44 protein-coding genes (2 of these 44 cut by a window edge) are annotated in these 57,671 nt (G+C 72.9%); 29 read left to right on the top strand and 15 right to left on the bottom strand.

The window, feature by feature from the left end:
• Positions 1-871 carry the 5' portion of a helix-turn-helix transcriptional regulator gene (locus tag ACZ7C5_RS09560; protein ID WP_401080386.1) on the bottom strand. The gene continues 86 nt to the left of window position 1, outside the view, so only the first 871 of its 957 coding nucleotides appear in the window; it begins with the start codon at positions 869-871; the stop codon falls past the left edge of the window.
• A 164-nt stretch (positions 872-1,035) separates the two neighbouring features.
• Between ACZ7C5_RS09560 and ACZ7C5_RS09555 the strand changes: the two genes are divergently transcribed.
• Together ACZ7C5_RS09555 and ACZ7C5_RS09550 are read left to right on the top strand one after the other, a co-directional pair.
• Positions 1,036-1,797 carry an SDR family oxidoreductase gene (locus ACZ7C5_RS09555; RefSeq protein WP_401080388.1) on the top strand — a complete coding sequence of 254 codons (762 nt, stop codon included), beginning with the start codon at positions 1,036-1,038 and terminating at the stop codon, positions 1,795-1,797.
• 67 nt (positions 1,798-1,864) lie between these two features.
• The gene (locus tag ACZ7C5_RS09550) at positions 1,865-4,576 is read left to right on the top strand and encodes a lysylphosphatidylglycerol synthase domain-containing protein (protein ID WP_470322358.1); all 2,712 of its coding nucleotides are present in this window, start codon (positions 1,865-1,867) and stop codon (positions 4,574-4,576) included.
• 13 nt (positions 4,577-4,589) lie between these two features.
• On the opposite strand, the gene ACZ7C5_RS09545 is transcribed toward ACZ7C5_RS09550, so the two are convergent.
• Positions 4,590-4,790, bottom strand: a complete 201-nt coding sequence (locus ACZ7C5_RS09545) for a hypothetical protein (RefSeq protein WP_401080392.1) — start codon at positions 4,788-4,790, stop codon at positions 4,590-4,592.
• A gap of 212 nt (positions 4,791-5,002) precedes the next feature.
• Here ACZ7C5_RS09545 and ACZ7C5_RS09540 point away from each other — a divergent pair, with 212 nt between their 5' ends.
• The 3 genes from ACZ7C5_RS09540 (at position 5,003) to ACZ7C5_RS09530 (ending at position 6,924) form a co-directional block, all read left to right on the top strand.
• Positions 5,003-5,470: a carboxymuconolactone decarboxylase family protein gene (locus tag ACZ7C5_RS09540; protein ID WP_401080394.1), complete on the top strand. Its 468-nt coding sequence runs from the start codon at positions 5,003-5,005 to the stop codon at positions 5,468-5,470.
• A 231-nt stretch (positions 5,471-5,701) separates the two neighbouring features.
• Positions 5,702-6,346, top strand: a complete 645-nt coding sequence (locus ACZ7C5_RS09535; protein WP_401080396.1) for a class I SAM-dependent methyltransferase — start codon at positions 5,702-5,704, stop codon at positions 6,344-6,346.
• Positions 6,343-6,924, top strand: a complete 582-nt coding sequence (locus tag ACZ7C5_RS09530; protein WP_401080398.1) for a TrmH family RNA methyltransferase — start codon at positions 6,343-6,345, stop codon at positions 6,922-6,924. Before ACZ7C5_RS09535 ends, ACZ7C5_RS09530 begins: the two co-directional genes overlap by 4 nt.
• An 80-nt stretch (positions 6,925-7,004) precedes the next feature.
• Here ACZ7C5_RS09530 and ACZ7C5_RS09525 read toward each other — a convergent pair whose 3' ends face one another.
• From ACZ7C5_RS09525 to ACZ7C5_RS09500, 6 genes are all read right to left on the bottom strand, one after another.
• Positions 7,005-8,648 carry a hypothetical protein gene (locus ACZ7C5_RS09525; RefSeq protein ID WP_401080400.1) on the bottom strand — a complete coding sequence of 548 codons (1,644 nt, stop codon included), beginning with the start codon at positions 8,646-8,648 and terminating at the stop codon, positions 7,005-7,007.
• Complete coding sequence (locus tag ACZ7C5_RS09520; protein ID WP_401080402.1) at positions 8,645-9,547, bottom strand: ABC transporter ATP-binding protein; 903 nt, start codon at positions 9,545-9,547, stop codon at positions 8,645-8,647. The genes ACZ7C5_RS09525 and ACZ7C5_RS09520 overlap by 4 nt, the downstream gene beginning before the upstream one ends.
• Positions 9,548-9,579: 32 nt before the next feature.
• Complete coding sequence (locus ACZ7C5_RS09515) at positions 9,580-9,936, bottom strand: hypothetical protein (RefSeq protein ID WP_470322357.1); 357 nt, start codon at positions 9,934-9,936, stop codon at positions 9,580-9,582.
• Between the two features lie 333 nt (positions 9,937-10,269).
• Positions 10,270-10,914 (bottom strand): LuxR C-terminal-related transcriptional regulator, encoded by a 645-nt coding sequence (locus ACZ7C5_RS09510; protein ID WP_188300015.1) that lies wholly within the window; start codon positions 10,912-10,914, stop codon positions 10,270-10,272.
• Positions 10,878-12,164 carry a sensor histidine kinase gene (locus ACZ7C5_RS09505; RefSeq protein ID WP_470322356.1) on the bottom strand — a complete coding sequence of 429 codons (1,287 nt, stop codon included), beginning with the start codon at positions 12,162-12,164 and terminating at the stop codon, positions 10,878-10,880. The genes ACZ7C5_RS09510 and ACZ7C5_RS09505 overlap by 37 nt, the downstream gene beginning before the upstream one ends.
• Positions 12,165-12,285: 121 nt before the next feature.
• The gene (locus ACZ7C5_RS09500; RefSeq protein WP_401080408.1) at positions 12,286-12,744 is read right to left on the bottom strand and encodes a MaoC family dehydratase; all 459 of its coding nucleotides are present in this window, start codon (positions 12,742-12,744) and stop codon (positions 12,286-12,288) included.
• A 113-nt stretch (positions 12,745-12,857) separates the two neighbouring features.
• On the opposite strand from ACZ7C5_RS09500, the gene ACZ7C5_RS09495 reads away from it, so the two are divergent.
• From ACZ7C5_RS09495 to ACZ7C5_RS09455, 9 genes are all read left to right on the top strand, one after another.
• Complete coding sequence (locus ACZ7C5_RS09495) at positions 12,858-13,790, top strand: 3-oxoacyl-[acyl-carrier-protein] synthase III C-terminal domain-containing protein (RefSeq protein ID WP_401080410.1); 933 nt, start codon at positions 12,858-12,860, stop codon at positions 13,788-13,790.
• Between the two features lie 93 nt (positions 13,791-13,883).
• Positions 13,884-15,281 (top strand): preATP grasp domain-containing protein, encoded by a 1,398-nt coding sequence (locus tag ACZ7C5_RS09490; RefSeq protein WP_401080412.1) that lies wholly within the window; start codon positions 13,884-13,886, stop codon positions 15,279-15,281.
• Complete coding sequence (locus ACZ7C5_RS09485) at positions 15,278-16,579, top strand: type III PLP-dependent enzyme (RefSeq protein ID WP_401080414.1); 1,302 nt, start codon at positions 15,278-15,280, stop codon at positions 16,577-16,579. Before ACZ7C5_RS09490 ends, ACZ7C5_RS09485 begins: the two co-directional genes overlap by 4 nt.
• Positions 16,576-16,860, top strand: coding sequence for an acyl carrier protein (locus tag ACZ7C5_RS09480; protein WP_188300021.1), 285 nt, complete (start codon positions 16,576-16,578; stop codon positions 16,858-16,860). Before ACZ7C5_RS09485 ends, ACZ7C5_RS09480 begins: the two co-directional genes overlap by 4 nt.
• A 1-nt stretch (position 16,861) precedes the next feature.
• Positions 16,862-17,746 (top strand): hypothetical protein, encoded by an 885-nt coding sequence (locus ACZ7C5_RS09475; RefSeq protein WP_470322355.1) that lies wholly within the window; start codon positions 16,862-16,864, stop codon positions 17,744-17,746.
• Positions 17,743-18,366, top strand: coding sequence for a hypothetical protein (locus ACZ7C5_RS09470; RefSeq protein ID WP_401080419.1), 624 nt, complete (start codon positions 17,743-17,745; stop codon positions 18,364-18,366). The genes ACZ7C5_RS09475 and ACZ7C5_RS09470 overlap by 4 nt, the downstream gene beginning before the upstream one ends.
• Complete coding sequence (locus tag ACZ7C5_RS09465; protein ID WP_470322354.1) at positions 18,363-19,490, top strand: acyl-CoA dehydrogenase family protein; 1,128 nt, start codon at positions 18,363-18,365, stop codon at positions 19,488-19,490. The genes ACZ7C5_RS09470 and ACZ7C5_RS09465 overlap by 4 nt, the downstream gene beginning before the upstream one ends.
• Entirely contained in the window at positions 19,484-19,756 is a 273-nt protein-coding gene (locus ACZ7C5_RS09460) for a 4'-phosphopantetheinyl transferase family protein (protein ID WP_470322353.1), read from the top strand. The genes ACZ7C5_RS09465 and ACZ7C5_RS09460 overlap by 7 nt, the downstream gene beginning before the upstream one ends.
• Positions 19,757-19,916: 160 nt before the next feature.
• Positions 19,917-22,118, top strand: coding sequence for an MMPL family transporter (locus tag ACZ7C5_RS09455; protein ID WP_470322352.1), 2,202 nt, complete (start codon positions 19,917-19,919; stop codon positions 22,116-22,118).
• Positions 22,119-22,171: 53 nt separating this feature from the next.
• Here the strand turns inward: ACZ7C5_RS09455 and ACZ7C5_RS09450 are convergent, their stop codons facing one another.
• Complete coding sequence (locus ACZ7C5_RS09450) at positions 22,172-22,879, bottom strand: AfsR/SARP family transcriptional regulator (protein WP_401080427.1); 708 nt, start codon at positions 22,877-22,879, stop codon at positions 22,172-22,174.
• A gap of 493 nt (positions 22,880-23,372) precedes the next feature.
• Here ACZ7C5_RS09450 and ACZ7C5_RS09445 point away from each other — a divergent pair, with 493 nt between their 5' ends.
• The 13 genes from ACZ7C5_RS09445 (at position 23,373) to ACZ7C5_RS09385 (ending at position 46,507) form a co-directional block, all read left to right on the top strand.
• Positions 23,373-24,011, top strand: coding sequence for an LmbU family transcriptional regulator (locus ACZ7C5_RS09445; protein ID WP_401080429.1), 639 nt, complete (start codon positions 23,373-23,375; stop codon positions 24,009-24,011).
• A gap of 302 nt (positions 24,012-24,313) precedes the next feature.
• Complete coding sequence (gene sbnA / locus ACZ7C5_RS09440) at positions 24,314-25,306, top strand: 2,3-diaminopropionate biosynthesis protein SbnA (protein ID WP_401080431.1); 993 nt, start codon at positions 24,314-24,316, stop codon at positions 25,304-25,306.
• A complete protein-coding gene (locus ACZ7C5_RS09435; protein ID WP_470322351.1) occupies positions 25,303-31,842 on the top strand; it encodes an amino acid adenylation domain-containing protein in 6,540 nt (2,179 codons plus the stop codon). Before sbnA ends, ACZ7C5_RS09435 begins: the two co-directional genes overlap by 4 nt.
• Positions 31,839-39,095 (top strand): amino acid adenylation domain-containing protein, encoded by a 7,257-nt coding sequence (locus ACZ7C5_RS09430; RefSeq protein WP_470322350.1) that lies wholly within the window; start codon positions 31,839-31,841, stop codon positions 39,093-39,095. Before ACZ7C5_RS09435 ends, ACZ7C5_RS09430 begins: the two co-directional genes overlap by 4 nt.
• Complete coding sequence (locus ACZ7C5_RS09425; RefSeq protein WP_401080437.1) at positions 39,092-39,295, top strand: MbtH family protein; 204 nt, start codon at positions 39,092-39,094, stop codon at positions 39,293-39,295. Before ACZ7C5_RS09430 ends, ACZ7C5_RS09425 begins: the two co-directional genes overlap by 4 nt.
• Before the next feature lie 3 nt (positions 39,296-39,298).
• Positions 39,299-40,282 carry an ATP-binding cassette domain-containing protein gene (locus ACZ7C5_RS09420; protein ID WP_401080439.1) on the top strand — a complete coding sequence of 328 codons (984 nt, stop codon included), beginning with the start codon at positions 39,299-39,301 and terminating at the stop codon, positions 40,280-40,282.
• Entirely contained in the window at positions 40,279-41,082 is an 804-nt protein-coding gene (locus ACZ7C5_RS09415; RefSeq protein ID WP_401080441.1) for an ABC transporter permease, read from the top strand. Before ACZ7C5_RS09420 ends, ACZ7C5_RS09415 begins: the two co-directional genes overlap by 4 nt.
• 237 nt (positions 41,083-41,319) lie before the next feature.
• Positions 41,320-41,571, top strand: coding sequence for an acyl carrier protein (locus ACZ7C5_RS09410; RefSeq protein WP_188299926.1), 252 nt, complete (start codon positions 41,320-41,322; stop codon positions 41,569-41,571).
• On the top strand, positions 41,565-42,830 hold the full coding sequence (locus ACZ7C5_RS09405) for a beta-ketoacyl-[acyl-carrier-protein] synthase family protein (protein ID WP_401080444.1): 1,266 nt from the start codon (positions 41,565-41,567) through the stop codon (positions 42,828-42,830). The genes ACZ7C5_RS09410 and ACZ7C5_RS09405 overlap by 7 nt, the downstream gene beginning before the upstream one ends.
• Entirely contained in the window at positions 42,830-43,948 is a 1,119-nt protein-coding gene (locus tag ACZ7C5_RS09400) for a beta-ketoacyl synthase N-terminal-like domain-containing protein (RefSeq protein WP_401080446.1), read from the top strand. Before ACZ7C5_RS09405 ends, ACZ7C5_RS09400 begins: the two co-directional genes overlap by 1 nt.
• Positions 43,945-44,673: a 3-oxoacyl-ACP reductase FabG gene (gene fabG / locus ACZ7C5_RS09395; protein WP_401080448.1), complete on the top strand. Its 729-nt coding sequence runs from the start codon at positions 43,945-43,947 to the stop codon at positions 44,671-44,673. Before ACZ7C5_RS09400 ends, fabG begins: the two co-directional genes overlap by 4 nt.
• Before the next feature lie 44 nt (positions 44,674-44,717).
• Positions 44,718-45,782, top strand: coding sequence for a 2,3-diaminopropionate biosynthesis protein SbnB (gene sbnB / locus ACZ7C5_RS09390; protein ID WP_470322349.1), 1,065 nt, complete (start codon positions 44,718-44,720; stop codon positions 45,780-45,782).
• Positions 45,779-46,507 carry a DUF4097 family beta strand repeat-containing protein gene (locus ACZ7C5_RS09385; RefSeq protein WP_470322348.1) on the top strand — a complete coding sequence of 243 codons (729 nt, stop codon included), beginning with the start codon at positions 45,779-45,781 and terminating at the stop codon, positions 46,505-46,507. The genes sbnB and ACZ7C5_RS09385 overlap by 4 nt, the downstream gene beginning before the upstream one ends.
• A gap of 411 nt (positions 46,508-46,918) precedes the next feature.
• Here the strand turns inward: ACZ7C5_RS09385 and ACZ7C5_RS09380 are convergent, their stop codons facing one another.
• From ACZ7C5_RS09380 to ACZ7C5_RS09365, 4 genes are all read right to left on the bottom strand, one after another.
• Positions 46,919-49,036, bottom strand: coding sequence for an AIPR family protein (locus tag ACZ7C5_RS09380; protein ID WP_470322347.1), 2,118 nt, complete (start codon positions 49,034-49,036; stop codon positions 46,919-46,921).
• Positions 49,037-49,145: 109 nt separating this feature from the next.
• Positions 49,146-49,928, bottom strand: coding sequence for a M48 family metallopeptidase (locus ACZ7C5_RS09375; protein WP_470322346.1), 783 nt, complete (start codon positions 49,926-49,928; stop codon positions 49,146-49,148).
• Positions 49,929-49,933: 5 nt separating this feature from the next.
• The gene (locus tag ACZ7C5_RS09370) at positions 49,934-53,464 is read right to left on the bottom strand and encodes a type I restriction endonuclease subunit R (RefSeq protein ID WP_470322345.1); all 3,531 of its coding nucleotides are present in this window, start codon (positions 53,462-53,464) and stop codon (positions 49,934-49,936) included.
• Positions 53,465-53,580: 116 nt separating this feature from the next.
• Complete coding sequence (locus ACZ7C5_RS09365; RefSeq protein WP_470322344.1) at positions 53,581-53,913, bottom strand: hypothetical protein; 333 nt, start codon at positions 53,911-53,913, stop codon at positions 53,581-53,583.
• 358 nt (positions 53,914-54,271) lie between these two features.
• On the opposite strand from ACZ7C5_RS09365, the gene ACZ7C5_RS09360 reads away from it, so the two are divergent.
• Together ACZ7C5_RS09360 and ACZ7C5_RS09355 are read left to right on the top strand one after the other, a co-directional pair.
• Positions 54,272-55,147, top strand: a complete 876-nt coding sequence (locus tag ACZ7C5_RS09360) for a helix-turn-helix domain-containing protein (RefSeq protein ID WP_470322343.1) — start codon at positions 54,272-54,274, stop codon at positions 55,145-55,147.
• Positions 55,059-55,289, top strand: coding sequence for a DUF397 domain-containing protein (locus tag ACZ7C5_RS09355; protein WP_470322342.1), 231 nt, complete (start codon positions 55,059-55,061; stop codon positions 55,287-55,289). Before ACZ7C5_RS09360 ends, ACZ7C5_RS09355 begins: the two co-directional genes overlap by 89 nt.
• Here ACZ7C5_RS09355 and ACZ7C5_RS09350 read toward each other — a convergent pair.
• Both ACZ7C5_RS09350 and ACZ7C5_RS09345 read right to left on the bottom strand, forming a co-directional pair.
• Complete coding sequence (locus ACZ7C5_RS09350; RefSeq protein WP_470322341.1) at positions 55,246-56,448, bottom strand: restriction endonuclease subunit S; 1,203 nt, start codon at positions 56,446-56,448, stop codon at positions 55,246-55,248. The two genes, ACZ7C5_RS09355 and ACZ7C5_RS09350, sit on opposite strands and share 44 nt — an antisense overlap.
• Positions 56,438-57,671 carry the end of a type I restriction-modification system subunit M gene (locus tag ACZ7C5_RS09345; protein WP_470322340.1) on the bottom strand. It continues 1,367 nt past the right edge of the window, so 1,234 of the gene's 2,601 nt are visible here — the last part of the coding sequence; its start codon lies beyond the right edge, outside the window — the gene reads right to left on this strand; its stop codon occupies positions 56,438-56,440. Before ACZ7C5_RS09345 ends, ACZ7C5_RS09350 begins: the two co-directional genes overlap by 11 nt.

The raw sequence follows: 57,671 nt of genomic DNA, 5'->3' as shown, positions 1-57,671 counted from the left end.
CCGCCCCCGGCGCCGTCCAACTCGCCAGCAGGGCCAGCTTCTGGGCGGTGGGCGAGCCCGCCGGGGCGGTGTAGACGACCAGCAGCTGGTCCGGCGAGCCGTTGACGCCCAGGGTCTCGTAGCCGAAGTCGAGTTCGCCGACCAGCGGGTGGTTCACCAGCTTGACCCCGTGGGTCTTCTCCCGCACCAGGTGGTCCGCCCAGAGCCGGACGAACTCGTCACTGCGCAGCGACAGTTCTCCCACCAGGGCTCCCAGCGCCGGATCGTCCGGGTGCAGTCCGGCGTCCCGGCGCAGGAAGGAGACGGTCTCGGCGGCGACCGCGTCCCACTGCCGGTAGTACTCCCTGGCCGCCGGGTCGAGGAAGGCGTGCCTGGCCTGGTTGGGCACGCCGTCCGGGCCGACGGCGGAACGCGCGGAGAAACCGTTCACCGCGTCGCCCAGCGCGTTCCAGGCCAGCACGTCCATCCGGCGGCCCAGCACGAAGGCGGGCACCTCGGTCATCAGGTCCAGCAGCAGCCGCGTCCCCGGGCGGACCGGCTGCCGCCCCCGTCCGCGCCCCCGTCCCCGGGCGGCGGAGGCCGGCGCGGACGCCGAAGCCCTGGGCGGACGGACCAGCGAGCGCAGGTGCGCGGCCTCCACCCCGTCCAGCCGCAGCACCCGGGCCACCGCGTCCAGCACGGCGTCCGAGGCGCTGCCGCCCCGGCCCTGCTCCAGCCGGACGTAGTAGTCCACGCTGACGCCCGCGAGCTGCGCCACCTCCTCCCGGCGCAGGCCCTGCACCCGGCGGCGGCCGTGCGCGGGCAGGCCCACCTCCTCCGGCAGGATCCGGGCCCGGCGTGAACGGAGGAAGTCCCCCAGGGTGTTCTCCATGCCCGGCAGGGTAGCCCCGGACGGGCTGCCCGAGGGTGGTACTGCCGCACCCGGGAAAGGCCGTCCCGGGTAGGGCGTTCCCGGGAGACGCGGAGCCCTGGGCAGCCGGTCGCGGCCCGAGCACAGTGGTCGGTGCCACCCCACCGAACCCCCGGGAGCCCCCGATGACCCACCCGTCCCTCGCCGCCCGCACCGCCGTCGTCACCGGAGCCGCCAGCGGCATGGGCGCCGCCACCGCCCGGCTGCTCGCCGCCTCCGGCGCCCGGGTCGCCCTGCTCGCCCGTCGCACCGAGCGGCTGGACGCCCTCGCCGCGGGGATCGCCGCCGCCGGCGGGCAGGCGCTCGCCGTCACCGCCGACATCACCGACCAGACCTCGGTGGACGCCGCCGCGAAGACCGTCCACGACGCCTACGGCCCGGTCGACCTCGTGGTCAACAACGCCGGGGTGATGCTGCCCAACCCCCTCGCGGAGGGCCGGATCGACGAGTGGACCCGCATGGTGGACACCAACCTCACCGGCGCACTGCGGATCGTCCGCGCCTTCAGCGCCGACCTCACCGCGGCCGCCGCCGAAGGTCGTACCGCCGACCTGGTCAACGTCTCCTCGATCGCCTCGCACGTGGTGTTCCCCGACTACGCGGTGTACGGCGCCACCAAGGCCGCGCTGACCCAGCTGTCCGCCGCCCTGCGCAGCGAGCTCGGCCCGCGCGACGTCCGGGTCAGCGCGATCGAGCCCGGACTGACCGACACCGAACTCGGCGGGCACATCGACAACCCGGTGCTGCGCGAACAGCTCGGCGGCATGTTCGACGCCATCCCGGCGCTCGGAGCGGAGGACGTCGCCGACCTCATCGCGTACACCGTCAGCCGCCCCCGGCACGTCAACCTGCGCCACCTGGTCGTCCTGCCGACGCGGCAGGCCTGAGCCCCGTCCCGCTGGCACTGCCGAATCCCCGCTCCGCGGCCACCGGTGGCATGGGAGCATGCCATCCGTGGCGATCGTGACGGGGAGAACGAACGGCGACACCGGCGGGAGCGACCCCACCGGTGCGCCCGGGCAGCGGGAACGCGGCACGGAGACGCGGGAGGACGACGGCGTCGGGCGGGCCGGTGACACCGACAGCGGCGTGCGGGGCGGCGGCAACGACAGCGGCGTGCGGGGCGGCGGCAACAACGGCCGCGGCGGCGGAACGGCCGCCGTCGCCCGGATACCCGAGCAGAGCGGCCCCGGCCGGTTCCGGGCCCGCCCGCTGCCCGCCACCGACCGGGTCCGGCAGCCGGTCGCGCTGATCCGGCTGCTCGGCGGCCTGTTCGCCATCGCCCTCACCCTGCTGCTCGCCGACTACGCCCGCGCGACCACCAGCGGCATCGCCGCCGACGTCGCCGAGGCCGCCGGGCTGGTGCCGCGCCCGCTGGCGAGCCTGGCCGGCGGGCTCACCACCGCCGCCGTACTGCTGTTGCCGGTCGGCCTCGCGATCCGCCGGATGCTGGGCCCGGACCGTCGGCGCGCCCTCCAGCAGGTCTCCGACGGGCTGCTCGCCGCCGTCCTCGCGTACGGCGCCACGCTCGGCCTGGACCTGTGGGCCGACGGCCTCGCCCCGGTCTCGCTGCTCACCTCGCTCACCCAGCCGCTGCCCGGCGACGTGCTCGGACACACCGAGCCCGTCTACGGCTACCTCGCACCCGTCCTCGCCTTCATGACGGCCTCCGGCAGCCGGGAACGCCGCCTGCCCTGGAGCGTCCTCGCCCTGTACGGCCTCGCCGGACTGGCCGGCGGGTACGCCACCCCCACGGCGCTCCTGCTCGGGCTGCTGATCGGCTGGACCGGCGCCCACGGCACCCTGTACGCGGTCGGCACCCCCGACCCGCGGCCCCGGCCCGGCGAGGTCCTGCGCACCCTGCGCGACTGCGGACTGCGCCCGGTCGAGGCCCAGCCGGCCGCCCCCGACCGCTACCGGGTCCGGCAGGCCGACGGCCGCCCCGACCTCGACGTCCAGCTCCTCGACCGGCAGGCCGTCACCGCCGCCGCCGTCCAGCGCGCCTGGCGCCGGCTGCGCCTGCACACCGCCCCCGACCCGCGCGTCCTGCGCTCCCCGCGCACCGGGCTGGAACACGAGGCCCTGGTCACCTACGCGGCCCTCGCGGCCGGCGTCCGCACCCGGCACATCGCCGCCACCGCCGGCCTCGGCCAGGACACCGCCCTGATCGCGTACGAGCGGCTGGCCGGACGCAGCCTGGACGAACTCGCCGACGAGGAGATCACCGACGAGCTGCTCACCGACGCCTGGCGGCAGCTCTCGCTGCTCCAGCGCCGCGAGATCGCCCACCGCGCGCTCGTCCCCTCCTCGCTGCTGATCGACGACTCGGGCGCGGTGCACCTGGTCGGCTTCGCCGACGGGGACATCGCCGCCACCGAACTCGTCCTGCGCTGCGACCTCGCCCAGCTGCTCACCACCCTCGCCCTCCGGGCCGGCGCCGCCCGCTCGGTCCGCACCGCCGTCGCCGTCCTCGGCCCCGACCCCGTCGGCGCCGCCCTCCCCCTGCTCCAGCCCATCGCCCTCGCCCACACCACCTGCCGCGCCCTCAAGCAGCACGCGAAGCGCGTCCCCGCCCCGGCCTCCACCGCAGCCCCTGCGACCAGTACGACCGGTAAGACCGCTGTGCCGGAACCCGACGGCGACGCCCCCACCCCGGGCGGCCTGCTCGACGAGATCCGCACGGAGGTCCTGCGCGCCCGCCCCCAGGTGGTGGGCCGCCCGGTGCGGCTGGAGCGGATGCGACCGCGGACACTGCTGGTCGTCGTGGGCGGGGTGGTGGCCGGGTGGCTGCTGATCCCGCAGCTGTTCGCGGCGGAGGACAACCCGATCTCCACCCTGACGGACGCCGATCCCTGGTGGCTGCTGCTCGCACTGGTCGCGGCGGCGTCGAGCCACGTCGCGGCGGCGATGGGCTTCGTCGGCTTCGTGCCGGAGCGGCTGGACTTCCGCAACGCGGTGCTGGCGCAGGTGGCCGGGTCGTTCGTGAAGCTGGTGTCACCGGGTGGCGTCGGCGGGATCGCGCTGAACACCAGGCTGTTGCAGCGGGCCGGGATCCCCACCGCGCAGGCGCTGTCCAGCGTCGGCGCGGGGAACCTGATCGGGCTGGTGCTGCACCTGCTGCAACTGGGGGCCTTCGTCTACCTGCTGGACTTCACGCCGGGCGGCTCCGAGCTGGACGCGCTGCCCGCGGTGGTCGGCGGGCTGGCGGGGGCGGCGGCGCTGCTGGCGCTGGTGTCGGCGATCCCGGTGGCCCGGCGGTGGCTGGCGACGCGGCTGCGGCCGCTGACGGCGGAGGTGCTGCCACGGCTGCTGGACCTGCTGCGCAACCCGACCCGGCTGGCGGTGGGGGTGGCCGGGCAGCTGCTGGTGTCCATCTGCCTGATCGCCTGCCTGTACTGCTGTGTCCGGGCGATCGGCCGGGAGCCGTCCTTCGCCTCGGTCGCGGTGGTGTTCCTGGTGGGCAACGCCGTGGGCAGCGCGGCGCCGACCCCGGGCGGGGCCGGCGCGGTGGACGGGATGCTCATCACCCTGCTCGGGCAGACCGCGTCGATGGAGCAGGGCGGCGCGGTGGCCGCGGTGGCGCTGTACCGCCTGCTGACGCTGATCCTGCCGGTGCTGCCGGGCTGGGCGGCCATGGCCTGGCTGCAACGCCGCCGGGCCCTGTGACCGGCGGGGGCTCCTACTCCCGGTACTCGTCCTCGTCGTTGCGGACCGGCCGGGTCTGTTCCACGACGTCCGCGACGTTGGTCGCCGGGTCGGCGCCGACGGCCCGGCGTTCGGCCACCTCGTCGTAGGTGTCGCCCTCGGGCGCCTTCTCGTCGGACTCGACGGTCTCGGCGGTCTCCTCGATCAGGTATTCCTCGTGCTGTTCCTGCGGCATGGCATCCGTCCTCACTGTTCGGAGGCCTTCACGGGCCCGGCTGGCGGTATTGGCAGTATCCGCCGCCCGGAGCCCGGACGCGACGTGCCGGGCCCGGTCCGGCGTGTTGCCCGCGCCCCCGTCCCGCCCCGGCCGCGCGGCTCGATTGACCCGCGAAACAGGACCCTGAATGACCCAGGGGCCGGGTGCATTCCGCTCCTAGGGTCGTAGCCATGACGACGAACGAGATCACCGGAACCCCCGCCCGTCTCGACTACGCCCGCACCGCCCCCAAGGCGTTCCGCGCGATGATCGCCCTGGACGCCGCCGCCCGCGAGGGCCTGGACCCGGCTCTGGTCGAGCTGGTCCAGATGCGCACCTCCCAGCTGAACGGCTGCGCCTACTGCCTGGACATGCACGCCAGGGACGCCCGCAAGGCCGGCGAGACCGACGAGCGGATGTACCTGCTGCCGGTCTGGCAGGAGGCCCCGGCCGGCGTGTACAGCGAGCGCGAGCGGGCCGCCCTGGCGCTGGCCGAGGAGGTCACCCGGATCGGCGGCGGCGTCTCGGACGCCGTGTACGCCCGGGCCGCCGCGCACTTCGCGGAGGCCGAGCTGGCACAGCTGATCTCGGTCTGCTTCACCATCAACGCCTGGAACCGCATCAACGTGGCCACCCGCAAGAGCCCCGGCACCGGGTGACCGGGGAACCGGGCGGACCGGACGCTCCGACCGGTCCGGCCGGTCCGGAGCACCCGCCGGAGCACCCGTGGGAGCACCCGTGGGAGCGCCGCCGGGCACGCCTCCCGGAACTCCGTCCGGAACGCCGTCGGGAACGCCGTCCGGGCCACCGGGGGTACGATCGGTGCCGTACAAAGGGCTAACCCACACCCACCCGGTGGCCCCGAGGCCCATACGAACGACGGGGAAATCATGTCCGGCTCGCACTACTTCACCGGTGCACCCGAGGTCGCCAGCGAACGCCGGCCGATCACGGTCTCCCTGCCGGACCTCACCCTGGAACTGACCACCGACACCGGGGTGTTCTCCCGGAGCCGGCTCGACCCTGGCACCCGGATCCTGCTGGAGCACGCCCCGCCGCCGCGGGTGCGCGGCCCGATCCTGGACATCGGCTGCGGCTACGGACCGATCGCGCTGACCTGGGCCAGCCGCCGCCGTCGCCTCCCGGTCTGGGGGGTGGACGTCAACGAGCGCGCCCTGGAGCTGGTCCGGCTGAACGCCGAGGCGCTGGGGCTGGGCAACGTGCAGGCCGCCCTGCCCGACGACGTCCCCGCGGACGTCCGCTTCGCCACGATCTACTCCAACCCGCCGATCCGGATCGGCAAGGCCGCGCTGCGCCGACTGCTCACGCACTGGCTCGGCAGGCTGACCCCGGACGGTTCGGCGTTCCTGGTCGTGCAGAAGCACCTGGGATCGGACTCGCTCCAGGCGTGGCTGAACGAGCAGGGCTACCCGACCACCCGGGTCACGTCGGTCAACGGGTTCCGGATTCTGGAAGCGCGGCCCCGCCCCGAGGCGGGCGAGGGCTCCGAGAGTGGACGAGGTACGACGACGTGAAGCAACTGCGCGGGACCGAACTGAAGCGTCTGCACCGCTCGTGGCGGCGCAGCAACGAGTTCCGGCTCGCGATGATCCTGGAGAACCTCCAGTCGCCGTTCAACGTCGGCTCGGTGGTCCGCACCGGTGCGGCGATGGGCGCCGAGAAGCTGTACCTGGTCGGGGACACCCCGTCGGTGCGCTCGTCCGGCGCCCAGAAGGCCGCGATGGGTACCGACAAGTACCTGAAGGTGGAGCACTTCCCGACCGTCGCCGAGGCGGTGGCGGCGGCCAAGGCGGACGGTTTCAAGGTCGTCGGTCTGGAGCTGGCGGACGAGGCGGTGCCGATGTTCGCCGCCGAACTGACCCCGGCGGTGGCCTTCATGCTCGGGCACGAGGACCGCGGGATCACCCCCGAGGCCCTGGCGCTCTGCGACCAGGTGGTGTTCGTGCCGCAGCTGGGCCGGGTCGGCTCGCTGAACGTCTCGGCGGCCGCGACGGTGGCCTGCTACGAGGCCCGCCGGCAGGGGTACGTGATCAGCGGCACCCCGGACGGCGACCTCGCGGGCGACCTCGGCGACCTCGGCGACGACGAGTAACTCCCTGACATCCGAGGAGAGCCCGGGCCGTCCACCGACGGCCCGGGCTCCTGGCTGCCGGCTCCTGAGTGCCGGCTCGGTCAGCCCTTGACGTTCCGTCGGGCGGCTCCGACCACGAACACCACCGCGAGCATCGCCGCGGACAGCGCCCCGACCAGCAGCGGGCCGGGCCCGGCCGGGCTGCCGTTCACGCGGACGGCACCCATGAAGTCGAGCGCGGCGACGTTGTTCACGAGCAGCCACCAGAGCGGCAGGTAGACCGCCTGGAAGAGCCGGTGGGAGCGGCTCACCACGCCGAGCACCATGGCCAGCGACGGGACGAACAGCGCGCCGCCGACCCAGCCGGCCGTCCCCGCACCGTCACCCGCCACCAGCATGCGGACCAGCGGGGCGACGCCCGTCACCGCGCTGAGCACCAGCCCGGACGCCCACTCGGCCAGCAGCCGGCGGCGGGCCGACGGGTAGGCGCCGAGCAGCACCTCCAGGCCGTTCTCGACCTGTCGGCTGCCGAGCCGGGACCAGACCAGCACCGGCCACAGCCACACCAGGGGCAGCAGCAGACCGGTGACCACGTCCACCGGCAGCGCGAACCCGGCCACGGTCAGCCCGGCGGCGACCAGCCACCACCAGGGGGAGATGCCCCGGAGGAGGATGCGGACCTCGCCCGCGAGCAGCCGGCCGAACGCTCCGGCCCGCCGCGGCTCGGTCCGCGGCAGGCCGCCCGGGGCGATCGCCCATCGCGTCCCGGCGGGCCCGGTCGCAGCCGCCGGCACGTCCACCACCGGGGAGGCCGCCGCCCGGGAGGCCGCCTCCGCGGCCGCGCCACCGGAACCCCGCGCGGGATCGAACCTGCCGAACCAGAGGGCCGGCAGCAGCGCCACCACGAACGCCGCCGACACCATGGCCAGCCGGCCGAGGACGAACCCGGAGGACGCGTCGAAGCCGTCCCAGAGGAAGGTGCCCAGCGGTCTGTCGACCTTGGTCAGCCCGAGGCTGAACTCCCCCTGGCCGTCCGTCCCGTGCCGGGCCTCCAGCGCCGCGCCCAGCGACCGCGCGACCCCGTGCACGCCGAGACCGTCCAACGGCGCGGAAGCCGACTGCCCGCCGATCGAGACGGCCAGGGCCACCACGAACCACACGACGTTCCCCAGGCCGCCCCGCAGCAACGGCACCGTCTCGAACAGGAGCGCCGCCGCCGCGGTGAGCGCCACCGGCGGCAGCGAGAACAGCAGGAACGGCTCCACCAGGGCCACCGGGTCGACCGAGCGGTCCTCACCGCGGGCGAGTTGCATCAGCAGTGCGGTGACGGCCAGCACGCCCACCATCGAGGCGAGCACCAGCAGGTTGCTCAGGTACTTGCCCAGGAGGTAGCGGTAGGTGGGCAGCGGGGTCGCGGCGAGGATCTGCCCGACCCCGCTCCGCTCGTCCCGCGCGATGCCGCTGCGGACCACGTAGAAGCCGCCGAAGGTGAGCCAGAGCGCACCGGCCAGGGCGGTGACCGTGCCGACGTAGGCGCTGTTGTAGACGCCCCGGTTGCCGCCGACGTCCATGATCGTCCACTGGCCGTCCGCGTTCGGCACGGCCAGGTAGCCGAGACCGACCGCGGCGAGCAGCGTCACCGCGTACACCGGCCGGCGCACCCGGTCCCGGAAGTCGCCGACCGCCAGCCCCCCGACCGCCGGCCCCCTGATTGCCAGCCCCCTGACCGCGAGTCCCCCGGTCACCGGCCCACCGCCCGCCGCTCGGCCCGGCCCCGCTCCCCCGAACGGTGGATGACGCCCAGGTAGGCGTCCTCCAGGTCGGGCGCCACCGGGACCGCGTCGGCCCACGGCCGCCCGGCGGCGATCACCCGCAGCCGCACGCCGCTGCCCGTCCGCACCATCCGGCTGACCACGTGGCGGGCCTGTACCTCCAGGAGGTCCGCCGGGGCGACCACGGCCTCCCACACCTGCCCGTCGATCTCCCGGAGCAGCTCGTCGGGCGAGCCCCGGCGCAGCAGCCGGCCCCGGGCGACCACCGCGATGTCGGAGGCGACCGACTCCACGTCGGAGACGATGTGGGTCGACAGCATCACGACCCGCTCGGCCGCGAGTTCGCCGAGCAGGTTGCGGAAGCGCACCCGCTCCTCCGGGTCCAGGCCGGCGGTCGGCTCGTCGACCACGATCACCCTGGGGTCGGCCAGCAGCGCCTGCGCGATGCCGACCCGCCGGAGCATGCCGCCCGAGTACGTGCCGAGCGGGCGCTTGACCGCCTCGGTCAGGTTGACCAGCTGGATCAGCTCGTCGATCCTGGCCCTGGCGGAGCGGGCACCGAGCCCCTTGGCCGCCGCCAGGTACGCCAGGAACTCCCGCGAGGTCAGGTTCGGGTAGACCCCGAAGTCCTGTGGCAGGTAACCGAGTTCCCGGCGCAACCGGTCCGGTTCGGCCACCACGTCGACACCCTCGTACCGGACCTGCCCACCCGTGGGCCTGGTCACCGTCGACACGATCCGCATCAACGACGACTTCCCCGCGCCGTTCGGCCCCAGCAGCCCCACCATCCCCGGCCCGAGCCGCATCGTCACGCCGTCGACGGCCCGCTTGCCGCCCTTGTAGACCTTGGTGACATCCACCAGTTCGAGCATGGACTCCCCCTCCCCGACAGGACTCGTCGCCTTCACCCCCTGAGCTCCGTCTCGCGCCCGTCCCGCAGCACCGCGACGCCCTTGGGCACCTCGACCCGGTACTTCGTGTCGCAGTCGGCCAGCCCGGAGCACCCCGCCCGGAGTTCGAGCACCCCGGCGTCGAGCGTCCAGGACTCCTTGGCGCTGCCGATCTTGCCGCTCGTGTCGAACCAGCGGGTGACCTTGACGTCCGTGCGGTCGGCCGCCACGAGGTCGGCCGGAGCACCGTGCGACCTGACGTCCAGGCGCTGCCCGGCGAAGGTGAAGGTCCTGTCCTCGGGCGTCGCGTCCGCGGCATCGGCACACCCCGCCAGCACCACGAGGCCTACCGCCACGAGACCTGCCGCCACGAGACCGACCACCCCGTATCCGGACTTCGCACGCTGAACCACCGCATCCTCCGGGAGGCTCGAATCGGGCCCGTCTCTCGGACCCACCCGAAGCCTCACCGATCCACGGCCTCCTGCCATCTGCCGTTCGGCAGATATCCCGTTGGACCAAGGACAGAGTTTCCCCTCCCGCCCACCGGCCCGGGACCGGCAGCCCCCGCCCACGCGAAGGGCCCGGACCGGAGGCGATCCGGGCCGGGCCTCGGGAGGGAACGGCCGCCGGCCGCCGTCGCCGCCGCGTGCGGGGCGGCGCCGGAGGCGGTCACCCGGGAATCAGGTCACCGGGCCCCGGACTCAGTGGTCCAGGTAGGCGAGGACGGCCAGCACGCGGCGGTTGTCGGTCTCCGACTGCGGCAGGCCGAGCTTGGCGAAGATGTTGCCGATGTGCTTGGCCACCGCCTTCTCCGAGATGTAGAGCTCCTCCGCCGTACCGGCGTTCGAGCGGCCCTGGGCCAGGCACTCCAGCACCTCCCGCTCACGCGCGGAGAGCGCGGTCAGCCGCTCGTCGCGGACCTTGCGGGTGAGCAGCTGCTGGATGACCTCCGGGTCCATCGCGGTGCCGCCCGCGGCCACCCGCTCGACGGCGTCGACGAACTGGTCGCCGTTGGTGACCCGGCTCTTGAGCAGGTACCCCACGCCCGCCGAGCCGGTGGCCAGCAGCTCGTGGGCGTAGAGCGGCTCGACGTACTGCGACAGCAGCAGCACCGGCAGGTCGGGGATCCGGGTGCGGGCCTCCACCGCCGCGCGCAGTCCCTCGTCGCTGAGGCCGGGCGGCAGCCGGACGTCCACCACCGCGACGTCCGGGCGCTGCTCGGTGAGCGCGCGCAGCAGCATGGGACCGTTGTCGACCGCCTCGACCACCTCGTGCCCGTAGGCGGTGAGCAGTTGCACCAGCCCGTTCCTCAGGAGGAAGTGGTCTTCGGCGAGGACAATGCGCACGGCAGCTCCATGGTGATCAGGGTGGGTCCTTCCGGCGGGCTGCTGACGGCCAGGATGCCGTCGAAGGCCGCCAGCCGGCGTTCGATCCCCCGCAGCCCGGTCCCCCGGTCCGGGTCGGCGCCGCCGCGGCCGTCGTCGGTGATGTCGATCCGGAGCATGCCGCCCTCGTGCCGGACGTCGATCCAGGCGCGCTCGGCACCGGAGTGCTTGGCGGCGTTGGTGAGGATCTCTGAGACGGCGAAGTAGGCGGCCGACTCGACGGGCGGCTCCGGCCGGCCGGTCAGGTCGATGCCGACCTCCGTGGACAGCGGGCAGAGCAGGGCGAGGGAGCGGATCGCGTCGCCCAGGCCGCGGTCGGCCAGCACCGGCGGGTGGATGCCGCGGACCAGGTCCCGCAGTTCGTCCAGGGCCTTGGTCGAGGACTCGCGGGCCTCGGCGAGCAGCGCCGCCACCGCGTCCGGGTTGGTCTTGAGCAGTCGTTCGGCCGCGTTGAGGGTCATGCCCATCGCGACCAGGCGGGCCTGGGCGCCGTCGTGCAGATCCCGCTCGATGCGGCGGATCTCGGCCATCTGGGTGTCCATCGCGTCGGAGCGCGTGGTGGTCAGGTGCTCGATGCGCTCGGCCATCGCCTCGTCCGCCCGCGGCGCCAGCATCCGGACCAGGTAGCGGGCGTGGCGCGGCGCGGTGCGCGGGGCGTCCCACAGCGCGAACAGGGCGACCACGATGGCCAGCAGTCCGGCGAGCACCGCGGTGACGGGACCGTCGACCGGGATGAACATGTACCAGATGCTGCCCCAGTCGCTCGGCAGCTGGGCGCCGAACACGGCCGTCACCAGCCCCCACGCGCTGCTGAGCAGCAGTGCCGCCGGAACGAACGCGATCACGCCGCCGACCAGCGGGTCGATGACGACGAACCGCCAGTCCCGCCACACCTGGTTGTCCCGCGCGACGAGGAGGGCGTGCAGCGCCTGGCCCTGCCGGGTGTCCGGGAGCGGCGGATAGCGCGCGGGCACCGGCACCCCGGACCACTGCGCCGCCAACTCCCGCTGCCGGTCGACCAGTCGGCGGACGGCGCGCTGGGTGCCCGGCAGCAGCGACACGCCCAGGCCGGCGGGCAGGAAGATGTACAGGCTCGTCAGCCACAGGCCGAGCACCAGGGCCCGCAGGGAGAGGCCGAACAGCACGAGGGAGCGCCGCAGGCCGGTGACGGCGCCGCTCGGGAGCGCCGGTGGTGGCGTGTGTCCGGTCATCGATACGCCCTGCTGCCTGGTGTCCATCGGGTGCCCCCCTGGGGTTCCGCATCCCTGGTTGATGCGCTGCCCTCCATTATTCGGAACGGTCACCGCCCGCCGCAGGGGAGGAATATCCACTTTATTGCCAGGGGACGGCCAGTGAACGGGTTTCGGCCACACAGGCGACACCGGACTCGCCCTCCACCTCGACCTCCATGCGGAGCCCGAACAGGCAGCCGGAAGGCAGTTGCCTGGCCGTCAGCAGCGTGGCGCCCGCCCTGACCCGCCGCCCGACGCGCACCGGCCGCTGGAAGCGCACGGAGTCCAGACCCACGTTGAGGATGTGCCGGGTCCCGCCGATGGTCAGGATGCCGTCCGTCATGGCGGACAGCAGACTCAGCGTCAGGTAGCCGTGGGCGACCGTCCCCCCGTAGGGGCCCTCTGCGGCGCGCTCGGGGTCGGTGTGGATCCACTGCTCGTCGCCGACGAGGGAGGCGTACCGGTCGACCAGGTCCTGGGTGATCGGGATCCAGTCGCTCAGACCCAGGTGCCGGCCCGTGGCCGCGGCGAACTCTTCGACGTTCGGGAAGGCTGTCACGGCGCACATCCTCAGGTGCCGCCCCGACCGGTGGCAAGCACCCGCGGCGGGCGGTCAGCGCGGGATCAGCGCGGGATCAGCGAGGTGTCAGCAGGCCGGTGGAACGTGTTCCCATGACGGCGATATCGGCGGTTGCCAGCCACCGCCCCAGGACAGTGCCGCTCGCACGGCTGCAGCAGGACGTCGGTCTGGCCGACAACCAACTGCGGCAGTACGAGCGGTACTACGGCCTCGCGGAGATCTGCCGCGAGCCCGGCGAGGCCGAGACGCACCTGCTGCGACAGGCCGTGGCGGCCCTCGCGGAGCTGCGCGGCCGGGAGTCCGACGTCCGCTACGTGCTGCAGGCCAGGACGATGCCGTCCCCGATGCCCTACCCGCACACCTCGATGGCCCCGCTGCTGGAGGAGCTGGGGCTGCGGCACGCCACCGGCTTCGTGGTCTCCCAGCACGCCTGCGCGTCCGGCCTGCTCGCGCTCGACATGGCCGGGACGCTGCTGGCGGCGGACGGCGACCCGGACGCCCTCGCGCTGGTCCTGGCCGGCGAGAAGGTCGGGTCCAGGCAGTCGCAGTCCATCCCCGGCGTCACGGTGATGGGAGAGGCCACCGCCGCGGTGCTGCTGAGCGCGGGCGGCACCGGCGACCGCCTGCTCGGCTACGCGGCCCGCACCCACAGCCGTTTCCACGACCAGTTCCTGATGGAGGATCCGGAGGCCGCGAAGGAGTTCCAGGCGCTGTACCCCTCGGCGCTGTGCGAGGTGGTGCGCGCCGCCCTGGACGAGGCCGGATGCACGCTGGACGAGGTGGCGCTGGTGCTGCCGCACAACGTCAACCGGCTCTCGTGGGCCGCGGTGTGCCGGATGCTCGGCATTCCGATGGCCCGGGTGTACCTCGACCTGGTCGCCCGGACCGGGCACTGCTTCTGCGCGGACCCCTTCGTCAACCTGCACCAGGCCACCCGGGACGGCCTGCTGGCCACCGGCGACCGCTACGTGATGACCAGCGTGGGCCTGGGAGCGACCTTCGCGGCCATGGTCCTCGAACACTGAGAACGCCGGCCTCCCGTACCGACAGTCCCCCTGCACCGGCAGTCCTCCTGCACCGACAGCCGTCCACCGACGCAAGAAAGGCAAGGTCGAGCCTTGGACGAGACCGACAGCGGCTTCCGCTCCCGACTCGGGCGGGCGGTCACCGGCTCCGCGGACACACCACTGCTGTTCCTCGGCAACTTCGAGGTCGAGAACAGCTGGGCCGAGGGCGAGCCCGCACTGCCCCGGGTCGCCTCCCACGCCGGGAGCGCGGTGGTGAACCGGATGGACGAGTTCGCCCTGCTGCTGGGCGGCGAGCGGGACCACGTCGTGCTGAAGGCGGCGCCCGATCCGGACTACCTCGACCAGTTGCGCGGGCTCGGCATCAGCACGCCCACCGTGCACGTCCCGGCCCGGCAGGACCCGCTGCGCACGGTCACCGAGGACGCCCTCGACGACGACGTCCTGCTCGACGCGCTGCGGCAGCGGCTGGCGCCGCTCGGCGTCCAGGTCGTCGCACACGGCGTGTCCGACGCCGAGGAGCGGTTCGCCGCGCGCACCTCGCTGCGGCTCGCCGCGCCGCCCGCCGCCCTGTGCAAGCGCGTGAACAGCAAGGTCTACAGCCGGCGGCTGGCCGACGAGCTGGGGCTCCGGCAGGCGCCCGGCCGCACCTGCGAGACGACGGCGGAGCTGGCGGCGGCGGTGGACTGGGCCGGCGGACGGCTGGCCGAGGGCCGCAAGGTCGCGGTCAAGGACGCCTACGGGGTGTCCGGCAAGGGCATCGTGGTGCTCGACGACCCGCGGCGGCTGGAGCGGCTGCGGCGCATGGCCGCGGGGCAGGCCGCGCGGGCCGGCAGCGACCGGCTCGCCCTGGTGCTGGAGGAGTGGGTCGCCAAGGAGGCCGACCTCAACTACCAGTTCACCGTGGGCCGCGACGGCTCGGTGCGGTTCGACTTCGTCAAGGAGGCGCTGACCGAGCGCGGCGTGCACAAGGGCCACCGGATGCCGGCCCGGCTCACCGCCGCGCAGGACGGCGAGGTGCGGGAGGCGGCGGCGCTGCTGGGCGGGAAGCTGGCCGCCGACGGCTGGTTCGGTGTCGTCGGCATCGACGCCATGGTCGATCCGGACGGCGGCCTCTACCCCGTGGTCGAGATCAACGCGCGCCACAACATGTCGACCTACCAGGCCGTGCTGACCGAGGGGCTGATGGCACCGGACGGCATCGCCGTCGCCCGCCAGTACCCGCTGCGCTCGGCCCGGCCGGTGTCGTTCGCCGCGCTGCGGGACGCGCTCGACGGCCTGCTGCTGGCGGAGCGCGGCGGCACCGGCCTGTTCGTCAACAACTTCGCCACGGTCAACGCCGCCGCCGCGACGGGTGGCGAGGGGCCGTTCGAGGGGCGTCTGTACGGCGTGGTGGTCGCCGCCGACGACGCCGCGGCCGCGGTCCTCGACGAGGAAGTGTCCCGCCGGCTGGCGGGGCTGCTGCACACCGAGGAAGGGAGTCCGGCATGAGCCGGGAGTTCACTGTGCAGGGCGTGGGGATCACCGCCCTGGCCGAGGAGTTCGGCACCCCGCTGTACCTCTACGACGGCGACGGCATCGCGGACCGGTTCCGGGAGCTGAAGTCGCTGCTCCATCCGGCGCTGGAGGTCTTCTACTCCCTCAAGGCCAACCCGAACATCTCCGTCTGCGCGCTGCTGCACTCCGCCGGCGCCCGCGCCGAGGTGTCCTCGATGGCCGAACTGGTCACCGCGCTCCGGGCCGGCGTCCAGCCGCGGGACATCCTCTTCCTCGGCCCCGGCAAGAGCCGCGAGGAGCTCGCCGCCTGCCTGGACGAGGGCGTCGCCGCCATCGTCTGCGAGTCGCTCGACGAGCTGGAGCTGATCGACGAACTGGCCCTGGAACGCGGTGTCCTGGCCCCCGTGGTGCTGCGGGTCAACCCGGAGTTCACCGTCAAGGGCTCGGGCCTGACCATGGGCGGGAAGCCCCGGCAGTTCGGCATCGACGAGGAGCAGCTGCTCTCCGCGCAGGCGGTGCTGGACCGCTGCGGCGCGGTCCGGGTGCACGGCGTGCAGGTCTACCTCGGCACCCGCATCCTGGACCCCGCCGTCGTCGCGGACAACGCCCGCCGCATCTTCGAACTGGCCGAGCTGCTGTCCGCGAAGCTGGGCTTCCCGCTGGAGCTGGTGGACATCGGCGGGGGCCTGGGGGTGGCCTACTTCGACAACGAGCAGGACCCCGACCCGGCGGTGCTGGGCGAACTGCTCAACCCCCTGGTCGCCGACTTCGCCGACCGGCACCCCGGCGCCCGGCTGATCATGGAGCTGGGCCGCTACCTCGTCGCGGTGCACGGAACGTACGTGGTCCGGGTCCGCTACACCAAGAGCTCCATGGGCGAGCGCTTCGCGGTCGCCGACGGCGGCACCAACCACCACATGGCGGCGGTCGGCATCGGCTCGTTCGTCAAGCGCAACTTCCCCATCACGGCGCTCCAGCGGCTCGACGAACCCGACAGCGGCCCGTGGAACATCACCGGACCGCTGTGCACGCCCAACGACCTGCTGGGCAAGAAGGTGTCGCTGCCCGAGCTGCGCCCCGGCGACCTGCTGGGCGTGGAGCGGTCCGGCGCGTACGGGCCGAGCGCCTCCCCCGTGTACTTCCTCAGCCACGGCTACCCGGCCGAGGTCCTGATGCTCGACGGGCGGCCGCACCTGGTCCGGGAACGCGACGACACCGAGTCGATGCTCGGACGCCAGCACCTCCACCTGCCCGCGGACACCGCGGGACCCACCCCGGAGAGGAACCAATGACCAACGACATCGCCACCGTGACCGCCCCCGAGAAGCGGGCGGCCTGCCTCGCCGCCGTGCGCGAGGCCCTGGCCCAGGTGCTCAACCAGGACACCGCGGAGGTCGGCGAGGAGGCCCGGATCTTCGACGACCTCGGCCTGGACTCCAGCAGCGCCCTGGAGATGCTCATCGTCATCGAGGACGAACTCGACCTCCAGTTCGACGTGGAGAGCCTGGACATGGGTGACTTCGCGACGGTGGGCACCCTGGTGGACTTCGTCGTCAACGAGGCGGGCTCGTAGCATGTTCCGCGCCGCCGCGCCGCTCTCCCGCACCGTGCCCGCCGCCGCCGACGCGGTCGCGGGCACGGTCCCCCGCCTGCTCAGGGCGGGCTGGCACCGACCCGCCGACCAGGGGGGCCCGGGCGCCGCGCCGCGCCCCGCGGTCCGGGAGGTGCACCGGCAGATCGCCGACCTGTACGGCACGCGGGTGCTGTCCGAGGGGTTCACTGACTCCCCGCTGCGGCCGACGCCCCAGCTGGCCGCAGGGGCCCTCGACGCGCTCGGTCCGCTCGCTCCGGACGAGGCACCGCAGGTGGCCGTACTCGCCTACACGACCCCGGACTTCGAGCACACCACGCTCACCGCGTCGCTGCTGCAGCACCGGCTGCCGGGCGAACCGCTCTGCTTCGCGGTCTCGGACCAGGGGGTGCTGAGCCCGTTCACGGCGCTGCGGATCGCCGTCGAGTACGCCCGCCGCTCGGACTGGAGCCGGCTGCTGCTGGTCGTCGTCGACCAGAGCTCGCAGCCGTACCCCGGACCCACGTCCGGTCAGTACGCCGCCGAGCACGACTCGGCCGTGGCACTGCTGCTCGCCTGGGACGGCGGGACCTCGCCCGTCGCCGGGATGGGGCAGGGCCCCGCCGGTCAGGTGCTGCCCGCGCTGCGCGCGGACCTCTCCGGGGCCGCCCTGTTCGCGGCGGGCACCGGACTGGCCGCCGGTCCGGGGATCCCGCCGTCCGCCGCTCCGCGCCGCGACGCGGAGCCGGGGCTGCCGTGCACCGGGGTCTGGGCGGCGCTGCGGGGGGCACGGGGCGGGCGGGCGGTGCTCGCCGACCACGATCACGGACTGGACCGCCTGGCCCACTGCACCCTGGAACTGCCGGCCGGGGAGGGTGGGGTCCGATGACGGCGACGGTCGACCTCGAACGCTGCTGGCGGGAGTGCCGCGCCCGTGCCCGCCGCGACGGCATCGTCGAGGCCGTGCGCGAGCTGGACGCGGCCCTGTCCCCGGACGCCCCGCCCCGGGGCCCCGGCGGCCACGCCCTCGTCCCGGCCGACGCCGTTCCGCTGCCGGGGGGCCCCGACGCTCCCGGCTTCGTCGCCGCGGCGGCCGGATCCGCGGACGGTCCCGGGGCCAGGGCTTCGGCGGCGTGGCAGGCCGGGCTGGTGTGGGTGCGGCTGGGCGTGTCGGAGGGCCTCAGGGACACCGCCGTCGCCCGGCTCGCGGAGCGCCGCACCGAGGGCACCCCGCTCCTGATGAAACAGATGGTCAAGGGGGCCCTGGCCGACGTGCTGATGGAGCAGTTGGAGGCGGAGTGCGTGCTCGCCGAGTCCGACGCCCCGCCGGACGCCGCCTCGCTGGGGCGTCTGCACGACCGGATCACCCTGGCCGACCGGGCTCTGCTGCGTCTTCTCGGCGCGCACGGCTTCACCGTCCCCGGCCCCGGTTGGGACGCCCATCTCTCGGAACTCCTGGCGGACGTCCACCGGGAACCCCGTTCCACCACGTACCCGGAGGAATCATGACCCACCTCCCCGCGCACCTGGAGGAGCTGCGCCGGCGCGCGCGCGGCTGGGCCGTGGACCTGCGGGCGGCGGCGCTGAGGCTGGACCGCGACCCGGAGGCCGTCCACGACCTGCTCCACCTGCCGGGTGTCGGCCACCTGGCCGCCCGGATCAGGTCGGCGGACTCCGGCGACACCCTGGAACGGGCGGTGCTGGTCGAGGAACTCGCCCGCGGTGACGCCGCCCTGATGCTCGCGTCACCCGGCCCGTCGATGGCCGGCGTGCTGGTGGACGTGCTGGGCAGCCCGGACCAGCAGGACTGGTTCCGCGACCGGCTCACCCAGGGGCCGACCTGGACCTGCTTCGCCCTCACCGAACCCGAACGCGGCTCGGCCATCGGCGAGATGAGCACCGCGCTCACCCCGCTGGGCGACGGCTCCCTCCGGCTCGACGGCGCCAAGCGCTATGTCGGCAACGCCTCCCGGGCGTCCGTCGCGGCGGTCTTCGCCCGGGTCGCCGGCGCCGACCGGCTCGGGGTGACCGCCGTCCTGGTGGACACCACCGACCCCGGCTGGACGGCCGAACCGCTGCCGACCCTCGGCCTGCGCGGCGTCCGGATCGGGGCGGTCGCGCTGGACGACGTGCACGTCCCGGCGGACCGCGTGCTGGGCAGTCATCTGCCGCCGACCCGCCGCGGCATGTGGGGCGTCCTCGCGGTCTTCAACCGGCTCCGGCCCAGCGTGGCCGCCATCGCCCTCGGCATCGCGGGCGCCGCGCACGACTACGTGGCCGAGCACCGGAGGGAGTTGCGGGGGGACGAGCTGGCGCTGTTCGAGGAGCTGGGCCGGCGGATCCACGCGACCCGGCTGCTCACCCACCGCGCCGCCATCGTCGTGGACCGGCGCCCGGCGGACGGCCACCTCGCCTCGGCCGCGAAGGCCCGGGCCTGCGAACTCGCGGAGGACGCCACCCTGTCGGCGCTCTCGTTCTTCGGTCCGGCGGCCCGCCTGGAGCATCCGCTGCTGGACAAGTACGCCCGCGACGCCCGGGGCGTGGAGTTCATGGAGGGCACCGGCACCATCCAGCGGCTCAACCTGTTCCAGGGCCTGCACACCGGCCGGGTAGGGCGCGCCGAAGCGTGCTGACGCCGCCTTCCTCCGAGGACGCGGAGGTGTGGACGGTGCCCCTGGGCACGGCGCCGGGACCCGCCCCGTCCGCTCTCGGCGCGCTCCTCGACGACGAGGAGCGCGCCCGTGCGTCCCGCCCGCGGGACGCCGTCCGCCCGTCCCGCTCCGTCACCGCGCACGCGGCCCTGCGCACCATCGCGGCCCGAGCCCGGCAGCTCCCGGTCCGCGGCGACAGGGGAGAAAACTCCACCTCCATCAGGGAACTTTCCCCCGTGGCGACCTGACGGTCCGTCGATAGCGTGGTGGTCCGAAGGCGGGTGCCGGGATGCCGGCCGGCCGGCGCTGTGAACACCCGGACTCGTCTTCGCCGATCCACCGCCCGGATGCAGGTCTCTTCGCGGAAGCCCGCGAGAATACGAGGGGAAAATCGTGGGAAACCGGAATGTGGTGACGAGGACGGCGCGGTGGAGCGCGACCCACCCGTGGTGGGCACTGGTCATCTGGGTCGTCTTCGTGGGGATCGCGCTGGCCGTCGGCGGCGCCACCGGGACGAAGGTCGCCACCAACACGGACCTCTCGATCGGGCAGTCCGCGCAGGCCACCGCGATCGCCAAGAGCGGTGGCCTCACCCAGCCGCCGACCGAGGCACTGCTGGTGACCGCCCTCCACGGCGACCTCGACCGGCAGGCCGCCGAGCGTGCCGCCACGGACGCGGCGGGCCGGCTCAAGGGCCTGCCCGACGTGGCCTCGACGGGCGAGCAGGTGCTGTCGTCGAACGGACAGGCGCTGCTGGTCCCGGTGGTCATGACCGGCGACCAGGACACCGCTCCGGACCGGGTGCAGCCGCTGGTCGACGCGGTGCAGAGCGCGCAGCAGGGACATCCCGGGGTGCGGGTCGAGCTGGTCGGTCCCGACACCATCCGGGCCGCCCTCAACACGATGCTGGGCGAGGAGGTGGGACGCGCGACCCTGCTGAGCCTGCCGATCACCCTGCTGGTGATGATGTTCATCTGCGGGGCCATGGTCGCGGCCGGCGTCCCCGTGGTGCTCGGCCTGTCCTCGGTGCTGGCCGGACTCGGCCTGTGGGGCGCCGCCTCGCAGCTCGTCCCCGACCCGGGAGCGGTGAGCGAGCTCATCGTGCTGATGGGCATGGCCGTGGGGGTGGACTACTCGCTGTTCTACCTCAAGCGCTTCCGCGAGGAGCGTGCCCGGGGCCTGGACAAGGTCGACGCCGTGGAGCTGGCCGCCGCCACCTCCGGGCACTCCGTGGTGGTCTCCGGCACCGTCGTGATCCTCTCCATGGGGGCGCTCTACCTGGGCGGGAACCTGGCCTTCACGGCGATGGCGACCGGCAGCATCCTGGTGGTGGCCATCGCGATGTCCGCCTCGCTCACCGTGCTGCCGGCCCTGTTGATGCTGTTCGGCAGGGCGCTGGAGCGGCCGCGGGTGCCGCTGATCTGGCGGCTCCAGGGCCGCGGGGACCGCAGCAGGGTGTGGTCGGCGCTGCTCCGGCCGGCGCTGCGGCACCCGGGGATCAGCCTGGTGCTGTCCGCCGTGGCGCTGCTGGCGCTGGCGGCCCCCGCCCTCAACCTGAAGCTGAAGGCCACCGGCGTGGACGACCTGCCCCGGAGCATGCCCGCCATGCAGGCCGAGGCCAGGCTGACGCGGTTCTTCCCGATCCAGTCCGACACCCAGCTGGTCGTGGCCCAGGTGCCGGAGGCCGGCGCCGGGCAACTCCGCACCGCGCTCGACGCGCTGGTGCAACGCGCCGGCCAGGACCCGCTGTTCACCGCCACCCCGGCCCCCGAGATCATCACCTCGCACGACGGCCGGTACGCCTCCGTCGGCATCGGGACCCGCCTCAGCAGCGGTTCCGCGGAGGCCAGGGAGTCCCTCAGCCGGCTGCGCGACGACCTCGTGCCCGCCACGGTCGGGCAGGTGCCCGGTGTGAAGTGGGCGGTCGGCGGCAGTGACGTGGCCTACGACGTGGACTACCGGGCCCAGGTGGTGGACAAGATGCCGTGGGTGCTGGGCTTCGCGCTGGCCCTGACCTTCGTGGTCACGGCCCTGGCGTTCCGGTCGATCGTGCTGGCGCTGGTGACGGTCGTGCTCAACGTGTTCTCCGCGGCGGCCTCGTTCGGGGTGCTGGAGCTGGTCTTCCAGCACACCTGGGCCGACGGGCTGCTGCACTTCCAGTCCACGGGCAAGGTGGTGGCGTGGCTGCCGCTCACCCTGTTCGTCATCCTGCTCGGGCTGTCGATGGACTACCACGTGTTCGTCGTCAGCCGGATCCGCGAGGCAGCCGCCTCCGGGCTGTCCGTCCGCGCGGCCGTCGAGCAGGGCATCACCCGCTCCGCCGGCGTGGTCACCGGCGCCGCCCTGGTGATGATCTCGGTGTTCGCCCTGTTCGCCTCGCTGACCTTCATCGAGATGAAGCAGCTGGGCGTGGGCATGGCCTGCGCCGTACTGCTGGACGCGACGCTGATCCGGATCGTGGTCCTGCCCTCGGTGATCGCCCTGCTGGGCCGCTGGGTCTGGTGGCCGTCCCGGCTGGAGACCCGGTCCGAGGCGCCGGCCGGCCCGGCCGTGCGGGAGGGCGAGCCGGTCGGCGTCCCCGCCCGGGCGGCCGCGGGGGAATCGGTGTGAGACGTCGCGTGGGGCGGGTACCGGACCTGGTCCGGTACCCGCCCCACGTGCGGTCAGCGCGAGAGCGACGCGTCCTGACTGATGATCGCCTGGTAGAGCCGCTGAAGTTGGCGGCTGGGCAGCAGCCCCATCTCGTCGTCGAGCTGCTTGCGGGTGCGGTGGAAGGTGTCGATCGCCTCGGACTGCCGGCCCGTCCGGTACAGCGCGAGCATCAACTGCTCGCTGAACCGCTCCCGTTCGGGGTGTTCGGCGTGCAGCTGCTTCAGCTCGGGCACGACCGCCCCGGCCTCGCCGGCCTCCAGCTGGGCGGAGATCAGATCCTCCTGGACGAGCCTGCGCTGCTCGTCGAGGCGGAGTGCGGCGGCACGACAGCGCTGCCCGTCGCCGACGTCCACCAGCGCCGGGCCGTACCACATGGCGAGCGCGCCACGGAGCAGCTCGGCGGCCTTGTGCGGCGACAGCCCGATCAGGCTGCGGCCCTCCCTCGCCTGCTGCAGGAAGCGGTCGGCGTCGAGCCGGTCCGCGGGCATGTCCAGCACGTAGCCGTTGCCGACGGTGCGGACGACGCCCTGGTCGGTGGCGTCCAGTCCGATGCGCCCGAGCGATCTTCTCATCCGGGCCACGATGCCCTGGAGTGAGTTCCGCGTGTTCTTGAGCAGGGTCTCCCCCCACAGTTCGTCGATGAGTTCGTCGAAACTGACCACCTGGCCCGCACGCAGAGCCAGGACGGCCAGCGCCATCCGGACCTTCTTGGCATCCAAAGCGGCGGATTCGATTCCGCTTACAGCACGCAGCGGTCCCAGCATTGTTATGTACATGGAATTCCCCCGTGTCCCAGCGGCGTCCAAGGAGGAGCCGAATCAATGGGTGGCCTGGCGCTCGAACATTACATCCGAAATCAGATGGGACGCCAAGGCACCAGCGCGATTTCCGCGGTGCACCGATGCGTCTTAGGGGGTGCCTTGTCCCGCCGGCGGGACAGGGCGGGGCGGCCGTCGCCGCGGCCGCAAAGAAATGTATAGGAGCGTATGGCCACTTTTGGACATGTCTACCGGCGAGTATTCACGGGCGGCGGACGACTTCACCGGCACCGGTCGAACGGCATTGGCCGGTCCGCACCGAATACCATGATGATTCCAAGATCATGGATCTTGGAATGCGGGCATTCCACCGCGCAACGGTGAAACGGGAACGCGCGGTGGCGGAAAAGTGCCTGGTGGAGAGCCGGGCACGCGACTGACGGGGGAAGCGGAATTGACTGCAATCGAGAAGTGGAACGCGGGCTCTCGGATCCTGATGACGAAGGTGGGGCTGCGGGTACCCGGTTCGGTGTCGTTCGAGGACTGGGAACGGGCCGGAGTCGGCCTCGCACGCATGGCCGATTCCTCCGCCTGGTGTCTGGGCGACTGGGTGCTCTTCGGCCGCAACCGTTTCCCCGACCGTTACCGGTGGGCCATGGAGGCGGCGGGGCTGGATTACCAGACCATCCGCAACTACGTCTGGGTGGCGCGGCGATTCGAGCCGCCACGGCGCAGGGAAGGACTCAGTTTCGGCCACCACGCCGAGGTGGCCGCCCTCACCGACGGCGAGCAGGACCTCTGGATGGCCCTCGCCGAGTACCACCAGTGGTCGAGGAACCGGCTGCGTTCGGAGATCAGGAGCGGTCGCCAGGCCGATCCCGAACCGCGCGAGACGGCCTCCCTGCCCCGGATGGTGGTCGACCGCGATCGCCTGGGCCAGTGGCAGCGAGCGGCCGAGCGCTCCCAGGTGACGCTGGGGGAATGGGTGGCCAGCCAGCTCGACTCGGCCGCGGCGGAGCTGCTGGGACGGCCGGACACCGAGCCGGACGGGGCTCCCGGCCCCGGCCTTCCGCAGCACTCCGAGGCGCACTGACCAGGCGTCACCCCAAGCCGGGACGGTGCCCGTCACCCGTGCCGACGTGAGCCGTCGAGGAACACGTCGGGCACTCGGTGGGGGCACCGTTCCCGTGCGCGGGGCCGGCGGGCGTCCGCGGGGCCGGCGGGCGTCCGCGGGGCCGGGCCGGCCGGTGAACCGAGGCCGCGGGTGGAACGTCCGGGCCGCTCGGGAGGCCCTGGCGACGTCACGTCAGCATGGTGTCAGCGCCCGGTCAGAGCTGCCGTGGAACCTCGTAGCTGTCGACGTCACGACGTACCGCCGACGGCCGGGAGCTTGCCATGCCTGTCATATCTGCGCCGCACGAATTCGACGTCAGCGATCTGTTCGTCGATCTGCATCCGATCTTCGCCCGACACCTCTACCTCAAGGTGGAGGGGTTCAACTTCGCCGGATCGATCAAGCTGAAGGCCGCCCGCGAGATCGTGGCCCAGGCCGAGGCGGCGGGGGTGCTCGGCCCCGGCTCGACCCTGGTCGAGTCCTCCTCGGGGAACATGGGCGTCGCGCTCAGCATGCTCGCTGCCAACCGCGGTTACCGCTTCGTGTGCGTGACGGACTCCCGCTGCAACGAGGCCACCCGCCACACCATGCAGGCCTTCGGCGCCGACGTCCACGTCATCACCGAGGCACACCCCACCGAGGGCTACCTCGGCGCCCGGATCCGCTACGTACAGGAGATGTGCGCCGCCGACGAGAAGGTGGTGTGGCTCAACCAGTACGAGGCACCGGGCAATTGGATGGCCCACTACCGCACCACCGCGCCCGCCATCGCCACCCGCTTCCCCCGGCTCGACGTCCTGGTGATCGGCGCCGGCACCACCGGCACCCTGATGGGCTGCGCCCGCTACTTCCGCGAGCACCGGCCCGACGTGCGGGTGGTCGCCGTCGACGCGGTCGGCTCCGTCACCTTCGGCGGGACCCCAGGCCCGCGGCACATCCCCGGCCTCGGCACCAGCATCAGGCCGGGGCTCCTGGACGAGTCCTTCGTCGACTCCGTCGTCCACGTCGACGAGGCGGACACGGTGCGGATCTGCCGCCGGCTGGCCGCGCACGGCTACCACTTCGGCGGATCGACCGGGACCGCGGTCGGCGGCGCACTCGCCTGGCTCCAGGAGAACTGCGCCGACCGCCGCACCACGGCCGTCACCATCGCCCCCGACCTGGGCGAGCGCTATCTCGACACCCTCTACGACGACGACTGGGTCCGTGGCACCTTCGGCGACACGGCGCTGGCCGGCGACGAGGAGCGGAACGAAGGGCAGGCAGCGCGATGAGCGTGTCCCCCGGCGGCAACCTGCCGCTCACCGCGGCGCAGTCCGAGATCTGGTACGACGAGCAGTTCGCGACCGGGCCGCTCGGCTACGCCATGGGCGACTACGTCGACCTGCGCGGCCCCCTCGACCAGGAGCTGCTGGGACGCGCCCTGCGACGGCTGTCGGTGGAGGCCGAGGGCCTGCGGGTGCGTTTCACCGAGCACGACGGGGTGGCCCGCCAGTCCGTCGCCCCGGTGGCCGACAGCCCCCTCCCGCTCGTCGACCTCAGCACCGAGGCGGACCCGGAGGCCGCCTCCGAGGCGTGGATGCTCGGCGACCTGGATCTGCCGATGAAGGCCGCCGAGCCGCCGCTGATGCGCACCGCGCTGCTCCGCCTCGGCCCCGAGCGCCACCGGCTCTACCTGTGCATGCACCACATCCTGTCCGACGGGTACAGCCGCAACCTGGTCCACCCGCGGCTCGCGGCGATCTACAGCCACCTCGCGGCCGGCGGCGACGAGGCGGGCCTCGCCCCGTCGGCACCGCCGCCGTTCCGGCTGCTGCTGGACGCGGAGAGCGCCTACCCGGACTCGCCCCGCCTCGCCAAGGACCGCGCCTACTGGACCGCCCGGCTCACCGCCGGATCGCCCGAGCCGTCCTCGCTCTCCACCCGCGAACCCGCCCCCGGTCTCGTCGCGCTGCGCCGCACCGAGGTGCTGGACGCCGCCGACGCGGACCGGCTGCGCGCCGCCGCCGGCGCGGCCGGAGCCACCCCGGCCGCCCTGGTGGCCGCGGCGATGGCCGCCTACGTGCAACGGATCACCGGCCTGGAGGAGCCGCTGCTCACCCTGCCGGTCACCGCCCGGGTCGGTGCGGCGGCCCGCGGCGTCCCCGGGATGGTCGCCAACTACCTCCCGCTGGCCGTGCCGGTCCGCCACGGCGCGACCCGCGACCGGCTGCTGCGGGCCGCGTGGGTCGAGATCGCCAACGCGCTGCGGCACCAGCGCTACCGGGGCGAGCAGATCCGCCGCGACCTCGGCCTGCGCACCGACGACCGGCGCCCGTTCGGGCCCTTCGTCAACGTCCTGGACCAGGACCCGGTCCTGGAGTTCGGCCCGTGCCGGGGCCAGGTGGTGAACCTGTCCACCGGCATCGTCAACGACCTGATCCTGACCGTCCTCAACACCGGCGACGGCTCCCTGGAGCTGCACCTGGACGGCAACAGCGAGCTGTACGACGGTCAGGAGCTGGCCGCGCACGCGGCCCGGTTCCGGGCCTTCCTCGGCGCCTTCGCGAGCTGCCCGCCGGACACGGTCGTCGACCGCCTGGACGTGGCCCTGCCCGGGGAGTCGATCGGGGTGCTCACCGGTCCCGCCGCCGACGCGGCGCTGCCGGGCGAGGCGGCGAGCGACACGGTGGCGCTGGTACGGGCCGCGTCCGCGCGTACGCCGGACGCGGTCGCGGTGGTCGACGGCGCCCGCCGGCTGACCCACGCCGAACTGCTGCGCCGTGTCGACGGAGTCGGCGCGCGGCTGCGGGCCGCCGGCTGCGGCCCGGACACGGTGGTCGGCGTGCTGACCCGTCCCGGCGCGGGCTACGTCGCGGCGATCCTCGGCTGCCAGGCGGTGGGCGCCGCCTGGCTGCCGCTGGAGACCGCCGCGCCCGCCGCGCGCACCGCCTCGTTGCTGCGCGACGCCGGCGTCCGGGTGCTGCTCGTCGGCGGCGGGTTCGACGAGCAGGGCGGCGAGGCCGGCGTGCTGGCCGGGGACGTCCGGGTCCTGCCGCTCGAACTGCCGTCGGACGACCGGGCACCGGAGGACCAGGCCGCGCTCCCGGCCGCCGGATCGGGCCAGGACCTCGCCTACGTGATGTTCACCTCGGGCTCCACCGGCCGGCCCAAGGGTGCGATGGTGCACCGGGACGGCATGCTGAACCACCTGTGGGCCAAGGTGGACGACCTGGCGCTGCGCCCGGGCGAGGCGGTCGTCGCGAACGCCCCGCTCACCTTCGACGTGCACGTCTGGCAGCTGCTGGCACCGCTGCTGGTGGGCGGGCGCACCCTGGTCGCCGACCCGGAGACGGCCGCCGACCCCGACGCCCTGTTCGCCCTGGCGGTCGACGAGAACGCCGCCGTGCTGGAGGTGGTGCCCTCCCTGCTGCGCGCCGCGCTCGACCTGTGGGACGCTCGCGCGGCCGCCCCCCGGCTTCCCGGCCTGCGCCGGCTGATGGTCACCGGGGAGGCGCTGCCGGCCGACCTGTGCGCCCGCTGGTACGCCCGCTTCCCGGGAATCGGCATGGTCAACGCCTACGGGCCGACGGAGTGCTCCGACGACGTGACGCACGCCTGCGTCACCCCGGAGGACGCGGCCGCCGGGCGGGTGCCGATCGGGCGGCCGGTGCGTGGCACCCGCCTGTACGTGCTCGGGGACGGGCTGCGCCCGATGCCCGCCGGGGTGCCCGGAGAACTGTGGGTGGGCGGCGTCGGGGTGGGCCGCGGCTACGTGGGCGACCCGGTCCGGACCGCGTCCGTGTTCCCGGCCGACCCGTTCGCCGGTGGCGGCAGCAGGATGTACCGCACCGGCGACCGGGTGGTGCTGCGCCCGGACGGACAGCTGGAGTTCGTCGAACGGCGCGACTTCCAGGTGAAGGTCCGCGGCCGGCGCGTCGAGCTGGGTGAGATCGAGGCGGCCGTGCGCGCGGTGCCGGGTGTCCTGGACGCCGTGGTGGTCGCGCACGGCTCCGGACTGGCCGGCTACGTGGCCGCCTCGGGCGGCGTCGACGCGACCCTGCTGCGGGACCGGGTCGGCGCGGTCCTGCCGGGCTGGATGGTGCCGGGGTGGTGGGTGGTCCTGGACGCGCTGCCGCTGACCGCGAACGGCAAGGTCGACCGCAAGGCGCTGCCCGCGCCCGGTGCCGGCAGCACGGGAGTGAGCGGCACCGGCGCGGGCAGCCCGGCCGTGAGCGGCCCGGGTGCGGCCGGCTCCGTCGCGGGCGGCCCCGCCGGTCCGGTGCGCGGTCCGCGGACCGACCCGGAGCAGACGCTGGGCGCGGTGTTCGCCGAGATCCTCGGCCTCCCCGGAGTCGGCGCGGACGACGACTTCTTCACCCTCGGCGGCGACAGCATCCGCGCCATCGAGGTGGTCGGCGCGGCACGCCGCGCGGGCCTGGTGCTCAGCACCCGCGACGTCTTCACGGGGCGTACGGTCCGCGTCCTCGCCGGGATCGCCCGGCCGGCCACCGGGCGGGCCGGGCAGGAGGACGGGCAGGTCGACCCGGTGGGCGTCCTCGACCTCACCCCCATCGCCGCCCGCCTCCAGGAGGACACCGGCTCGACGACCGGCCCCGCCGCCGGCTTCAGCCAGCACATCGCCGTCCGGGTCCCCGCCGATCTCGACGCCGGACGGCTGGCCACCGCGCTGCGGGCCCTGATCGACCATCACGACGCCCTCAGGACCCGGCTGACCGAGCCGGCCCCCGGCCTGTGGCAGACGGAGGTGCTCCCGCGCGGCGCGGTTCCCGCCGACGACGGCCTGGTCCTCACGCTGCCGGACGAGCAACCGTCCCCGGACCGGCAGGAGCTGCTCCGGCTGATCGACCGGCAGGCCACGGCCGCCGGCCGCCGGCTCGACCCGGCGGCGGCCCGGATGATCCGTACCGTCCTGCTCCCCGCCCCCGCGGCGGAGCCTGGGGAGCGGATCCTGCTCCTGGTCGCGCACCACCTGGTGGTCGACGGGGTGTCCTGGCGGATCCTGCTGACCGACCTGGCGGCCGCCTGCGCCGCCCTCGCGGAGGGCCGCACACCCGAACCCCAGCCGGTCGGCACGTCCTTCCGGGCCTGGACCAGGCTGCTGACCGAACGGGCCCGCACCGAGTCGCGCGGACCCGAACTGGCGCTGTGGCAACGGATCCTGACCGGATCCGACCCGCTGTTCGGCCCCCGCCGGCTGGACCCGGCGCGGGACGTCAGGGCCACCGCCGACACCCTGCGCACCGAACTCCCGCCCGAGGTCACCGGACTGCTGCTGAGCACCGTTCCCGCGGCCCTGCGGGCCGAGGTCAACGACGTGCTGCTGGCCGCCCTGGCGGTCGCCGTCGCGCAGTGGCGGCAGCGGCGCTGCGGCGACGGGACGAGCGGAACGCTGATCGAACTGGAGGGCCACGGCCGCGAGGAGATCGCGGACGGCCTGGACCTGTCCCGCACCGTCGGGTGGTTCACCAGCATCCACCCGGTGCGGATCGATCCGGGGCCCCGGCCCCACGAGGCACTCGGCCGGGCGGTCAAGCTGGTCAAGGAGCAGGTGCGGGAGGTGCCCGAGCACGGAATCGGCCACGGCCTGCTGCGCCACCTCAACCCGCAGGCCGCGCGGCTGCTCGCCGGGTACCCCAGGCCGCAGCTCGGCTTCAACTACATGGGCCGGTTCGACGCCAGGGAGGACGTGCTCTGGTCACCGGTCACCGGTGGCGGCATCGTCGGCACCGGCACGCAGCCGGCGATGCCGCTGGAACACGTCCTCGCGCTCACCCCGGCGACCGAGGACCGGGCCGACGGCCCGCACCTGGTCGCCAACTGGACCTTCGCCGGCGGGATCCTCGACCGGGAGTCCGTCGCCGAACTGGCCGACGACTGGTTCCGGGCGCTGCGCGCCCTGGCCGAGTACGCCATGGCGCCGGGCGCGGGCGGCGCCACCCCGTCCGACTTCCCGCTGGTCGCCCTGGAGCAGGAGGAGATCGAGCGGTACGAGGCCGGACTGGCCGGGGCGAGCCCCGCGCTCGCTCCGGGGCAGGCGCTCTCGGACGTGCTGCCGCTCACGCCGCTACAGCGGGGACTGCTGTTCCACCACGAGGCCGAGCGGGACGGCGTCGACGTCTACACCCTGCAGATCGCCGCGGACCTGGAGGGCGGACTGGATCCCGCCGCGCTGCGGGCCGCGGGGCAGACGCTGCTGCGGCGCCACCCGGCGCTGCGGGCCTGCTTCCTCCACCGCGCCTCCGGTGACCCCGTCCAGCTGATCCCGTCCGATGCCGAACTCCCCTGGTGGGAAGTCGATCTGACGCATCTTCCGGAGTCGGAGCGGGCGGCCGAGGCCGAGCGCCTGACCGACCAGGAGCGCACCCGCAGGTTCGACCTGGCCGCACCCCCGCTGCTGCGCTTCACCCTGCTGAAGACCGGGCCGCGGCGGTACCGGTTCCTGTGGACCAGTCACCACCTGCTGGTCGACGGCTGGTCGATGCCGATCCTGGTCGGGGAACTGCTCGCACTGCTCGCCGAGTACACCGAGGGCACCGAGCACACCGGCGACGGCGAGTACACCGGCGACGGCGGGGCCGGAACGCCCGTCGAGCTGCCGGCGCCCGCCCCGCACCGCTCCTACTACGCCTGGCTCGCCGCGCGTGACCGCGGTGCGGCACGTGAGGCCTGGCGGCGGGCGCTCGCCGAGCTGCCCGGCCCGACCCTGGTCGCCCCGGCCGCGACCGGAGCGGCGGTGTCCCTCCCGGAGTCGCTGCACCTCGACCTCGACCAGGAGCTCACCGACCGGCTCCTCGCCGCCTCCCGCCGCGCCGGCCTCACCGTCAACACCGTGGTGCAGGGATGCTGGGCACTGCTGCTCGGTGAACTGACCGGATCCCAGGACGTGGTGTTCGGCGCGATCACGGCCGGCCGGCCCGCGGAGGTGCCCGGGATCGAGTCGATGGTGGGCATGTTCCTCACCACGGTGCCGGTCCGCGTCCGGCTGCACCCCGACGCCACGCTCGGCGGCCTGCTGCGCACCCTCCAGGACGAGCGTGCCGAACTCCTGCCGCACGAGCACCTCGGACTGGCCGAGATCCACCGGGCCGCCGGACTCGTCGGAGAAGCCTTCGACACCGTGCTGCTGTTCGAGAACTTCCCGATCGGATCCGGCGCGACCGCGGCCGGCGACGGCGGGGCCGGCGCGGAACCGGTGCGGGTGGTGCGCGCCGAGGCCCGCGACGCCCGGCACCACCCCCTGAGCATGGCGGTACTGCCGGACGGCGACCGGCTGCGACTGCGGCTGGACTACCTGCCCGCCGCCTTCCGGCGCGACCGGGTGGCCGCGATCACCGAACGGTTCACCGCGCTGCTGCACATCGCCGCCACCGCCCCCGACACCACGCTGGCCCGGATGGGCTCGCCGCTGCGGCCGAAGGCCGGCGCGGCACCGGCCCCGGCGCCCACAGCGACCCCGGGCACCCCGAACGGGCCCGCCGCGCCGCGCGCGCCCCGGACCGAGCGCGAGGAGACCCTGTGCGCGGTCTTCGCCGAGGTGCTGGGCGTGGAGCGGGTGAGTGCGACCGACGACTTCTTCGCCCTCGGGGGCGACAGCATCCGGGCCATCCAGGTGGTCAGCCGGGCGCATCTCGAAGGGCTGGCGCTCGAAGTGCGGGACGTCTTCACCGGCCGGACCGTCGCGGCCCTGGCCGAGGTCGCCGACGCGCCCCGGCCGGACCGGACCGGCGCTGCGGAGGAGCCCCTGCTGGCCCTGGACGAGGACGAACTGGCTTTTATGGAGATCGACTTGAGCGAGGACATGCTGTGACCGGGACGCCGAGGATCGTCGAAGCGCTGCCGCTCTCCCCGCTCCAGCAGGGGCTGCACTACCTCGCCGCCGAGGGAAGCGGCCCCGACCCCTACATCCTCCAGCTGTCGGTGCGGGTCGAGGGGGAGCTGCCCACCGACCGCCTCCGGGCGGCGGCGGCGGAGCTGCTGGGCCGCCACCCGCACCTGCGGAGCTGCTTCCGGCCCCGCCGCAACGGCGAGACGGTGCAGGTGGTCCTGGACCAGGACTCGGTCCGGGTGCCCTGGCACGAGGTCGATCTGACGGACCTTCCGTACCGGCGGCGCCGGGCCGCGTCCGACCGGATCGCCGACGAGGACCGGCTGCGGCGCTTCGACCCGTCCCGGCCCCCGCTGATGCGATTCACCGCGATCCGCCTCGGCAGGCGCCGCTACCGGCTGCTGTGGTCGGTGCACCACCTGCTGCTGGACGGCTGGTCGATGCCGCTCGCCGCCCGGGAGCTGCTCACCCTGGCGGGCCTCGCCGGGCCCGAGGCGCTGTCCGGGCCGCTGCCCGAGCCCGTCCCCTACCGGACGTACCTGCGCTGGCTGGCCGGGCAGGACCGGGAGGCCGCCCGCGCCGCCTGGGCCGGGACCCTGGCCGGTCTTGAGGGCCCGCTGCGCCTCGCGCCGCACCCCGTCGGACAGGACGACGGCGCGCTGCCCGAGGTCCGCTCGGCCTCCCTCTCCCCCGAGCCGACCCGGGCGCTCTCGTCCTGGTGCGCGGCCGAGGGCGTCACCCTCAACTCGGCCGTGCAGGCCTGCTGGGCGGTGGCGCTCGGATACCTGTCCGGCCGCCGGGACGTGGTCTTCGGTACGGTGACCTCCGGCCGGCCGGCCGGACTGCCGGGCGTCGAGACGATGATCGGGCTGTTCGCCAACACGGTGCCGGTGCGTGCCGAGGTGCGCCCCGACCACACCGTCGCCGAGCTGATCCGGGCCCTGGCCCGGCAGCAGGTGGACCTGCTGCCGCACACCCACCTGCCGCTCGCCGAGGTCCAGGCCGCGGCCGGCCTGCGCGGCGAACTGTTCGACACCGCGATCGCCTTCCAGAGCTACCCCATGGCCGCGGCCGTGCCGTCCGCCGACGGCGGCCTCGTACTCGCCGACATCCGGGTGCGCACCGCCACGCACTTCGCGCTGGGCCTGACCGTGACGCCGGGCGACGGGCTCGACTTCTCCCTCGCCCACGCGCCCAGCGCGTTCGACGGCGACGGCGCCCGCACGGCCGCCCGGGTGCTGGACCTGCTCGTCGAAGCCCTGGAGCGGACGGCCGCCGCCCCCGACACCCTGCTGGCCAGGATCGGCGGGAGCGGTGAGGCCCCGGAGGGGTCCGGCGCCGGCGCCGACCTGCGCGACGACCGCACCCGCGGCACCACCCTGCACGAGCTGTTCCGGTGGCACGCGGACCGGGCCCCGCGGGCACCCGCCCTGATCGTCCCGGACGAGGACCGGCCGGAGGACCCGGCCGCGGCGCGGACCCTGGACTACCGGCAGCTCGACACCGCGTCGGACCGGCTGGCCGGACAGCTGGCGGCGTCCGGCGCGGGCCCCGGCACCTTCGTGGCCCTGGCCCTGCCGCGCGGCGCCGACATGATCGTCGCGCTGCTCGCGGTGCTCAAGACCGGGGCCGCGTACCTGCCCGTCGACCTGGCCTATCCGCCCGAGCGGATCGCCTACATGCTCGACGACGCGGCCCCCGCCCTGGTGGTCACCACCTCCGCGACCCGACTGCCGGACAACTGCGCCGCGCCGCGGGTCGACCTCGACCTGCTGGACCCCCGGCTGCCTCAGGGCCCGGAGATCCCCGTGCACCCGCCCGTCGCGGTCCCCGGCAGCCCCGCCTACGTCGTCTACACCTCCGGATCGACCGGCCGCCCCAAGGGCGTCGTGGTCCCGCACGAGGGCGCCGTCAACCTGGCCGCCCACCACGCCGCGCGGCTGGGTGCGGGGCCCGGAGCCAGGGCCCTGCAGTTCGCGTCGTTCAGCTTCGACGCCACGGTGTGGGAGCTGTGCGCCTCGCTCTACACCGGCGGTGCCCTGGTGCTGGCCACCGCGGAGAGCCGGATGTCGGGCGACGCGCTGGCCCGCCTGGTCGTCGCGCACCGGATCAACCACGCGGTGCTGCCGCCCGCCGTCCTGGCCGGTCTGCCCGAGGACGCCGGACTTCCCTCCGACCTGCGCCTGTCGACGGCCGGTGAGGCGCTGCCGTCCGCGCTGGCCGAACACTGGTCGGCCCGCGTCGAACTGCGCAACGCCTACGGGCCGAGCGAGACCTCGGTCTGCGCGAGCGTCAGCGAACCGCTGCACGGAGCGGGCAGGCCGCCGATCGGCACAGCGGTCTCGGCCTTCCGGCTGTTCGTCCTCGACTCGGCCCTGCGGCCGGTGCCGGCCGGTGTGGCCGGCGAGCTGTACGTGGCCGGCCCCGGGCTGGCCCGCGGCTACCACGACCGCCCCGGCCTGACCGCGGCCCGGTTCACCGCCTGCCCGTTCGGGCCGCCCGGCACCCGGATGTACCGCACCGGCGACGTGGTGCGCCGGCTGGAGGACGGCGCCCTGGACTACGTCGGTCGCGCCGACCAGCAGGTCAAGCTCCGGGGCTTCCGCATCGAGCCGGGCGAGATCGAGGCCGTGCTCGGGAGCCATCCGTCCGTCGCGCAGACCGCGGTGACGGTCCGGGAGGACCGGCCCGGGGACCGCCGCCTGGTCGGCTACGTGGTGCCGCGCGGCGACACCGTCCTCGACCCGGACGCGCTGCGGGCGCACGCCACCGCGGCCCTGCCGGCCCACATGGTGCCCGCCGCCCTGGTCGTGCTCGCGACGCTGCCGGTCACCCCGAACGGCAAGGTGGACGTCCGGGCGCTGCCCGCCCCCGGGCACACCGCCGCCGGACGGCTGCCGGAGACCGCCGAGGAGCGGGAGCTGTGCGCGATCCTCGGCGAGGTGCTCGGCCTCGACCGGGTCGGCGCCGACGACGACTTCTTCGCCCTGGGCGGGCACTCACTGCTGGCCGCGCGGGCGGCCAACCTGGTGCGGGCCAGGCTCGGCGGCGCGCTGTCGGTGCGGGAGGTGTTCGAGGCCCCCAGCGCCGCCGCCCTGGCCGCCCTGCTCGCCGCCCGCCAGGACCCGTCCGGCGAGGAGCTCCGGAAGCTCCCCGAACTCGCCGCGCTGGAGCGGCCGGCCTCGATCCCGCTCTCCCACGCCCAGGAGCGGTTGTGGTTCCTGGAGCGGCTCGGGGTGCCCGACGGGCTCTACTCCGTCCCGTTCGCGGTGCGGATGCGCGGGGCACTGGACGCCGGCGCGCTGCACGCGGCGCTGCGCGACCTGGTCACCCGCCACGAGTCCCTGCGCACCGTCTTCCCGGCCGTCGGCGGCGACGGCACCGGCGCCGAGCAGGTCGTGCTCGCCCCGGAGGCGGCCGATCCGCCGCTGTCCCTGGTGGACTGCACCGAGAAGGAACTGCCGGACGCGCTCGCCGCCGAGGCCGCCCGCGGCTTCGACCTCGCCGCCCGGCCGCCGCTGCGGGCCACGCTGTTCACCCTGGCACCGGACGACCACGTGTTCGTCCTGGTACTGCACCACATCGCGGCCGACGGCTGGTCCCTCGGGCCGCTGTCGAGCGACCTGGCCGAGGCGTACCGGTCCCGGCTCACCGGACAGGCCCCCGCCTTCGCCCCGCTGCCGGTCCAGTACCCCGACTTCACGCTGTGGCAGCGCCGGCTGCTCGGCTCGGAGCAGGACCCGCACAGCGAGCTGTCCCGTCAACTCGCTTACTGGAGGCGGGCACTGGACGACCTGCCGGTCGAGATCGAGCTGCCCTTCGACCGGCCCCGGCGAGCCCTCGCCAGCCACCGGGGCGGCACGGTGCACCTGCCCGTCCCCGCCCCGCTGGTCCGCGCGCTGCGGGCCCTCGCCCGCGACTCCGGGGCCAGCCTCTTCATGGTGGCGCAGGCCGGGCTCGCGGCCCTGCTCACCCGTTACGGCGCCGGCACCGACATCCCCGTCGGCAGCCCCGTGGCGGGACGCGGCGACGCCCGGCTGCACGGCCTGGTCGGCATGTTCGTCAACACCCTGGTGCTGCGCACCGACACCTCCGGCGATCCCTCCTTCTCCGAACTCGTCTCCAGAGTCCGGGAGTTCGACCTGGCCGCCTACGAGAACCAGGACCTGCCGTTCGAGCGCCTGGTGGAGGCCCTCAAGCCGGAACGGTCGCTGTCCCGCAACCCGCTGTTCCAGGTGATCCTGGACTGCCGGGACGCCGACCCGGTCCCCGACACCGGCACGGAACTGGCGATGGAGCCGGTGCCGGCCGCGGGCGGCACCGCCAAGTGGGACCTGTTCGTCCAGCTGACCGCGGACCCGGCGGCCGACCGGATCGACCTGGCGGTCGAGTACGCGAGCGACCTGTTCGAGGAGCGCACCGTGCGGCGCCTCGCCTCCGCGCTGCTGCGACTGCTGGCCTCGGCCACCGACGCGCCCACCCGCCCGCTCTCCCGCCTGGAGGTCCTCACCCCCGAGACCCGGCGCGACCTGCGCGACCTGGGCGAAGGACCGGTGGAACCGCCCCGCACCACGGTCACCGCCCTGTTCGACGCGCACCTGGCCGCCGCGCCCGACGCGATCGCCCTGCGGTTCGCCACCGAAGCCGGGGCCCGCCTCGACGACGCGCTGACCTACCGCCGGCTCGACGCCGCGGCCAACCGGACCGCCCGCCATCTCGCCGCCCACGGCGTCGGCCGGGGTGACGTCGTGGCGCTCTGCCTGGAACGCGGGCGGGACGCGGTCGTCGCGATGCTGGCGACCGCCCGGCTCGGCGCCGCCTACCTGCCGCTCGACCCGGCCTACCCGGCCGCCCGGCTGCGGCACATGGTCACCGACAGCGGCGCCCGGGTGCTGCTCACCCAGCGGTCCCTGGCCGGGGCGGCGGCGGGCGCGGACCCGGACGGCGGCTGCGCGACCGTCTGCCTGGACGACCCGCGGACCCGCCGGGAGATCGACGGCCGCCCCGAGGTCACGCCGGACGGCGGGCCCGATCCGGACGACCTGCTCTACGTCATCTACACGTCCGGCTCGACCGGCACCCCCAAGGGCGTCGCCGTCTCCCACCGGGCCGTCGCCCGGCTGGTGCACGGCATGCCCGGCCTGGGCTTCGCCCGCACGGACACCTTCCTGTGGAACGCCTCGCCGGCCTTCGACGCCTCGGTGTTCGAGGTGTGGACCCCCCTCGCGCACGGCGCGGGACTGGCGGTGAACCCGCCGGGGCCGGCCGACCCCGAACGGCTCGGCACCCTGCTGCGGGACAACGGCGTCACCGTCGCCCTGCTCACCCCCCGGCTGGTCAACGTCATCACGGACCTCGACCCGGCCTGCCTCGCACCGCTGCGGCTGCTGCTCACCGGCGGCGAGGCCGTCTCCGCGGAGCACGTGCGCAGACTGCGCCGGGCGCTGCCGGGGACGGCGGTGGTGGACGCCTACGGGCCGACCGAGGCCGCCGTCGTCGCCACCGTCCACCAGGTGCACACCCTCCCGCCGGACGCCGGGTCCGTCCCCATCGGGCAGCCGATCGGCGGCACCGCCGTGTACGTCCTGGACGAGGCGCTGCGGCCGGTTCCGTACGGCGCCGTCGGTGAACTCCACGTGGCCGGCCCCGGACTGGCCCGCGGCTACCTCGGCCGCCCGGGGCTGACCGCCGGGCACTTCGTCGCGGACCCGTTCGGTCCGCCCGGGACCCGGATGTACCGCACGGGCGACCTGGTGCGCTGGGACGTGGACGGCCGCCTGGAGTTCACCGGCCGCAGCGACCACCAGGTGAAGGTCCGCGGCTACCGCATCGAGACCGGTGAGGTCGAACGGGCCCTGGCCGCGCACCCGTCGGTCGCCCGGGCCGCGGTCACCGCCAGGGACGACGGCTCCGGGGACCGGCTGCTGGTCGCCTACCTGGTGCCGGCACCCGACGGCGCCCGTCCGGAACCGGCGGACCTCCGGCGGGACCTGGGCCGGACGCTGCCCGCGCACGCGGTACCCGGCGCGTTCGTGCTGCTCACGGAGCTGCCGCTGACGCCCAACGGAAAGCTGGACACCGCGGCGCTGCCCGCCCCGGCGTCGGCGGGCGCGGCCCCCGCGCTGCCCCGCACACCGGCCGAGCGGGTGATCTGCGCGGCGGCGGCCGAGGTGCTGGGCCGTAAGGCGGTCGGCCCCGACGACGGGTTCTTCGCGCTCGGCGGCGACAGCCTCAAGGCCATCCGCCTGGTGAACGCCGCCGGACAGGCCGGGCTGCGGCTGGACCTGGCCGCCGTCTTCCAGTACCGCACCCTGGCGGAACTGGCCGTGGCGAGCCGCCCCGACGGGTCCGGCCTGCCGGACGCACCGGGCCGGCCGGACGCGGCCGACGGCACGCTCGACCTGCTCGCCCCCCTGCTGCCGATCCGGTCCGGTGGAACCCGGGCACCGCTGTTCTGCGTGCACGGCGGCCTGGGCTTCGGCCTGCCCTTCGCCGAACTCGCCCGTCACCTCGACCCGGCGCAGCCGGTCCACGCCCTCCAGGCGCCCGGCCTCGCCCGCGAGCAGACCCCGCCGGCCGACCTGGCCGCGGTCGCCGAGGACTACGTCGCCCGGATCCGCACCGTCCGGCCCAGCGGCCCCTACCACCTGCTCGGCTGGTCCTACGGCGGCATCGTGGCGCAGGCGATGGCCGTCCGGCTGCGCGCCGAGGGCGAGGAGGTCGCGTTCCTCGCCAACCTCGACGCCTACCCGGACTCCGCCCCCGGGGCGCGGCCCACCGACGAGGACTTCCTCAGGGACTTCCTCACCGAGGCGGGCCTCGGCGCCGACGCCCTGCCCCGGCCGACCGTCACGACCGTCGCGGCCCTGCTCGCCGGGGCCGGCGGCCCGCTCGCGGCCTTCGACGAAGCCGCCCTGACCCGGTTGCTCACGGTCATGCGCGGCAACGTCGACCTGTTCCGCGCCCACACCCCGGAGACCTTCGACGGCGGGATGACCCTGCTGGTCGCCACCGGGTCCCTGGACGGGCAGGACATGCTGGTCCGCGCCAAGACCTGGGAGCCGTACGTGGCCGGCGGTGTCGACGTCCTCCCGGTGCCCTGCGCCCACGCGGACATGCTGGGCCCCGGCCCGGCCGCCACGATCGGCCGGCTGCTCGAACACCGGCTGGCCGCCCTGCACTCCCCCACAGCCGCCCCCCGTACGACCTCCGACGACCTGGGAGACATGCCATGAGCAACCCCTTCGACAACCCCGAGGGCCGCTTCCTCGTGCTGGTCAACGAGGAGGACCAGCACTCGCTGTGGCCGGCCTTCGCGGACCTGCCGGACGGCTGGACCGTCGCGCTCGCCGAGACCGACCGCGCCTCCGCCGTCGACCACATCGAGCAGCACTGGACCGACATGCGGCCGCTGAGCCTGCGGAACCGGGGCTGACCGGTGGCCGCCGAGAAGGCGATCCTCGCCGAGGGGCTGAGCAAGCGCTACGCCACCCACACCGCCCTGCACGGCATCGACCTGGAGGTGCCGGCCGGGTCGGTGCTGGGCGTGCTCGGCCCGAACGGCGCCGGCAAGACCACCACCGTCCGGATCCTCGCCACCCTCCTGCGGCCGGACGGCGGCCGCGCCGTGGTGGCCGGCCACGACGTCTCCCGCGACCCCCGCGAGGTGCGCCGCAGGATCGGCCTGGCCGGTCAGTACGCCGCCGTGGACGCGCTGCTGACCGGGCGGGAGAACCTGGTGCTGCTGGGCCGGCTGCTCCGGCTCGGCCGACGCGGCGCGGCGGCGCGCGCCCAGGAACTGCTGGACCGCTTCGGGCTGCTGGACGCCGCGGACCGGACGGTGGGCACCTACTCCGGCGGCATGCGCCGCCGTCTCGACCTGGCGGCCTGTGTCGTCGGAGAGCCCGAGGTGCTGTTCCTGGACGAGCCGACCACCGGTCTCGACCCGGTCAGCCGGAACGTGCTGTGGCAGGTGGTGCGCGACCTGGTCTCCGGCGGCGTCACCGTCCTGCTGACCACCCAGTACCTGGAGGAGGCGGACGAGCTGGCCGACCGCGTCGTGGTCATCGACGCCGGCCGGGTCGTCGCCGAGGGCAGCCCCGACGAGCTGAAGCGCAAGGTCGGCACCGACAGCCTGGAGGTGACCGTGGCCCAGCCGGGACAGCTCCAGGCCGCGGCGGCCGCGCTCGCCGCGCTCGGCGGCCGCGCCCCGACCACCCACGAGGACGGCTGCCGGGTCACCGTCCCGCTCGAACACGGGCTGGACGACGTCGCGCTGGCCGCCTCCGAACTACGGGACCGCGGCATCACCGCCGCGGACTTCCAGGTCCGCAGGCCCTCGCTCGACGACGTGTTCTTCGCCCTCACCGGCGCCGCCGCCCCGACCGGGGCCACCTCCACGGAAGGAACCGATCAGCCATGACGGCGCTGGGAGCCTACCTGGCCGACACCACGGTCCTGACCGGCCGTCACCTTCGCCACCTGCGCCGGTCGCCGGGCAGGCTGCTGCTGATCACCATGACCCCGGCCGTCATGCTGATCGCCATCGGCTACCTGTTCCGCGGCTCGATCGCCATTCCCGGGGTCTCCTCCTACGAGGACTACATCATGGCCGGGATCGCCGCCCAGGTCGCCCTGGCCGGCGTCGGGCCCACCGCCCTGGGCGTGGCCATCGACCTGCGCGACGGACTGGTCGACCGCTACCGCTCGCTGCCGATATCGGCCAGCAGCGTGCTGGTCGGCCGGGCCCTGTCGGACATGGTCACCGCGGTGGTCGGGCTGGTGGCCGTCTCCGGCCTCGGTCTCCTGCTCGGCTGGCGCCCGCACGGGGGGCCGGGCCGGATCCTGGCCGGCTTCGCGGTCCTGCTCGCCTTCTCGTTCGTCATGCTGTGGGTCGGCATCCTGCTCGGCACCACCATGCGGAACGTGGAGGCGATCGACGGCACCGGGGCACTGATCCTGGTCGTGCTCTCCTTCCTGTCCAACGCCTACGTCGCGGTGGGCGGGCTGCCGGGCTGGCTCCGTCCGGCAGCGGAGTGGAACCCCGTCAGTTCCGTCATCACCGTCTGCCGCGTCCTGTGGGGCAACCAGCCGACCGGGTCGACGGCCGCCGGATTCCCGGCGTCCCACCCCGGGATCGTGGTCGCCGTCTCCCTCGGGATCGTGCTGCTGGCCGTCGTACCCGCCGCGCTGCGCGGCTTCCGGCGTGCCGTCGAGCGGTGATCCCGCGCCGGTGGCGCACCGGAGCGCCGGTGGTGAACCGGCGCCGCCGATGGTGAACCGGCGCAGGCGGTGCTGAACCGGCGCCAGCGGTGCTGAACCGGCGCCGTCGGTGAGCCGCGCCGGAGGCGAACCAGCGTCAGCGGGATGTCAGTTGCCAATCATCGGCGCCCCCTAGGTTGGCGTCCGGAACCACCGGAGCCTGAACGTCGAGCCCGAAGTCGAGCCCGAAGGAGAACCATGTCCACCGTTACGCCAGAGCACTACGACCGGATCAGGGAAATCGTCGCGAAGCAGATCGGTGTCGAGTCCTCCGCCCTCGGCGACTCGACGCACCTGGTCGACGAACTGGGCGTGGACTCGCTGAAGCTCATCGACATCCTCAGCGCGATCGAGATGGAGTTCACCATCGTCATCGACATGGAGGAGCTGCCGGAGATGGTCAACGTCGGGGCGATCCACCGGGTCACCGCGCGCGCGGCGGGATGGTAGGGAGTCCCGTGTCCGTTGCTCCGCAGCCGGCGGCCCAGGCCCGCCGCACCGTCGTCGTCACCGGCATCGGCGTCATCACCAGCATCGGCACCGGTGCCGACGAGTACGCCGTGGCGCTGCGGGAGGGCCGCTCCGGAGCCCGCCCGCTCACCCGGATCGACACCACCGGATTCCTGCGGAAGAACGCCGCCGAGGTCGAGGACTTCGAGCCGGCCCGCTGGATCCGCAACATGCCGCTCGACTACACCGGTCGCGCCGGGCACTTCGCCGTCGCCGCGGCCCGTCAGGCCGTCGAGGACGCCGGGCTGACGGACGAGGAGCTCGCGGACCGGCACGTGCTGATCAGCATCGGCACCACCGACGGCGAGTCCCACGACCTCGGCCTCCTGGTCGAGCAGGAGCTGGCGGACGGCGGCCCCGACGCGCTGGACCCGGTGCTGGCCCGACGCCTGGGCTCGGGACGGCTGTCCACCGCCGTCGCCCGCGAACTGCGGCTCCGCGACGCGGAGGCGGTCACGCTCACCACCGCCTGCGCGGCCGGCAACTACTCCATCGGCTACGGCCTGGACGTCATCCGGTCCGGCGAGGCCGACCTCGCGCTGTGCGGGGGCGCCGACGCCGTGTGCCGCAAGACGTTCGCCACCTTCCAGCGGCTCGGCGCCATCACCCCCGACGTGGTGCGGCCGTTCGACGTGAACCGCAAGGGCATCCTCACCGGCGAGGGCGGCGGCGTCCTGGTGCTGGAGTCCCTGGAATCCGCCCTCGCCCGTGGCGCCCGCATCTACGCCGAGGTCCTGGGCTACGGCCTCTCCTGCGACGCCCAGCACCCCACCGCGCCCAGCCGGGACGGCGTCGCCCGCGCCATGGAACTCGCCCTGGCCGACGCGGGCGTCAAGAAGGACGAGGTGGACTACATCTCGGCGCACGCCACCGGCACCCGCGCCAACGACGCCGCCGAGGCCGGCGCCATCGTCGACGTCTACGGCGAACGCCCGCCCCGCACCGTCGGGTTGAAGTCGATGCTGGGCCACTCGATGGGCGCCGCGAGCGCGCTGGCCGCCGCCGCCTGCGCCCTGTCGATCCGCAACGGGTTCATCCCGCCGACCATCAACCACCAGGAGACCGACCCGCAGTGCCCGGTGGACTGCGTCCCCAACCACGCGGTCACGGCTGATGTGCAGATCGTCCAGAACAACTCCAGCGCCTTCGGCGGCAACAACGCCGTCCTGATCCTCGGTTCCCTCAAGGAGCGTGTCTGATGTCCGCGCCCCCGGTAGCAGCCTCCCTGCCGGCCGACGGCCTCGTCATCACCGGCTGGTCGGCGGTCTCCGCGCACGGCCTCTCCCGGCGGGACTTCGCCGACGGCGTGCGCTCGGGGCTGGCCGCGGCCCGCACCGAGCCCGACGGCCCGCGGCTGCCCCGCCCCGACGCCTGTCTGGTGCCCGACCTCGACCGTCCCGGCCTGCTCGGCCGGGAGTACAGCTACACCCTCGACCGGCTGGCCGTCATGGCCCTGCTCGCCACGGACCAGCTGCTGGCCGACCCCGACCACGGGCCCGTGCCGCACACCGACGAGCGCACCGGCCTCGTCATGGGGACCACCATGGGCGGCAAGGAGACCATGGCCGCGGTCATCCGGGGCTCGCTGACCAACGCCCGGCCCTTCTACGTCGAGGTCGGCCTGATCCCCGGCTGCGTGATGAACCACTCCGCCGGGGCGGCCGCGATCCGGCACGACCTCCGCGGCCCCAACGCCACGGTCGGCGGCGGACGGGTGAGCGGCCTGCTCGCCCTCAACTACGCGCGCCGCCTGCTCGACCAGGGCCGCGCCGACAACTGCCTGGTCGGCTCCGCCGAGGAGTTCGCCCCCACCCAGGCCTGGCTGGAACAGGCCGCCGGCGTTCCCGGAGAGCCCGCCCCGCTGCTCGGCGAGGGCTGTGGGCTGCTGCTGCTGGAACCGGCCGGAGCCGGCCAACTGCCGCCGCTCGCCGCGGTGCTGGCCGTCTCCACCGGCATCGACGTGGACGACGACCCGCAGGCCGCCGTCGCCTCCTGCGCCCGCCGCGCCCTCGACCGGGCGGGCGTCGCGCCGGAGGAGGTGTGGGCCGCCGTCCCCACGGCCGCGCCGACCCCGGAGGGCGAGGCGGAGCGCGCCGCGCTGGCCTCACTGGTGCCGTCGGAAGCACTGGACCGGGTCCCGTCGATGGCGCTGCTCGGTGACACCGGCGCCGCGTCCGCGACCCTGCAGATCGCGGCGCTGCTCGTGATCGCCGGGGCCGACCCGACCGCCGCCGGCCGGGTGGCCCTGGTCTCGGCGGTGGACCGGGACGGCACCGTCGCCGTCGCGGTACTGCGACTCTTCGAGGTGGCGTCATGACCGCGATGGTGAGCGGTGGTTCGCGGGGCATCGGGCGGGCGGTCGTGCTGCGGCTGGCCCGGGACGGTCACGACGTGGCCTTCTGCTACCGGTCCGACGAGGCCGCGGCCGAGTCGCTGCTGAAGGAGACGGCGGAGCTGGGCGTCCGGGTCCTCGCGACCCGCTGCGACGCCTCGGACGGTGCCGCCGTACGCGACTGGGTGCGCGAGACGGAACGCGAACTGGGGCCGGTGGACACCGTGGTGACCTCGGCCGGCATCACCCGGGACCGTCCGCTGGTGCTGATGCGCGACGAGGACTGGCAGCAGGTGCTGAGCGTCAACCTGGACGGGGTCTACCACCTGTGCCGGGCAGTGGCGCCCGGCATGGCCAAGCGCGGCCGCGGGTGCGTGGTCAACCTCTCCTCGGTCTCCGGAATCTCCGGCAACGCCGGGCAGGCCAACTACGCCGCCTCCAAGGCCGGGATCATCGCCTTCACCAAGAGCCTGGCGAAGGAACTCGGTCCGCGCGGCGTGCGGGCCAACGCCGTCGCGCCGGGCCTGATCGACACCGACATGGTGGGCGGTGCCTCCGAAGCCGCGATCGGACGGATCCTGCAGAACGTGCCGCTGCGCCGGCTGGGCCGTCCCGAGGAGGTCGCCGAACTGGTCGGCTTCCTGGCCTCCGACCGTGCGGCCTACGTGACCGGCTCGGTGTTCGAGGTCCACGGCGGCCTCTCCCTCTGACACACCCGCTGACCACCCGACCCTTAGCCCGTGGAGAAGTGACCATGTCCCGCATTCCGACGTTCGCCGTGATCTCCGGCGCCCAGGTGCACCAGGCCGTGGCCGGCCGGGAGCAGGCCGTCATCGCGGCGGTCGAGAAGGCGTACCGGCTGCACGGCGGCGGTGAGACCGTCAACCCCGACTCCTACTTCCTGCGCTTCCCCGACCGGCCGTCGTCCCGGATCATCGCCCTGCCGGCCTCGGTGGGCGGGGAGGTGGGCGTGCACGGCCTGAAGTGGATCGCCAGTTTCCCGGAGAACGTGGCCTCCGGCATACCGCGCGCCTCCGCGGTCCTGGTGCTGAACGACGCCGAGACCGGCTACCCGTTCGCCCTGCTGGAGAGTTCGATCATCAGCGCGGCCAGGACCGCCGCATCGGCCGCCCTGGCCGCCCGTGCGCTCGGCGAGGCACGCGGCACCACGCCGCGCCGTCTCGGGTTCGTCGGGGCCGGGCTCATCGCCCGCTACGTGCACACCTACCTCGCGGCGGCCGGGTTCGACTTCGACGAGATCGGCGTGCACGACCTGTCCTCCGAGCACGCCGCGGGTTTCTCCGACTACCTCCGCCGGTCGCAGTCCTCGGACGTCACGGTGCACGCCACGGCCGAGGACCTGATCCGGACCAGCGACCTGGTGGTCTTCGCCACCGTCGCGGGCGAGCCGCACGTGCACGACCCGGCCTGGTTCGACCACAACCCCCTGGTGCTGCACCTGTCGCTGCGCGACCTGTCGACCGAGGTGATCCTCTCGGCCTGGAACGTGGTCGACGACGTCGAGCACTGCCTCAAGGCCGGCACCTCCCCGCACCTGGCCGAACAGGCCCTCGGCAACCGGGAGTTCGTCGCGGGCACACTCGACGACGTGCTCGGCGGACGGATCGCTCCGCCCACGGACCGACCCGTGGTGTTCTCCCCGTTCGGCCTCGGCGTGCTCGACCTGGTGGTCGCCAAGCACGTCTACGACGCGGTCGACGCCGCCGGAGAACTCCGGACCGTGCCCGACTTCTTCCACGACACCGACCGCTACGGCCGGACACTCGCGGAGCCGGCGCCCACGGGTGGCCGAGGGTGATCCGGCCGCAGCGCGTCCGGAACGCCGCCGTCGCCTCCGCCGTCGTGGTGACCACGCTCGGCGGGATGGCCGGCTGCGGGGTCGGCGACCTGGGCGGCGTCGGCGACGGGCCCGCCCACGTGGCGGAGTTCGACTTCGCCGAGCAGGTCACCGAACTGGTGGTGACCACCAACCACGGGAACATCGTCACCCGTCCCGCCGCCGGCGGCACCACCAAGGTCACCGAAACGGTGCGCTACCGGTCGAAGCAGCCGGCCGTCACCAGGAACCAGAGCGGCGGCACGCTCACCCTGTCGGCCGGCGGCTGCGGCTCCGTCCTGGGCGCGAACACGACCTGCTCGGTGGACTACGCCGTCGAGGTGCCCAAGGGCGCCAAGGTCAACCTCCGCGCCTCGGCCGGCGACGTCACCCTGACCGGCACGACGGGCGGCGGCGACCTGCACAGCGAGGCGGGCGACATCAAGGCCGACGGCGTCTCGGGCGCCCTGACGGCGAGCACCGACGGCGGCAACATCAACCTGTCCTTCGCCGCGGCGCCGGGCAACGTGAAAGCCACCAGCTCCGCGGGCGACGTCACCCTCCGCGTCCCGAACGGCCGCTACGCCGTCGACGCCTCCTCCGACGTCGGCGACCGCACCATCCGCGTCACCAACGACTCCTCCGCAACCAACCACCTGCGCCTGCACTCCGACGTCGGCAACGTCTCCGTCCTCCCCACCTCCTGACCACGCCCACCCGCTCCACGGCCGCCACAACGAGAAACCCCAGGTCGGATCCCCGACCTGGGGTTTCCCCATGGAGCCGCCCGCAGGCTCCGAACCCTGGCCCTACACATTACGAGATCATCGACGGTTGTGATGCGCGGCGCCGAGCCATGCCGTCTCGTGACGTTTCAGCTGATCAGAGCGTGTGCGACAGGTTGGCCCGTACCACCCGGTGCCACCCCGTCCATAGGCGTCCGTCCACCGACCGTCCACCAGGGACAGCCGTGAGCGACTCGACAGCGGTTTGGACCGCCTTGTCGCTTCTCTACAAGGGCCGCCCACGCTGTGCAACCCACTGGCGCCCACGGCTGGAGCTGCCCTGCCGCACAGCACTCACCAGCACGGCGCTGCGTCGGAGCGGCCCAGCTAGGCTCAGTCGGACTCGGCGTTACCATCTTGCAGAGCAAAGGCCAGTGCGGCCAGGGTCGCGCCCTCCGACGTCTGCCAGCGGGCCGTACCCTGGTTGGACACCGGCCGCTCTTCCCACTTCGCTTGCCTCCACATCAGCGTGACCAGCCCGGAAGGCGAGTACCTCCGCCCGTCCACCTCCCAGAGCAGCGGCTTCGTCCGGTCGTTGACCCAAGTGACCCGGGACCGCCGATCGTCCTCCGCCAACCATTCGGCCAGGGCCTCCTGCTCGATGGAGTTCATCGGCACAAAGCGCAGGGGCGCCCCTTCCTTGATGGCCTGGTGATCGACCAGCGTAGGCACGGCATTGGGCCGTCGCCGCTTGCGCGCCTGAGTCTGCTTGCCGTATCGGTCGACCAGTTCAGCCGTATCCCCGCCCGTAGCACCAAGTCCGGCAACCTTCGCGGCGAGCTCGCGACACTTGTCAGGATCACTGAGGAGTCCCTGTACCCGGGACGTGTAACCCTTTTCGAGGACGTCAACCAGTGCGGCGAGCTGCGCCCCAACGGCCGCCGGCACCTGGGGCAGGACGTCGCTCTCCCAATCGAGGTCCGGGTCGTCAATCCGATCCGTCCCCAACTGGCGGAACACCAAGTGGCACATCAGGTAGGTCCCGTGCTCCAGGGCGGCGGCAGGGAGCTTCTCGTACGTGGGGCGCAGCCGATGTAGCTCATTACGGATCAGCCGCATCGTCACGACAGAGCGCCATACTTGGAAGGCGCTCGGCTGCGGACGGAAGAGGATGTCGTAGGTCTCCTTGCTACCACGGTCCCACAACGTGTCCAGTGAACTGGCCGTCCTACCCGCGTACTCGGCGTTCGGGTGGGCACAGGCGAGAGCCGCCGCAGCCTCATCCAACGAGCATCCCGTTTCGGGTGAAGGACTCAGTTCACCGCGCTTCACCGAGTACGACTTGCCCAGTTCGGCCCGGAGATCGGCGCGGATCTCCGCCTGAACCGGGTCCAGGGCCGCGAAGTCACGTGGCCCCACCTGGTTCTGTCGGTTGGTGGCCCGGGTGGTGCGCGAGGAGAAGTCGGTCGCACCACCGGTCACGATCACCCGCACGCCTACTCGCGCTGTCGCAGGATCGTCGGAGGACTCAAGCGCTCGTTGAACCGCCCTGACCGTCTGAGCACCGTTGACGACGCTCGCACCGGTGAGCCGAAGAATCACCGGTCCGCCGTGGGGATTTCGCATCGAGTCGTACAACGGATCCACCGTGTCACAGAGCACGGTGATTCCGTTGTTGAAGTACCAGAAAAGCGAGGGTTCGTCCGTCAGTGTGGCGACCAATTCCTCATTCGCGAGGGTGCCGTCCAGCGGGTTTCGGATATTGAGTTCGAAGAGTCGGGTGCCGTGGGTGTCCAGCCAGCCGGCAACCTGCTCCGCTTTGACCACTCCCTGGAACGCCTGGTGGGGCACGTCGAGGGAGAACCACGGATCCATCTTCACCGACATGGCCACGGGCTCCGGTGCGGCGTCCGCACGCGCCCAGTTCCACACATCCGAGGCGTGCAGGAAGCGATGGTCGACCCTGTCGCCATGGGTGTTGAACTCACGTTCTCCGTTGACCAGTTCGTTGAGGACTTCCCTCGACGGCGGCTCGGCGCCCATCAGAACGGTGACCAGAGTGACCCCGACCGCCTGCTCGCTCATCGCCTCCTTGGCCTGCTCGGCCAACAGCTGACCGCGCGGGTTGAACTGGCTGCTTTCTTCCCCGTCGATCAGCCTCAGCCCGGCGAACATCTTGAGGATGGCGTCGGTTCGAACCGTCGCCCGCCCCTGGTCGCTCCACTTCGCCTGCACCAGGTAGACGTGCGGAGGGCTACTCGTGACGGCGATGGCATCAATGCCTTGGTCGTCCCGCCCGTCGATGACCGCTTCCGCTGCGTCCGCGCTCTGCCAGCCGGTGACCATGCGCACGGCCAGGGCTGCCAGCGCTCGGGATCGGAATGCCTTTTTACGCTGGTCCTCGGAATTGCTTTCGAAGTCGGACATGTCGATACGACCGTCGAACGCCGCATCCAGCATGCGGCCGACCTGTCGAACTGCTGTAAGGTCGCCGCTGGTCGTCCTGGCCATGCCCACCCCAAATGTGCTCATTCTGGTCTGCTTCCGCTCGACCGTAGCGCAGATACCGACATCGTCGTAGTCGAATGAAGGACCCGGAGCAGCCACCGGATATCCCCTGCTAAACCACGTCCCCCATCCACATGCGCCGCCCAAGTTCATCGAGCTCCACGCGGCGGGACTCACATTCGGGGAGAGCCGACCTCAGCAGTCGCCAGTAGTCGGCACCGTGCCCGGGGATCCGCACATGCGCCAGCTCGTGGGCAATGACGTAGTCCACCAGGTGCATCGGCAGTTGAAAGAGAGGCCACCCGAGGCTCATGCGCCCAGGCCCGTGGTTCTTCGGCTCGGGCCGGTACACGCCCCACCGCCTGTCGAGATCACGGACGTCCACCACCGGTAGGGATACCGACATCCGAGCTGCCCACGGCTGAAGTCGCCCTGCCGCCCAGGTGTGGCCGGCTCGGCAGTACCAGTCGACCAGAGCCGCCCGTCCGCGGACCGGGTCCTCGGCTTGTTCCCTGCCCAGGACGAGGCGCCCGGCGATCAGGCGCACCCTGCCGTCGGCGGGTGGGTCCGCCACGAGCTTCAGCCGATACGTCCGGCCCAGGTAGCGAAAGACCTCGCCCTCGATCAGCCGCTTCGCGGGATTCAGCGACCGGGTCCGCTCACGTACGCCGACCTTGGCCATCAGCCAGGCCCGGTGCTCACGGACGAACCTCCGCCCGTCCTCGGCCGGACGGCCCTCCGGCGCGTGCAGCGTCAGCCCGGCGTCCGCCTCCACCGTCAGCGCGAACCGCTTGCGGCGGGCGCTGACCCGCACCCGCAGCACCAGGCCGTCCACGGTGAGCCTGTCCCCTTCGGCAAGGGCCAGGGGGACGCGGATATCGGCGAGGGCGGTCACCCCGCCTATTCTCCCAGCAACCTGCCCAGGAACTGCCGCCGGTTGCCCGCCGCATACGCCGTGAGTCTCTGCGCGATGTCCCGCAGGGGTGCCCAGTCCGCGCCGACGACCCGCAGTCCACCCTTGATCAACTGGTTCTGGATGCTGTTCGCCAGCGCGTCGAGGTCCTGGTGCTGCCCCTGAAACGACGCCTTGACCATGATCTGCGCGGCTGTATCGCACACCATGTCGACGAGTAGCCGGGTGGCCCCGTCCCTCCGCACGACTCCCGGGTTCTCCGCGAGCAGCTGCTCCAGCAGCCGGTACACCCGTTGTTCCAACGGGGTGAGCCCCGCGAGCTCCGGGTCCTCCTCGTTCTCTCGCCGAGCCTGCTCGATCAGCGGGCCGAACGCCTCGATCTGCTCCTCGAAGCGTCCGGTGAGCTCCCGGAGGATCTCCTCCAGGCGCTCGGAGAGCTTGCCGTACTTCGCCGGGTCCTCCCGCTTGACCCGCTCCTCCAAGTGGAAGCGGAGCGCGTGCCCCATCTCGGCCGCGGCCTCGCGCGGCGGCATGGCGCGAACCTGGTCGTCGAAGACCGTCGAGGCGAGCGAAACCGGCGCGATGACCTGCTCGATCTCCGGCCCTTCCAGGTGGTCGGCGATCATCGCCCGGACCTTGCGACCGTAGCGCCGCAGGGTGAACGAACCGCCCGACTCATCCCGGTAGAGCCTGCGGATGCGCTTCTGGAGCATCCCCCAGCGCCGGGCGTCGGCGATGTAGTCCAGGCCGTGCTCGTGCGGCAGAACGCGTTCCAGCACGGCGAGGAACTGGTGCAGCACCTCGTCGTACCCGAACCTCGCGGTCTCGTCCTCGAAGGCCAGCGCCGCGGAGCCCAACCGCCCGAGGTGGGAGAGATCCGCCTCTGTCACTCCGTGCGTACGGAGGTAGGCGCGCACCGCCTCAGCCGCCGGCCCGAGGCCGTCGATCTCCTCCGACAGGCTGCGCATCGTGTCGTCGATGTCGGCCTGCTGGTAGGCGGCCAGCGCGCCGGACAGGTGCTCGAAGACACCGTGGTAGTCGACGACATAGCCGACGTCCTTGCCCTGCATCGGCCGGTTGACCCGGGCGACGGCCTGAAGGAGCTCGGCGCCACGGATCGGCCGGTCCAGGTACAGCACCTGCTCGCGCGGGGCGTCGAAGCCCGTGAGCAGCATGGACTTCACGATGAGGAAGGCGATCGGGCTCTCGGGGTGAACGGGGTCGGGTACGGTCGTCGGTTGGCTCTGCGACTGCTCGACAGGCTCCTGGGACCAGGGGTTGCCCGCGACGGCGCTCGTTCCCGGCACGTCCGGCGCCGGTACGTGGAAGGGCGTGGTGGCGACCCACTCCGACTCGGGCGGCAGGTGGGGGAAGGCCTGGTGGAAACGCTCGATGTACGCCTTCTGCCGGTCCTTGTCCGTCCAGTGCAGCCACTCCCGGCGCTTGCGCTCCGCGCCCGGGGAGATGATCGGCACGAAGTCGATGCGGCGCAGCAGGGAGCGGTACTGGTAGGCCTGGTGCAGGTAGCGCAGTCGGCGGGACAGCTTCTCCGGGGGCATGCCGGCCACCGACTCCGGGTCGAACGCGGCGAGTTCGGCCAGGAGGGTATCGCGGGCCAGTCGCAGTGCGTGGTGGTACTCAACGGCCGCCTTTCTGCTGACCGCCGCGACCTGGGCTTTGAAGCCGCCGCCGGGCAGTACCCAGGTCACCCAGTGCTCCAGCATGTCCTCGGCCTTGGCGCGGATCATGGGCTGGGTTTCGGCGACGTCGCGTGCGGTGGGCGAGCGCCGGAGCGCGTTGCGCTCGTCGTCCGTGAGATCGCGGACCAGATCCGCGAAGTTCCGGTCGAGGCCGTCCTTGTCGAAGACCTTGCCCTCACCGGTGCGGCCCTCGTAGCGGATGCGGACGACAACCCTGTCGTGCTCGGCCTCCGCCATCCGGTAGGTGTCGAGGAAGCCGCCGAAGATCCGGCGGGTGTCCTCCAGCCGGCCCGTCATGATCGGCGTGCCCGTGAAACCGATCTTCGCCGCCCTGGGAATGGCCTTGCGCAGGGCGGCGTGCAGCGTGTTGGTGTGTGAGCGGTGGGCCTCGTCGACCAGGACCAGGATGTCGGACGAGGTATTGCACTCGGGGAAGTTCACCACGGGCGGCTGGGTGTCGGCCTCCCGGCCCGCGCCGGCTCGCTCGGCCTCCTGGTACTCCTCCGCCAGGTCCCGGTCGTCCTCGTCGCCCGTCGCCTCGGCGGCGAAGGTGAACCCGGTCCCGTACTTCTGGATCATCGCGAAGACGACCCGCCGCCCGCCGTCCCGTAACAGTCCCTCCATCTCCGAGCGGGTCGCGGCGGTCTCGACGTCGGACTCGCTCAGCTTCAGTGTCTTGGAGAGCTGGTCCTGCAACTGGGTGCGGTCGGTGACGACCACGACCATGAACTCGCTGAGCCGGTGGTGCAGATGGATCCGGCGCACGAGAAACGTCATGGTCAGGCTCTTGCCGGAGCCCTGGGTGTGCCAGATGATCCCGCCGCGCTCGTCGTCGGCCACGGAGCTGCCGCGCGTCCTGCCGGTGAGCAGTCTGTGCACGGACTTCTCCGTCGCCCGGTACTGCTGGTGCCGGGCGACGGCCTTGACCGTCCGGCTTTCCCCGGATTCGGTCTCCACCGGGAGCGGGATGACGTAGTGGCGTACGACGTTGAGGAGCGCGGCGGGGCGCAGGACGACCCCGACGAGCTTGTGCCGCTCGTTCAGCTTGCCGGTGTGGTCAGGCAGCTCCGCCCTCAGCGTCGCCTCGTTCTGCGGCTCGATGCTCCGCCAGGGGTGGAAGTGGTCGGGCGTGGACGTGATGGTGCCCAGATAGGCACTCCCCTCGGTCGCGGCGACCAGCAGCTGCACGGTCCGGAAGAGCTCCGGGACCCCGGCGGGCACGAACAGCGCGGGGTCGTCGCGTTCGTCGTCGGCGACGGGGTCGCCGGCGTAGTGCCGCAGATCGAGCACGGCACTGCGGATCGGGTCGGCGAGATCGGGACTCTTGCACTCCACGGCGACGAGCGGGATCCCGTTCACGAACAGAACGATGTCGAGGACCGACAGCTCTCCGGACCGGTTCTGGACGCGGAGCTGGTCGACGACGGTGAAGTCGTTGAGCGCGGCCCGGTCCTCGTGCCATTCGATGTACTGCACGGTGGCCGAGGCCCCGCCGTGCGCGGCGGACGGGCCGGAGAGGACGAGTCCGCTGAGCAGCAGGTCGGTGGCGTCGAAGTTGGCCTGCGCGACGCCCTTCCCGAGAGAGACGGACGCCAGCTCCGCGATGGACCGCTTGACGTCGGTCCCGTCCATCCAGGGCTCGTGGTCCGATGCCCGGACGTTGATCCGGCGCAGGGCCTCATCCAGCTCGTCCACGAGCAGCGGCGTCTCGACGTCGAGCGTGCCGACCTCCGTACCTGGGACGTGCCGCCACCCCATCGCCTGGAGCTGCGCAACGATGGGCCGCTCCACCTCGTCCCGTTCGGTCTGCACTGCCATGCCCGCGCCTTCCCCCGCCGATCACCGCCCAGGTGATCCATTCTGCGCCATGGGTGGGGTCCGGCGGGAGTGTTCGAACGAACGGGAGTACGGCGGCTACGGCGGGGTCCTGCGGTTCAGGCCTCCGGCAGGGGCCAGTCGCTCTCTTCGGGGACGTCGGAGGCGGATTCGGGAAGGCGGGCACCCCGGCTCTCCGCAATCCGGTGCACCTCGCGCAGCGACTCCGCCAGGCGGGCGGCGAGGAAGCGGAGCTGCGCTGCGGTGACCCGGCGGTCGACCAGCATCTCGGCGGCGTGGCCGAGCAGTTCGGCCGCCATGCCGAGCTGCACGCGCTCGACTCTGTCGGCGGTCCGGGAGACAGGGCCGGCCCCACCACCGATGAGGAAGCAGGGGTTCCCCTCCGAGGTGGTCCACGGCAGCAGTCGCCGCCCGCCCGGCTGGCCGATCACGCGGCCACCTCCGTGCAGCACACGGCGCACTTCCGCGTACGCCGCAGGCGCGCCGGGGTCACAGGGAGCGCACTCACGGACGGCACGCCGGCCGAGCGGTGGCGGCCCGGGGCGGGCCACAGGAGCCGCAGCAGTGGCTCGAAGACACGGGCGATACAGTGCAACACGTCGTCAACTCCACGTAGTTGAGGGCCACACCCCCGGGCCGTCGCAAGCGGTCGCGGGGGTCTTCGGTCTACGGCCGGACGTTCCCGGCCCAGCATCGCTGCGTAGCGACCCACTCACAGAGTGAGACGGGCGGGGTTAGGCTCGCCAGTGGTTGGCAGGTGACACGGCGTCCGTCACACGGGGGTTGACGATGGGAAGCATTTACGGGGACTGGCTCAAGGCGCAACGCGAAGCGGCGGGACTGACCCAGCAGGAGCTGGCCGACGCGGCGTTCATGACCCGCTCGCACATCTCACATATCGAGGCCGGCCGCCGCATCCCGTCCCGGGAGGACGCGCGGCGCCTGGACAAGGCCCTGAACACCGGAGACGTGCTGACCAGCTTCCTGCCGCAGGACGACGCGGCGGTCGCCGATCACTTCGCCACTGCGCGACATCTTGAACAGCAGGCCACGACGATCCACGAGTTCGCTTTGACCTTCGTCCCCGGCATCCTCCAGACGGAAAAGTACGCACGTGCGGTTCTCGGCTCGGCCTTCCCACCTCGGAGTGAAGCAGAGTGTGACAGGACCGTTGTCGCACGCCTTGAACGATCGAAGATCCTCGCCGACCCGGTGACGCCCGTACTGTGGGCCATGCTTGACGAGTCCGTCCTCCGGCGCCCGATCGGCGGTCCTGGCGTCATGGCCGAGCAGATCACACACATCATCCGCTTGGTCGAGGCTCGGCGCGTACGCGTGCACGTGCTGCCGTTCAACCTGGGGTACCACCCCCTGCTGTACAGCATGCTGACGCTGATGTGGTTCGAAGACCAGCCCCCAATCGCCTACACGGAGGCCCTGCGCACCGGCAAGGTGTTCGACAGTCCGGCTATGGTCGAGGAGCTCCAGAGCGCCTACGCTCTTGCGCTGGGCGATGCACTGCCGGCGAGAGAGTCACTTGCACTTCTGAGGGCGAGAGCGAAGGAGTACGGACACCATGACCGACCGCACCATCCTGAGCGCTTCGTCGCTGAGCGGCTGGCGCAAGTCATCCTTCAGCGGCTCCCAAGCGGACAGCTGCGTTGAAGTGCTGGACGGCTACCCGTCTGGAATCCCCGTCCGCGACTCCAAGGACCCGCACGGCCCTGCACTGATCTTCGCAACGGATGCTTGGTCATCGTTCGTCACATCCGTGAAGAGCGGGGAGCTCCCAGCAGATCGTCAATAACTCCTTGCCTGATCTTGCCCAACTTCACGAGCTCCGCTTCCTCAGACTTCTGCCGATCCGACACCGCCGAAACTCGCTTCAGAAACTCCAGCTGCCCAGGAACATCCAGCCTCGGAAAAGGACAGTTGCGCACGTCAGAACCGTTAATACTTGCCTGCGAAATAGCACTCTTCGCATGCGCCCGAAAGTGTTCCTTCGCCAGTGGGCCACCCAGCCAAGTTTCAACAAATTCAGGAACGGCCCGATCGGCATGCACTTTGCACCGCATCATATTAGACTCGAACACGGTCGGCTCCGTCAACTTAACAACGGCGGTTGATTTCCCGACCAGCTCCGGCGTGTTCACCCGGTTGATGATGATATCGCCGACGGCGAGCCCATAGCGGTCGATCTCCCCCCTGCCGAGTGAAACCCGGAGCAAGTCGCGCGTGAGATCCGACGGCCCACCCTTGAAACTATCGATCCGAACAATCGGTGTTCCTTCAGGCCCATACGACGAGGCAGGCTTGTAGATCCCGTTCTGAGGCCCATCGTCGAGAACATCTTCGAAGGTGCCCCGCTCCACATCCGCAGCTTCGGCCATCACGGCGGCCTTCAGCATGCCCAGCTTTGCGATCGACGCCTCGCTGGCACGCTTCTGCGCCGACATGGCGTCGACCACCTCAACAATCCGGCCCTGCTCGGAAAGCGGCAGAAGTGGGAAACTCAATGATGCAAACCTCTCCCCACCGAGGTGAGCGATACTCGTCGTCTGCTTGGCGATGCTAGCGAAAACACCATTGGCCAACCAACGCTCAAAGATCACTTGGGCATATGCTGAGAGAACCAGATCGCTCGGACGAAAGCGCACCAGCGTATTCTGGAAGAAGAACTCTCCTCCGGCGCCGTCGTAGATTGCGCTGCGGCCGACCAGCTCTAGGCTCTGTCCCTCGTTCAGCAGGATGTCGCCCGACTTGAGGCCATAAGTCGCACACTCAGCTTCACTGAATCCCATTGTCTTCACGTCTGTGTAGTCAATGCGCCCTTGAAGCACATTCGCGACCCGCAGGTACGGGCGCTGCCCCGCCGCATCCCTACTCGCAGGTGAAAGCTGCTTACCCATCCGGACTTCGCCGACTTCACGCACCGGGACCCACTGAACCTCGGCGTCAGTTCGCATAGCCAAGCCCCGCCAGGAACCCGTCCAGCTTCGCCGCTGCCTTCTCCCGCTCGACCCGAACCTCCCGCAGTGACACCACGTACTTATCGGCCCACACTCCGTACGCGTCTGCCAGCTCCCGCCGCCGGCGCACCACATGCCCGTCCAGCTTCGCCACCAGATCGTCCCGCAGCAAGTTCAGCACCACGTGCCTCTCCCCTGCTGGGTCCAGCGTCTCCCGTGCCCGGAACAGCCTCGGCGGCTCCTCGCCCAGCGTGGGCGGGTCGCTCGGCCACGGGAACCAGAACTCCGCCTCCAGGCGTTTGATCACAGCGCCCGCCTTCGTACGTCCCTTCTTCACCCACGCCAGTTCCGCCAACTGCTCGGCGCTCAGCGCGACTTCCTCCCGCGTTGGACCGTCGCCGTCCTCCTCGTCCCCGCCCTCGCCGTCCTCCGGCGACTCGGGCTCCGAGTTCAGTTCCTTCCACCGCGCGTCCAGCTCCGCCTTCCGTGCGTCCGCCGCCGCCAGTTCCCTCAGGAAGTCCGGAAGGATCGCCGCGACCACCTTGTGGTCGTACGCCTGGCGCCGCTCAGCGGCCGTTCGCTTGCGCAGCTTGCGGGTCTTCGGATCCTGCTCAGGGGCGAGCAGCGTCTCGACATTCTCGATCCAGCCGTCCAGGACGCCCGCGAACCCGTTCTCAGAGAGCGCGAGGAGGTCGTACTTGGCCTCGTACCACCAACCGGCGACGGCGCCGGCGAGCGCGTGCCGGTCCAACAGCCCGACTCGGCCCAGACGTTCCACGAACGACTCGATCAGCTCGCCGCGCACGGCCATCAGCGCGGTCTTGCGCTCCGAGGGGGTCAGGTCCTCAAGCCGCTCGGGAGTCGCGGCCACCTCCTCCAGCCGCCGGACCTCCGCTGCCCACCATTCCTCGAACATGCCCCGCAGCGCGTCCTCGCGCGGGCGGGCCAGTGCCGCCAGCCGGGCCGCGTCCGGGCGCTGTCCCTCCGGCAGGAAGTCCACGTACTCCGGGTCCACCGGATCGCGCTCGGCGAAGAGGTCGGCGAGGCCCACCCCATAGGCGTCGAGCAGTTCCTTCTTCGCCTCGATCTCCGTACGTGGCACCCCGCCCACCAGGTGCGCCCGCACGTCCTGCGGCTCCGGCGGCGGCGTGTTGTCCACGTAGCGGCGGATGTTGAGGTTGTCCCCGTTGTCGCGCAGCTCCTCACGGCTCACCAGTCGT

The sequence above is a fragment of the Kitasatospora sp. NPDC036993 genome (assembly GCF_055607525.1).
The sequence above is the reverse complement of the archived record's forward strand: the minus strand, read 5'-3'. Positions and strand labels throughout refer to the sequence as shown.

What these genes read in the sequence shown, in the direction of transcription:
- ACZ7C5_RS09520 (WP_401080402.1), bottom strand. Translation starts at nt 9,547, where the DNA reads ATGCTCGAACTGGTGGATGTCACCAAGGTCTACAAGGGCGGCAAGCGG.
- ACZ7C5_RS09425 (WP_401080437.1), top strand. Translation starts at nt 39,092, where the DNA reads ATGAGCAACCCCTTCGACAACCCCGAGGGCCGCTTCCTCGTGCTGGTC.
- ACZ7C5_RS09410 (WP_188299926.1), top strand. Translation starts at nt 41,320, where the DNA reads ATGTCCACCGTTACGCCAGAGCACTACGACCGGATCAGGGAAATCGTC.
- ACZ7C5_RS09480 (WP_188300021.1), top strand. Translation starts at nt 16,576, where the DNA reads ATGACCAACGACATCGCCACCGTGACCGCCCCCGAGAAGCGGGCGGCC.
- ACZ7C5_RS09545 (WP_401080392.1), bottom strand. Translation starts at nt 4,790, where the DNA reads ATGCCGCAGGAACAGCACGAGGAATACCTGATCGAGGAGACCGCCGAG.
- ACZ7C5_RS09470 (WP_401080419.1), top strand. Translation starts at nt 17,743, where the DNA reads ATGACGGCGACGGTCGACCTCGAACGCTGCTGGCGGGAGTGCCGCGCC.
- ACZ7C5_RS09505 (WP_470322356.1), bottom strand. Translation starts at nt 12,164, where the DNA reads ATGACCGGACACACGCCACCACCGGCGCTCCCGAGCGGCGCCGTCACC.
- ACZ7C5_RS09465 (WP_470322354.1), top strand. Translation starts at nt 18,363, where the DNA reads ATGACCCACCTCCCCGCGCACCTGGAGGAGCTGCGCCGGCGCGCGCGC.
- ACZ7C5_RS09350 (WP_470322341.1), bottom strand. Translation starts at nt 56,448, where the DNA reads ATGCGAACTGACGCCGAGGTTCAGTGGGTCCCGGTGCGTGAAGTCGGC.
- ACZ7C5_RS09555 (WP_401080388.1), top strand. Translation starts at nt 1,036, where the DNA reads ATGACCCACCCGTCCCTCGCCGCCCGCACCGCCGTCGTCACCGGAGCC.
- ACZ7C5_RS09360 (WP_470322343.1), top strand. Translation starts at nt 54,272, where the DNA reads ATGGGAAGCATTTACGGGGACTGGCTCAAGGCGCAACGCGAAGCGGCG.
- ACZ7C5_RS09495 (WP_401080410.1), top strand. Translation starts at nt 12,858, where the DNA reads ATGACGGCGATATCGGCGGTTGCCAGCCACCGCCCCAGGACAGTGCCG.
- ACZ7C5_RS09540 (WP_401080394.1), top strand. Translation starts at nt 5,003, where the DNA reads ATGACGACGAACGAGATCACCGGAACCCCCGCCCGTCTCGACTACGCC.
- ACZ7C5_RS09355 (WP_470322342.1), top strand. Translation starts at nt 55,059, where the DNA reads ATGACCGACCGCACCATCCTGAGCGCTTCGTCGCTGAGCGGCTGGCGC.
- ACZ7C5_RS09405 (WP_401080444.1), top strand. Translation starts at nt 41,565, where the DNA reads ATGGTAGGGAGTCCCGTGTCCGTTGCTCCGCAGCCGGCGGCCCAGGCC.
- sbnB (WP_470322349.1), top strand. Translation starts at nt 44,718, where the DNA reads ATGTCCCGCATTCCGACGTTCGCCGTGATCTCCGGCGCCCAGGTGCAC.
- ACZ7C5_RS09370 (WP_470322345.1), bottom strand. Translation starts at nt 53,464, where the DNA reads ATGGCAGTGCAGACCGAACGGGACGAGGTGGAGCGGCCCATCGTTGCG.
- fabG (WP_401080448.1), top strand. Translation starts at nt 43,945, where the DNA reads ATGACCGCGATGGTGAGCGGTGGTTCGCGGGGCATCGGGCGGGCGGTC.
- ACZ7C5_RS09380 (WP_470322347.1), bottom strand. Translation starts at nt 49,036, where the DNA reads ATGGCCAGGACGACCAGCGGCGACCTTACAGCAGTTCGACAGGTCGGC.
- ACZ7C5_RS09435 (WP_470322351.1), top strand. Translation starts at nt 25,303, where the DNA reads ATGAGCGTGTCCCCCGGCGGCAACCTGCCGCTCACCGCGGCGCAGTCC.
- ACZ7C5_RS09535 (WP_401080396.1), top strand. Translation starts at nt 5,702, where the DNA reads ATGTCCGGCTCGCACTACTTCACCGGTGCACCCGAGGTCGCCAGCGAA.
- ACZ7C5_RS09415 (WP_401080441.1), top strand. Translation starts at nt 40,279, where the DNA reads ATGACGGCGCTGGGAGCCTACCTGGCCGACACCACGGTCCTGACCGGC.
- ACZ7C5_RS09475 (WP_470322355.1), top strand. Translation starts at nt 16,862, where the DNA reads ATGTTCCGCGCCGCCGCGCCGCTCTCCCGCACCGTGCCCGCCGCCGCC.
- sbnA (WP_401080431.1), top strand. Translation starts at nt 24,314, where the DNA reads ATGCCTGTCATATCTGCGCCGCACGAATTCGACGTCAGCGATCTGTTC.
- ACZ7C5_RS09485 (WP_401080414.1), top strand. Translation starts at nt 15,278, where the DNA reads ATGAGCCGGGAGTTCACTGTGCAGGGCGTGGGGATCACCGCCCTGGCC.
- ACZ7C5_RS09400 (WP_401080446.1), top strand. Translation starts at nt 42,830, where the DNA reads ATGTCCGCGCCCCCGGTAGCAGCCTCCCTGCCGGCCGACGGCCTCGTC.